47 protein-coding genes, 1 other RNA gene and 1 pseudogene (1 of these 49 only partly in view) are annotated in these 57,671 nt (G+C 71.7%); 25 read left to right on the top strand and 24 right to left on the bottom strand.

Going from position 1 to position 57,671, the window contains the following annotated elements; genetic code table 11:
* Window positions 1-7 precede the first annotated feature (7 nt).
* Both ACFZBU_RS02630 and ACFZBU_RS02625 read left to right on the top strand, forming a co-directional pair.
* A complete protein-coding gene (locus ACFZBU_RS02630; RefSeq protein WP_391581614.1) occupies window positions 8-1,009 on the top strand; it encodes a TAXI family TRAP transporter solute-binding subunit in 1,002 nt (333 codons plus the stop codon).
* 211 nt (window positions 1,010-1,220) lie between these two features.
* Window positions 1,221-3,128, top strand: a complete 1,908-nt coding sequence (locus ACFZBU_RS02625; protein ID WP_391581613.1) for a bifunctional serine/threonine-protein kinase/glutamate ABC transporter substrate-binding protein — start codon at window positions 1,221-1,223, stop codon at window positions 3,126-3,128.
* A 46-nt stretch (window positions 3,129-3,174) separates the two neighbouring features.
* On the opposite strand, the gene ACFZBU_RS02620 is transcribed toward ACFZBU_RS02625, so the two are convergent.
* On the bottom strand, window positions 3,175-4,590 hold the full coding sequence (locus ACFZBU_RS02620; RefSeq protein ID WP_391581612.1) for an ATP-binding protein: 1,416 nt from the start codon (window positions 4,588-4,590) through the stop codon (window positions 3,175-3,177).
* A gap of 36 nt (window positions 4,591-4,626) precedes the next feature.
* Entirely contained in the window at window positions 4,627-5,304 is a 678-nt protein-coding gene (locus ACFZBU_RS02615; RefSeq protein ID WP_391581611.1) for a response regulator transcription factor, read from the bottom strand.
* Between the two features lie 226 nt (window positions 5,305-5,530).
* Here ACFZBU_RS02615 and ACFZBU_RS02610 point away from each other — a divergent pair, with 226 nt between their 5' ends.
* The 5 genes from ACFZBU_RS02610 to ACFZBU_RS02590 all read left to right on the top strand — a co-directional run bounded on the left by ACFZBU_RS02610 (window position 5,531) and on the right by ACFZBU_RS02590 (window position 11,074).
* The gene (locus ACFZBU_RS02610; RefSeq protein ID WP_391581789.1) at window positions 5,531-6,307 is read left to right on the top strand and encodes an amino acid ABC transporter ATP-binding protein; all 777 of its coding nucleotides are present in this window, start codon (window positions 5,531-5,533) and stop codon (window positions 6,305-6,307) included.
* 269 nt (window positions 6,308-6,576) lie between these two features.
* Window positions 6,577-7,527: a glutamate ABC transporter substrate-binding protein gene (locus ACFZBU_RS02605; protein WP_391581610.1), complete on the top strand. Its 951-nt coding sequence runs from the start codon at window positions 6,577-6,579 to the stop codon at window positions 7,525-7,527.
* 161 nt (window positions 7,528-7,688) lie between these two features.
* The gene (locus ACFZBU_RS02600; RefSeq protein WP_391581609.1) at window positions 7,689-8,336 is read left to right on the top strand and encodes an amino acid ABC transporter permease; all 648 of its coding nucleotides are present in this window, start codon (window positions 7,689-7,691) and stop codon (window positions 8,334-8,336) included.
* Window positions 8,333-9,214, top strand: a complete 882-nt coding sequence (locus ACFZBU_RS02595) for an amino acid ABC transporter permease (RefSeq protein WP_391581608.1) — start codon at window positions 8,333-8,335, stop codon at window positions 9,212-9,214. Before ACFZBU_RS02600 ends, ACFZBU_RS02595 begins: the two co-directional genes overlap by 4 nt.
* A 150-nt stretch (window positions 9,215-9,364) precedes the next feature.
* On the top strand, window positions 9,365-11,074 hold the full coding sequence (locus tag ACFZBU_RS02590) for an FAD-dependent monooxygenase (protein WP_391581607.1): 1,710 nt from the start codon (window positions 9,365-9,367) through the stop codon (window positions 11,072-11,074).
* An 82-nt stretch (window positions 11,075-11,156) separates the two neighbouring features.
* Here the strand turns inward: ACFZBU_RS02590 and ACFZBU_RS02585 are convergent, their stop codons facing one another.
* Window positions 11,157-12,374: a hypothetical protein gene (locus ACFZBU_RS02585; RefSeq protein WP_391581605.1), complete on the bottom strand. Its 1,218-nt coding sequence runs from the start codon at window positions 12,372-12,374 to the stop codon at window positions 11,157-11,159.
* Window positions 12,375-12,542: 168 nt separating this feature from the next.
* Between ACFZBU_RS02585 and ACFZBU_RS02580 the strand changes: the two genes are divergently transcribed.
* Window positions 12,543-13,505 carry an alpha/beta hydrolase gene (locus ACFZBU_RS02580; RefSeq protein ID WP_391581604.1) on the top strand — a complete coding sequence of 321 codons (963 nt, stop codon included), beginning with the start codon at window positions 12,543-12,545 and terminating at the stop codon, window positions 13,503-13,505.
* A gap of 264 nt (window positions 13,506-13,769) precedes the next feature.
* On the opposite strand, the gene ACFZBU_RS02575 is transcribed toward ACFZBU_RS02580, so the two are convergent.
* The 5 genes from ACFZBU_RS02575 to ACFZBU_RS02555 all read right to left on the bottom strand — a co-directional run bounded on the left by ACFZBU_RS02575 (window position 13,770) and on the right by ACFZBU_RS02555 (window position 18,169).
* Entirely contained in the window at window positions 13,770-14,147 is a 378-nt protein-coding gene (locus ACFZBU_RS02575) for an STAS domain-containing protein (RefSeq protein WP_391581603.1), read from the bottom strand.
* Window positions 14,148-14,279: 132 nt separating this feature from the next.
* Window positions 14,280-15,647: an L-serine ammonia-lyase gene (locus ACFZBU_RS02570; protein WP_391581602.1), complete on the bottom strand. Its 1,368-nt coding sequence runs from the start codon at window positions 15,645-15,647 to the stop codon at window positions 14,280-14,282.
* 149 nt (window positions 15,648-15,796) lie between these two features.
* Entirely contained in the window at window positions 15,797-16,732 is a 936-nt protein-coding gene (locus ACFZBU_RS02565) for a RecX family transcriptional regulator (protein ID WP_391581601.1), read from the bottom strand.
* 4 nt (window positions 16,733-16,736) lie between these two features.
* Window positions 16,737-17,771, bottom strand: coding sequence for a recombinase RecA (gene recA / locus ACFZBU_RS02560; RefSeq protein ID WP_391581600.1), 1,035 nt, complete (start codon window positions 17,769-17,771; stop codon window positions 16,737-16,739).
* Window positions 17,772-17,977: 206 nt separating this feature from the next.
* Window positions 17,978-18,169: a hypothetical protein gene (locus ACFZBU_RS02555; RefSeq protein ID WP_391581599.1), complete on the bottom strand. Its 192-nt coding sequence runs from the start codon at window positions 18,167-18,169 to the stop codon at window positions 17,978-17,980.
* Window positions 18,170-18,401: 232 nt separating this feature from the next.
* Here ACFZBU_RS02555 and ACFZBU_RS02550 point away from each other — a divergent pair, with 232 nt between their 5' ends.
* Entirely contained in the window at window positions 18,402-19,010 is a 609-nt protein-coding gene (locus ACFZBU_RS02550; protein ID WP_391581598.1) for an NADPH-dependent FMN reductase, read from the top strand.
* A gap of 120 nt (window positions 19,011-19,130) precedes the next feature.
* Here ACFZBU_RS02550 and npdG read toward each other — a convergent pair whose 3' ends face one another.
* Window positions 19,131-19,823 carry an NADPH-dependent F420 reductase gene (npdG, locus tag ACFZBU_RS02545; protein WP_391581597.1) on the bottom strand — a complete coding sequence of 231 codons (693 nt, stop codon included), beginning with the start codon at window positions 19,821-19,823 and terminating at the stop codon, window positions 19,131-19,133.
* Between the two features lie 142 nt (window positions 19,824-19,965).
* Between npdG and ACFZBU_RS02540 the strand changes: the two genes are divergently transcribed.
* Together ACFZBU_RS02540 and ACFZBU_RS02535 are read left to right on the top strand one after the other, a co-directional pair.
* Entirely contained in the window at window positions 19,966-20,526 is a 561-nt protein-coding gene (locus tag ACFZBU_RS02540) for a DUF1508 domain-containing protein (RefSeq protein ID WP_391581596.1), read from the top strand.
* A gap of 216 nt (window positions 20,527-20,742) precedes the next feature.
* Window positions 20,743-21,435 carry an MgtC/SapB family protein gene (locus ACFZBU_RS02535; RefSeq protein WP_391581788.1) on the top strand — a complete coding sequence of 231 codons (693 nt, stop codon included), beginning with the start codon at window positions 20,743-20,745 and terminating at the stop codon, window positions 21,433-21,435.
* Between the two features lie 78 nt (window positions 21,436-21,513).
* Here the strand turns inward: ACFZBU_RS02535 and ACFZBU_RS02530 are convergent, their stop codons facing one another.
* Window positions 21,514-21,732, bottom strand: a complete 219-nt coding sequence (locus ACFZBU_RS02530; RefSeq protein WP_391581595.1) for a hypothetical protein — start codon at window positions 21,730-21,732, stop codon at window positions 21,514-21,516.
* A 99-nt stretch (window positions 21,733-21,831) separates the two neighbouring features.
* Here ACFZBU_RS02530 and map point away from each other — a divergent pair, with 99 nt between their 5' ends.
* On the top strand, window positions 21,832-22,680 hold the full coding sequence (map, locus tag ACFZBU_RS02525) for a type I methionyl aminopeptidase (protein ID WP_391581594.1): 849 nt from the start codon (window positions 21,832-21,834) through the stop codon (window positions 22,678-22,680).
* Window positions 22,681-22,797: 117 nt separating this feature from the next.
* Window positions 22,798-23,757, top strand: a complete 960-nt coding sequence (locus ACFZBU_RS02520; RefSeq protein WP_391581593.1) for a hypothetical protein — start codon at window positions 22,798-22,800, stop codon at window positions 23,755-23,757.
* A 31-nt stretch (window positions 23,758-23,788) separates the two neighbouring features.
* Here ACFZBU_RS02520 and ACFZBU_RS02515 read toward each other — a convergent pair whose 3' ends face one another.
* The 3 genes from ACFZBU_RS02515 to yaaA form a co-directional block, all read right to left on the bottom strand.
* Window positions 23,789-24,478, bottom strand: a complete 690-nt coding sequence (locus ACFZBU_RS02515; RefSeq protein WP_391581592.1) for a bifunctional DNA primase/polymerase — start codon at window positions 24,476-24,478, stop codon at window positions 23,789-23,791.
* Between the two features lie 285 nt (window positions 24,479-24,763).
* Window positions 24,764-25,471 carry a DUF732 domain-containing protein gene (locus tag ACFZBU_RS02510; RefSeq protein ID WP_391581591.1) on the bottom strand — a complete coding sequence of 236 codons (708 nt, stop codon included), beginning with the start codon at window positions 25,469-25,471 and terminating at the stop codon, window positions 24,764-24,766.
* Between the two features lie 175 nt (window positions 25,472-25,646).
* Entirely contained in the window at window positions 25,647-26,444 is a 798-nt protein-coding gene (gene yaaA, locus ACFZBU_RS02505; RefSeq protein ID WP_391581590.1) for a peroxide stress protein YaaA, read from the bottom strand.
* 177 nt (window positions 26,445-26,621) lie between these two features.
* On the opposite strand from yaaA, the pseudogene ACFZBU_RS02500 reads away from it, so the two are divergent.
* A pseudogene (locus ACFZBU_RS02500) lies at window positions 26,622-27,989 on the top strand (RNB domain-containing ribonuclease); the annotation flags it as partial.
* An 80-nt stretch (window positions 27,990-28,069) separates the two neighbouring features.
* Window positions 28,070-28,479: RNase P RNA component class A (gene rnpB / locus ACFZBU_RS02495), an RNA gene on the top strand.
* Between the two features lie 343 nt (window positions 28,480-28,822).
* Here rnpB and ACFZBU_RS02490 read toward each other — a convergent pair.
* From ACFZBU_RS02490 to ACFZBU_RS02480, 3 genes are all read right to left on the bottom strand, one after another.
* Window positions 28,823-29,974 (bottom strand): bifunctional RNase H/acid phosphatase, encoded by a 1,152-nt coding sequence (locus ACFZBU_RS02490; protein WP_391581589.1) that lies wholly within the window; start codon window positions 29,972-29,974, stop codon window positions 28,823-28,825.
* Window positions 29,971-30,714 carry a zinc ribbon domain-containing protein gene (locus ACFZBU_RS02485; RefSeq protein WP_391581787.1) on the bottom strand — a complete coding sequence of 248 codons (744 nt, stop codon included), beginning with the start codon at window positions 30,712-30,714 and terminating at the stop codon, window positions 29,971-29,973. Before ACFZBU_RS02485 ends, ACFZBU_RS02490 begins: the two co-directional genes overlap by 4 nt.
* A 134-nt stretch (window positions 30,715-30,848) precedes the next feature.
* A complete protein-coding gene (locus ACFZBU_RS02480; RefSeq protein ID WP_391581588.1) occupies window positions 30,849-31,676 on the bottom strand; it encodes a Nif3-like dinuclear metal center hexameric protein in 828 nt (275 codons plus the stop codon).
* Window positions 31,677-31,843: 167 nt separating this feature from the next.
* On the opposite strand from ACFZBU_RS02480, the gene ACFZBU_RS02475 reads away from it, so the two are divergent.
* The 9 genes from ACFZBU_RS02475 to ACFZBU_RS02435 all read left to right on the top strand — a co-directional run bounded on the left by ACFZBU_RS02475 (window position 31,844) and on the right by ACFZBU_RS02435 (window position 47,832).
* Entirely contained in the window at window positions 31,844-33,160 is a 1,317-nt protein-coding gene (locus ACFZBU_RS02475; RefSeq protein ID WP_391581587.1) for a PASTA domain-containing protein, read from the top strand.
* Between the two features lie 228 nt (window positions 33,161-33,388).
* Window positions 33,389-34,153 carry an SDR family NAD(P)-dependent oxidoreductase gene (locus ACFZBU_RS02470; RefSeq protein ID WP_391581586.1) on the top strand — a complete coding sequence of 255 codons (765 nt, stop codon included), beginning with the start codon at window positions 33,389-33,391 and terminating at the stop codon, window positions 34,151-34,153.
* Window positions 34,154-34,239: 86 nt separating this feature from the next.
* Window positions 34,240-35,502: a sensor histidine kinase gene (locus ACFZBU_RS02465; protein WP_391581585.1), complete on the top strand. Its 1,263-nt coding sequence runs from the start codon at window positions 34,240-34,242 to the stop codon at window positions 35,500-35,502.
* Window positions 35,499-36,170 carry a response regulator gene (locus ACFZBU_RS02460; RefSeq protein WP_391581584.1) on the top strand — a complete coding sequence of 224 codons (672 nt, stop codon included), beginning with the start codon at window positions 35,499-35,501 and terminating at the stop codon, window positions 36,168-36,170. The genes ACFZBU_RS02465 and ACFZBU_RS02460 overlap by 4 nt, the downstream gene beginning before the upstream one ends.
* Window positions 36,171-36,506: 336 nt before the next feature.
* A complete protein-coding gene (lanL, locus tag ACFZBU_RS02455; protein ID WP_391581583.1) occupies window positions 36,507-39,569 on the top strand; it encodes a class IV lanthionine synthetase LanL in 3,063 nt (1,020 codons plus the stop codon).
* A gap of 5 nt (window positions 39,570-39,574) precedes the next feature.
* Complete coding sequence (locus tag ACFZBU_RS02450; protein ID WP_391581786.1) at window positions 39,575-41,392, top strand: alpha/beta fold hydrolase; 1,818 nt, start codon at window positions 39,575-39,577, stop codon at window positions 41,390-41,392.
* Between the two features lie 79 nt (window positions 41,393-41,471).
* A complete protein-coding gene (locus ACFZBU_RS02445; RefSeq protein WP_020549100.1) occupies window positions 41,472-41,609 on the top strand; it encodes a VenA family class IV lanthipeptide in 138 nt (45 codons plus the stop codon).
* A gap of 484 nt (window positions 41,610-42,093) precedes the next feature.
* The gene (locus ACFZBU_RS02440) at window positions 42,094-43,863 is read left to right on the top strand and encodes an ABC transporter ATP-binding protein (RefSeq protein ID WP_391581582.1); all 1,770 of its coding nucleotides are present in this window, start codon (window positions 42,094-42,096) and stop codon (window positions 43,861-43,863) included.
* Between the two features lie 2,037 nt (window positions 43,864-45,900).
* The gene (locus ACFZBU_RS02435; RefSeq protein WP_391581581.1) at window positions 45,901-47,832 is read left to right on the top strand and encodes an ATP-binding cassette domain-containing protein; all 1,932 of its coding nucleotides are present in this window, start codon (window positions 45,901-45,903) and stop codon (window positions 47,830-47,832) included.
* Between the two features lie 255 nt (window positions 47,833-48,087).
* Here the strand turns inward: ACFZBU_RS02435 and ACFZBU_RS02430 are convergent, their stop codons facing one another.
* The 4 genes from ACFZBU_RS02430 to ACFZBU_RS02415 form a co-directional block, all read right to left on the bottom strand.
* A complete protein-coding gene (locus tag ACFZBU_RS02430; protein ID WP_391581579.1) occupies window positions 48,088-49,236 on the bottom strand; it encodes a hypothetical protein in 1,149 nt (382 codons plus the stop codon).
* Window positions 49,237-49,418: 182 nt separating this feature from the next.
* Window positions 49,419-50,348 (bottom strand): 3-oxoacyl-ACP reductase, encoded by a 930-nt coding sequence (locus ACFZBU_RS02425; RefSeq protein WP_391581577.1) that lies wholly within the window; start codon window positions 50,346-50,348, stop codon window positions 49,419-49,421.
* A gap of 150 nt (window positions 50,349-50,498) precedes the next feature.
* Window positions 50,499-51,575 carry a Zn-dependent alcohol dehydrogenase gene (locus tag ACFZBU_RS02420; RefSeq protein ID WP_391581576.1) on the bottom strand — a complete coding sequence of 359 codons (1,077 nt, stop codon included), beginning with the start codon at window positions 51,573-51,575 and terminating at the stop codon, window positions 50,499-50,501.
* 491 nt (window positions 51,576-52,066) lie between these two features.
* Window positions 52,067-52,927: a MaoC/PaaZ C-terminal domain-containing protein gene (locus ACFZBU_RS02415; protein ID WP_391581575.1), complete on the bottom strand. Its 861-nt coding sequence runs from the start codon at window positions 52,925-52,927 to the stop codon at window positions 52,067-52,069.
* 147 nt (window positions 52,928-53,074) lie between these two features.
* On the opposite strand from ACFZBU_RS02415, the gene ACFZBU_RS02410 reads away from it, so the two are divergent.
* On the top strand, window positions 53,075-53,776 hold the full coding sequence (locus tag ACFZBU_RS02410; RefSeq protein WP_391581574.1) for a PaaI family thioesterase: 702 nt from the start codon (window positions 53,075-53,077) through the stop codon (window positions 53,774-53,776).
* Between the two features lie 138 nt (window positions 53,777-53,914).
* Here the strand turns inward: ACFZBU_RS02410 and ACFZBU_RS02405 are convergent, their stop codons facing one another.
* The 4 genes from ACFZBU_RS02405 to ACFZBU_RS02390 form a co-directional block, all read right to left on the bottom strand.
* Complete coding sequence (locus ACFZBU_RS02405) at window positions 53,915-55,480, bottom strand: ABC transporter substrate-binding protein (protein ID WP_391581573.1); 1,566 nt, start codon at window positions 55,478-55,480, stop codon at window positions 53,915-53,917.
* A 770-nt stretch (window positions 55,481-56,250) separates the two neighbouring features.
* Complete coding sequence (locus ACFZBU_RS02400; protein ID WP_391581572.1) at window positions 56,251-56,355, bottom strand: DUF397 domain-containing protein; 105 nt, start codon at window positions 56,353-56,355, stop codon at window positions 56,251-56,253.
* The gene (locus ACFZBU_RS02395; protein ID WP_391581571.1) at window positions 56,334-57,347 is read right to left on the bottom strand and encodes a DUF5753 domain-containing protein; all 1,014 of its coding nucleotides are present in this window, start codon (window positions 57,345-57,347) and stop codon (window positions 56,334-56,336) included. The genes ACFZBU_RS02400 and ACFZBU_RS02395 overlap by 22 nt, the downstream gene beginning before the upstream one ends.
* 113 nt (window positions 57,348-57,460) lie before the next feature.
* Window positions 57,461-57,671 carry the 3' end of a TetR/AcrR family transcriptional regulator gene (locus ACFZBU_RS02390; RefSeq protein WP_391581570.1) on the bottom strand. It continues 452 nt past the right edge of the window, so 211 of the gene's 663 nt are visible here — the last part of the coding sequence; its start codon lies beyond the right edge, outside the window; it ends in the stop codon at window positions 57,461-57,463.

Genomic DNA, 57,671 nt, shown 5'->3' with positions numbered 1-57,671 from the left:
CGCCGCCGTGCCCTCCTTGTCGTTCCTCCCCGTTTCCCTGCGCGACGCCCTGGCGCGCCGACCCCGCGCGGTCCGGGCCGGGCTGGTCGCGCTCGTGCTGTTGTGCCTGGTCGGCGGCTACCTGGTGTTCTCGCGGGACGACCGGACCACCCCGCGCGGGCCGGTCTCGTTGGCCACCGGGGTGCCGACCGGGGTGTACCACCGCTACGGCGAATTGTTGCGGCCGCGGTTGTCCACGGACCTCGACGTCAAGGTCACGGTGAACTCCAGCGGCGGGTCGGTGGAGAACCTGCGTCGGGTGATCGATGGCGTCGACACCTTCGGCATCGCCACCGCCGACGCGGTGGCCGACGTCGGGCCGGGCGATCGCGACCGGCTGCGGGCGGTGGCCCGGTTGTACGACGACTACGTGCAACTGGTGGTGCCGGTCGGTTCGCCGGTGCAGAAGATCACCGACCTGCGCGGGCGCCGGGTGGTGGTGGGGCTGCCCGGGTCGGGCGTGGAGCTGATCACCCGCCGGCTGCTGAGCGAGGTGGGCATGGGCGACATGGAGCGGGCCATCACCCCGGTCCGGATCGGCATCGGGGAGGCCACCCAGCGGCTGCGCGACGGCACGGTGGACGCGTTCTTCTGGTCCGGCGGGCTGCCCACCGGCGCGGTCTCCGACCTGGCCGAGCACTGGTCGCTGCGCCTGGTCCAACTCGGCGACCTGGCAGGGAAGCTGCGCGATCGCTACGGGCCGGTGTACCGCGAGGCGGTGGTGCCCGCGGACGCCTATCCCGGTGGCACCGAGACGCCCACCATCGCGGTGCCGAACCTGCTCGTCACCCGCGCCTCGCAGGATGCGGAGCTGATCAGGCGGGTGACCGAGACGGTGATGGAGAACCGGGAGGCGATCGGACGCGAGGTGCACGCGGCCCAGTTGGTCGATCCCAGGACGGCGATCTTCACCGATCCGCTGCCGCTGCACACGGGCGCCCAGCGGTGGTACCGATCGGTGAAACCCTGATCGGACAGATCGTGATGCCAAGGGCGTCGCGCGAAGCGGCTCCGATGGCACATGCTGGGTTCGTGTCATCGTGTTCGGGACCGACATCTACGCTCTGAGCTTGTAGGCCAGACCGTGCGCGGTCCCCGAACCGACGCTGTGAGCCGACCGGGGGGAAGGCCGCACACATGGTCAGGGAGGCCCGCTTGCTCGGGAGGAGGGTGCGACCGCGGTGTCCGAGGGGGAGATCGGCCGAATACTGAACAATCGTTACCGCCTCAGCCGCAGTCTCGGCCGGGGCGGCATGGGCGAGGTCTGGCTGGCCGTGGACACCGCCCTCGGCCGCGAGGTCGCGGTCAAGGAGTTGCTGCTGCCGAAGTCCCTGGACGCGGGCTCGCAGCGGTCCTGGCTGGAGCGCAGCAAGCGCGAGGCGATCGCCGCGGCCCGCATCCGCCACGAGAACGTGGTGACGGTGCACGACGTCTTCGAAGAGGACGGTTTGCCGTGGATCGTCATGGAATTGGTGATCTCGCGCTCGCTGGCCGACGTGATCCGCGCGGAGGGTCGACTCGACCATGCCGAGGCGGCCCGGATCGGTCTGGACGTGCTGCGGGCACTGCGCGCCGCGCATGCCAAGGGTGTGCTGCACCGTGACGTGAAACCGGCGAACGTGCTCCTGGGCACCGACGGCCGGGTGGTGCTCACCGACTTCGGCATCGCCACCTTCGCCGATGCGCCGCAGGTGACCCAGTTCGGCGAACTGCTCGGCACCCCGGGCTATCTCGCCCCCGAGCGGGCGGAACAGTTCTCCCGCGGCCGGGCCGGCGTGCTCACCGACAACGGATCGAGCGAGCACACCCTCGCCGACGGGCCGGGCGCGCTGGATCCGGCCTCCGACCTGTGGTCGCTGGGCGCGACGCTGTACGAGATGGTCGAGGGTCTCGCGCCGTTTCGTCGCTCCTCCCCCGTGGAGGTCGTGGACGCGGTGGTGAACGCGCCGCCCGCACCGCCTCGGCACGCGGGGCCGCTGGAGCCGGTGATCATGGGCCTGTTGCGCAAGGATCCGCTTCGCCGGCTGGACGCCAAGGAGACCGACGCGCTGCTCACCCGGGTGGTGCAGGACTCGGTGCCGGTGACCTGGGGCGGCGACCCGCTGCCCCGGCGCGAGCCGGACGAGGACGTCGAGGCCACCTACGCGGGCGAGGGCCCGCCCGACGAACCGCCCACCCGCCCCGCGGGCCGGGCCCGGTGGTGGCGGCGCACCCGGATCGCGCTGCCCGCCGCCCTGGCGTTCCTGTTGGTCGCGGTGGGCGCGTCCTGGCTCACGGTGGAGAACAACCGGGCCGAGGGCGGCACGCACGCCCCCGACCCGCTCGCCAACCTGCGCAAGAACTCGCCGACCTACCGGGAGATGGTGTCCCGGGGCCGGATCATCATCGGGGTCAAACCGGACCAGCCCGGCTGGAGCGTGCGCACCGGCGAGCAGGCGTATCAGGGCTTCGACGACGACGTCGCGCGGATGATCGCGGACGATCTCGGGTTCAAGGACCGGATCACGTTCATGGACGTGGAGACGCAGAACCGCGAGTACCGGATCACCAGCGGTCAGGTGGACCTGGTCGTGGCCAGCTACACCATCAACGCCGCCCGGTCGCAGAAGGTCTCCTTCGCCGGGCCGTACTTCATCGCCGGTCAGGACTTCCTGGTCCGCGCGGACGAGACGGACGTCAACGGCCCCGAGGACCTTGCCGACAGCGCGGTGTGCGTGGTGCGCGAGTCGACGTCGGCGAACCGCATCCGCACCGAGTTCCCGACCATGAAGGTCCAGGAGCGCGGCAAGTACTCGGAGTGCGTGGACGAGTTGTTGGCCAAGAACGTGCGCGGGGTCAGCACCGACGACGCGATTTTGTCCGGCTTCGTCGCCCAGTACCCGGGCACGTTGCGGATCCTGGGCCGGCCGTTCTCGGACGAGCCGTACGGCGTGGGCCTGAGCAAGGGCGACGTCGCCCTCGCGGACGCGGTGTGCGGGGCGCTGAACCGGCACATCGCCAACGGCGACTGGCAGCGCGCCTACGACGTGCGGCTGCGCCCGCTGGGCCTGCCGCAGCCGCGCGCGCCGCAGTGCCGGGTGGCCGAATAGCGCGGGTGTCGGCGACCGCCGTGCCGTTCCCGCGTCGGCGCGCGGCTCAGTCGGCCCTGGGCACGGTCAACGTGACGGTCAGCCCGCCGCCCTCGCGCGCGGCGAAGGCGATCGTGCCACCGCTCGCGGCGAGCAGCGTGCGGGCGATCGACAGGCCCAGGCCCGAGCCGTCCACGTTCTGATGCCGCGGGCTGCGCCAGAACCGGTCGCCCACCCGGCGCATCTCCTCGAAGGTGAGCCCCGGGCCGCGGTCGCTGACCCGGATCTCCACCTGGCTGCCCACCGCCGAGCACCCCACCGTGATCGTGGTGTCCTCGGGGGCGAACTTGAGCGCGTTGTCCAGGATCGCGTCGAGCGCGCTGCCCAGGGTGACCGGGTCCACGTTGCCGGTCAGCGCGAGTGGGCCCTCCTGCTCGAACCGGCGACCGCGGCTGCGGGCCAACGTCTGCCAGGCGTCCACCCGTTCGTGCACCAGGGCCGCCACGTCCACGGCCCGCGCGGACGGGCGGGCGTTCTCCGCCAGCGCCAGCTCCAGGAGTTCGTCCAGCACGTGGGTGAGCCGCCGGCCCTCGTCGCGCACGCCGTCCAGCGTCTCGCCGTGGCCCGGCGGCAGCGACAGGCCCAGTTCCTCGATCCGCAGCAGCAGTGCGGACAGCGGGTTGCGCAGTTGGTGCGAGGCGTCCGCGGCGAACGCCCGCTGCTGGTCCACGACGGTCTCCACGTGATCCGCCATCTCGTTGAACGACCTTGCCAACCGCCGCAGTTCCGGCGGCCCCTGGGCGCCGGCCACGCGTGCGCCGAGCCGGCCGGTGGCGATCTCGTGGGTCACCGAGTCGAGCACTCGGACCGGACGCAGCACCCAGCCGGTGAGCCGGGTCGCCAGCAACAGCGCGGCCAGCACCGCGACCACCTCGCCGGCGACCAGAATCAGCCACACCCGTTGGATCTTCGACCGCATCCGGCCGGTCGGCGAGTCGGTCAGCACGACCGCGACCACATCGCCGCGGTGGATCACCGGGACCGCCACCACGATGCGATCGCGCTGCCAGGGCCAGACCTGCCCGGGGTCGTCGCTGCGCCGCCCGGCGAGCGCCTCGGTGAACGCCGGCGAGCGCGGGTCGACCCGAAATCCCGGATGCGACACGGCGATCGGCTGCCCGCGCCGGTCGAAGGCGCCGACCCGGATGCCGTAGACGTCCTCGTAGCGCTCCAGTTCGGAGCGCAGCATGTCCAGGTCCGCGGCGTCCGGACCGGGTGGTTGCCCGGCGTCGGTCTGCGCGCGCAGCGTGTCCGAGACCACGGTCAACTGGGTGTCCGAAACGAAGCGGGTGAGATCGTCCACGCGGTCCCGGATCAGCTCCTGCTGATGTGCGGACGCGCGGGAGATCGCCAACGGGATGCCGAGCGCGATCAGCACCGCGGTCATCAGGGCGAGGAGCAAGGCGAGCAGGCGGGTACGCACAGGAGCCGGTGACGATCCGTCGGGAAGCCGGTGGGATCAGGCCTCGGGAACGACACGGTAGCCCACGCCGCGCACCGTCTCGACGATCGCCGGATTGCCGAGCTTGGAGCGCAACGAGGCGACGTGCACCTCCAGGGTGCGGTTGTTGCCCGCCCAGCTGGTGTGCCAGACCTCGCTGATGATCTGTTCGCGCCGGAAGACCACGCCCGGGCGCTGCGCCAGCAGGGCGAGCAGGTCGAACTCCTTGCGGGTGAGCACCACGTCGGCGCCGCCGACGGTGACCCGCCGGGTGGCCGGGTCCAACTCGATGCCGCTCGGCCCCTTGGCCGCCGGCACACTCTCCGCGACCGGTGCGTCGCTGCGCGTACGTCTGCTCACCGCGTGTATGCGGGCCAGCAGTTCGCCGATGTCGTAGGGCTTGGTGACGTAGTCGTCGGCACCCAGGTTCAGCCCGTGTATGCGCGAGCGGATGTCCGCGCGCGCGGTGACCATGATCACCGGGACGTCGCACAACCGGCGGATCCGACTGCACACCTCGAAGCCGTCGTGGTCGGGCAGCGACAGGTCGAGGAGTACCACGTCGGGCACGTCGTCGAGCGCGGCGAGGGCTTCCTCGCCGGTCGTGGCGTGCCGCACGGTGAAACCGTGCCGACCCAGAACCGCGCGTAGCGGCGCGGCGACTCGCAGATCATCCTCGACGAGCAGGAGGCGCACGTGGTTCCTCACATCTGACGGTCCGTTACCGACTCTTGACCTCAAGACAAGCTCAAGTGCACTGACTGGGGGGGTGCTGCCTGCCTTAGTGTCACGCACCACCCGGCCTCGCCGGGAGACTCTCGAACCCACCTGCCACCCGGTCGCGCAAAAAGATACGGGACGACTCTGGACGGAGCCCGCCATCGTGACGACGGATGCCTCTGACATCGCACCGAAGCCGCCGGTGCTCACCAAGCGCGACGCCGGCAAGGACGCGCACCCCGGCGAGCCCCTCGTCGTGTTGGAGAACGTCAACAAGCACTTCGGCGCCCTGCACGTGTTGCAGGACATCGACCTGACGATCCACAAGGGCGAGGTCGTCGTCGTCATCGGTCCCTCCGGATCGGGAAAGTCGACGCTGTGCCGCACGATCAACCGGCTGGAGGCGATCGACGGCGGCCGGATCACCATCGACGGGAACCTGCTCCCCCAGGAGGGCCGCGAGCTCGCCCGCCTGCGCTCGGACGTCGGCATGGTGTTCCAGTCGTTCAACCTGTTCGCGCACAAGACCGTGCTCCAGAACGTGACACTGGGCCCGCTCAAGGTCCGCCGCGAGAAGGCCGAAGTGGTCACCCGCAGGGCGCACGAACTGCTGGATCGGGTCGGCGTGGGCAGCCAGGCGGACAAGTACCCGGCCCAACTCTCCGGTGGTCAGCAGCAGCGCGTGGCGATCGCCCGGGCGCTGGCCATGGAGCCCAAGGTGATGCTCTTCGACGAGCCCACCTCGGCGCTCGACCCGGAGATGATCAACGAGGTCCTGGAGGTCATGCGCGACCTGGCCCGCGACGGCATGACGATGGTCGTGGTGACCCACGAGATGGGCTTCGCGCGCTCCGCCGCGAACCGGGTGATCTTCATGGCCGACGGCCGCATCGTCGAGGAGAACACGCCCGACGAATTCTTCAGCAACCCGCGCAGCGACCGTGCTCGGGACTTCCTCTCCAAGATCCTGCATCACTGAGCCGGTTCGGGCGCCCCTAGGGCCTGTCTTCGATCCCCCGCCGAGCACCACGCGGCCCGGCACCGCACCTCGCCGCCCCGGCGAACCACCCGAATAGAAGCACTATGCAGGCGCTTCGCCGGCACGCCGATGCACGGCACCGGACGCCGCGGAGCCCGACGGGGGATCGAAGACAGGCCCTAGTGCGCCCGATCGCGCAACTCACGCTTCGCACCACGCGGTTCGTCTGTAGTCAGGCCGCTCTCCTCTTTCACTCAAGGACGTTGATCATGAAGATGCGCTCATCCGTGGCCGTCGCCGGCATCGCCGTGCTCGCCCTGTTCGGTACCGCGTGCGGCAAGGACGGTTCGCCGGAGGCCAAGACGCCGGGCGGCACCACCGGTGGTTCGCAGGGTGCGCCCGGCGCGCCCGGTGCCGCCAAGCCCGAGCTGCCGAGCTACACGCCCAAGGCGGACGCGGCACTCACCGGTTCGAAGACCTTCGACAACGCCAAGAAGCGCGGCAAGCTGATCGTCGGCGCCAAGGAGGACCAGCCCTTCCTCGGCTCCAAGGACCCGGCCACCGGCAAGTACTCCGGCTTCGACATCGAGATCGCCAAGATGATCGCGGCCGACCTCGGCTTCGGCCCGGACAAGATCGAGTTCAAGGCGATCGCGTCGACCAACCGGGAGAACGCGCTGGTCAACGGTGACATCGACTACTACGTCGGCACCTACAGCATCACCGACAAGCGCAAGGAGCAGGTGTCCTTCGCCGGTCCGTACTACATCGCCGGCCAGTCCCTGCTGGTGCGCAAGAACGAGAGCGCGATCACCGGCAAGGACACCATCAAGGGCAAGACGGTGTGCTCCGCCAAGGGCTCCACCCCGCTGCAGAACCTGCAGACCAAGTTCCCCGACACCACCACCCGGGTGTTCGACACCTACTCGCTGTGTGTGGAGAACCTGCTCTCCAACCAGGTCGACGCGGTCTCCACCGACGACGCGATCCTCAAGGGCTACGCGGCCAAGGACCCGGGCGCGCTCAAGGTGGTCGGCGACCCGTTCACCGAGGAGAAGTACGGCGTCGGCCTGAACAAGGACGATGCGGTGTTCCGCAACGCGGTCAGCGACGCCCTGGAGGCGCACGAGAAGAACGGCGACTGGAAGAAGGCGTACGACGCCACGCTCGGCCTGTCCGGCTCGGCCGCCCCGGCCATCCCGGCGCTCGTCCGCTACTGACCCGCCTCGTCGCACCCGTCGCACGTCGCGCGCCGGCCGGTCCCGGCTCCCCCGGGACCGGCCGGCGCTCGGCCCCTCCCGTCCCCGCCGCACGTGAGCAGGGGAACGGACTCTCGACCCACCCCTGAACCCACGATCACGGAGAGGAGGGCTCGATCACGATGCTCGAAGTGATCCAGGACAACTGGGATCTCTTGCAGGACGGCTTCGTCGGGACGCTCAAGCTGACCGTCGTCTGTGGGATCGCGTCGCTTCTGCTCGGCACGCTGATAGCCGCGTGTCGGGTCTCGCCGGTGCCGCCCCTGCGCTGGTTCGGCACCGCATACGTCAATCTCTTCCGCAACACCCCCCTGACGCTGATCTTCTTCGCCGTCGCGCTCGGTTTCCCCAAGCTGCGGTTCAACTTCTCCTTCTTCCAGTTCGCGGTCATCGCGCTGAGCACGTACACCGCCGCCTTCATCTGCGAGGCGATCCGCTCGGGCATCAACACCGTCCCGATCGGCCAGGCCGAGGCCGCCCGCAGCCTGGGCATGTCCTTCACCCAGACGCTGGGCCAGATCGTGCTGCCGCAGGCCGGTCGGGCGGCGGTCCCGCCGATCGGCAGCCTGCTGATCGCGATGGTCCGCAACTCGGCCATCGCCAGCGCCTTCAACACCACCGAGCTCATGGGCACCAGCGCGACGATGATCGAGAACGGCTACAAGTCGTTGTGGGTCCTGGTGTGGATCGCGATCGGCTACCTGATCATCACCCTGACCATGAGCGCGCTCCTCGCCGCGCTGGAGAAGAAGCTGGCGGTGGTCCGATGAGCCGCGAAGCGAGCGTGCTGTTCGACGTCCCGGGCCCGAAGGCACGTCGGCGCAACCTGATCATCGGCGTGCTCGGCACCCTGGCTCTGGCCGCCTTCTTCGTCTTCGTGATCATGCGGTTCGAGGACACCGGTCAGTTCGAGTCGACCAAGTGGGACCCGTTCCAGTACACGGGCGTCCAGCAGTTCATCCTCGACGGCCTCAAGGCCACCTTGAAGGCGTTCGCGCTGGCCGCGGTGTTCTCGATCGTGCTCGGCGCCTTCCTGGCCGCCGGCCGGCTCTCCGATCACAAGATCGTGCGCTGGGCCTCGACCACGTTCGTGACCTTCTTCCGCGCGATGCCGCTGCTGGTGCTGATCTTCATGCTCTACCTCGTCCCGGGCAGCCAGGGCTGGTGGAAGTGGGATCCGATGTGGCCGCTGGTGGTCGGCCTGACCATCTACAACGGCACCGTGCAGGCGGAGAACATCCGCGCGGGCATCCTCGCCGTCCCCAAGGGGCAGAGCGAGGCGGCCTACGCGCTGGGCATGCGCAAGACCCAGGTGATGACGATGATCCTGGTCCCGCAGGGCATCCGCACCATGCTCCCGACGATCATCAGCCAGATCGTGGTGACCCTCAAGGACACCTCGCTCGGCTTCCTGATCACCTACCCGGAGCTGCTCGCGGCGGCCAAGCTGATCGGTGGTTACCAGGACTACCACATGCCGTTCATCCCGGTGACGATCATCGTCGGCTCGATCTACGTCGCGATGTGCATGATCCTGTCGGCCTTCGCCACGTGGCTGGAGCGCAGGCTGCGCACCTCGCGCAAGGGCAAGCCGCCGGCCGTCGAGCCGCAACCGGCCGTCCTGGCCCTGGACGGCGCCGGGGTCTGACTCGCCCGTCCCACCGCCCCACCCGCAGCACCGACGACCGACGCCCCGCGGTGAACGCCACCCGCGGGGCGTCGCTTTGTCGTGACGGGGTCCCGGTGCCGGATGATGGGCGACGAGTACGACACGTCTTGCAACACTTGGGGGGCCACGATGGCGGGCAATGCTCCGCGCGCGGACTCGGTGATCATCGCGGGCGCCGGGCCCGCCGGTTTGGCCGCCGCCCTGGCCCTGGCCGGGCGCGGGGTACGTTCGGTGGTGGTGGACTCGGGCAACGGCACGCCGCGGGCCGGCTCGCGCGCGTGTGCGTTGGACGGCGCGACGCTGGCCTTCGTCTACGACCTGACCGGCACCCGCCTCGACGGCGCCGCCGAGCCGTGGGGCGTGCAGCGGATCCGCCGGCGCACCCGCGACGTACCGCAGCCGGTCGACGAGCCCGAGGCACCGGTCCGCTACGGACTCTCCCAGCAGCGCCTGGAACGCGCCCTGTTGGACGCCGTGCACGCCAGTCCGCTGGTGACCACCGCGTGGCGGCACCGGATCGAGGGAGTCGAACAGGACGAGACCTCGGTCACCCTGCTCGCCCGCGGCCCGGGCGGCCCGGTCAAGTGGCGCGCGCAGTGGCTGCTCGGCTGCGACGGGTCCCGCTCGGTGGTCCGGCGCGCGGTGAACGTGCGCTTTCCCGGCCGCCCGCGGGTGGACCGACTGTTGTGCGCGGACGTCAAGGTACGGCTGCCGCGCCGGATCACCGCGACGTCGCTGGTGCCCCCGGATCCCTCGCTGGCCGACGAGCCCCCGACCCCCGACACCGGCGGGCCGGCCACCCCGTGGCTGTTCGTGGACCCGCCGTTCCACAAGGGCGGCACCGTGCTCGCCCAGCCGCTGCCCGACGACGTGTGGCGACTGACCTGGCAGCTCCCGATGGCGCACGGAGTGGCCAAGGCCGCCGAGGAGACCCGGGTGATCCCGGTGACCGGCGACCTGGCCGATCCCAAGCGGGTCTCCGCCAAGGTGCGGTCGGTGCTGCGCACCCTGGACGCGCTCTCCCCCGACTCGGACTCGGCCGAGGATCCCGCGCACGACCTGTTGTGGAGCGGCGAGTACGAGGTGCACCAGCGACTGGCCCGCCGCTTCCGGGTCGGCCGGGTGCTGCTCGCCGGGGACGCCGCGCACCTGGTCCACCCGTCCGCCGCGGACGCGGTCGAACTCGGTCTCCAGGATGTCCGAAACCTGGCCTGGAAGCTGGCCTTCACGCTGCGCGGCTACGCCCCGATCCGGCTCCTGGAGACCTACCACGGCGAGCGCCGGGGGGCGGCCCGGCGCCGGTTGGCGCTGGGCGAGGACGCGCTGCACTTCCTGGCTCCGGCGAGCCCGGCACAGAAGGTGGGCCGCCGGCTGACCCTGATGGGCGCACGCGGCAAGGGCACCACGCTGCGCCGGCTGGACCCGCGCGGTCCGGCCGCGAGCACGTCCGGCCCCGACTACAACGGCTCGCCGCTGCTCACCCCCGGCCCCGGGGTCGGCGAGTGGATCCGGGACGTACCCGTGGTCCGCGCGGACGGCGCCGACGGGTGGCTGACCGAATGCCTGGACCGCGGGTTGGTCGTGCTGTTGATCGCCCCCGGCATACAGGTGTGGCACGGCGACCGCTGGCGCGAGGCGGGCCTGATGCCCCGGCTGCGGGCCCGGCTGGACAAGCTCGCCGCGCCGGCCGAGTTGGTGGTCACCCCCGAGTACCCCGGCGCCGGCGCGCACACGATCCTGCTGATCCGCCCGGACGGCTACATAGCGGCACACCTGCCCCCCGAGCACCTGGACATCCTCGAGGAGGCCATCGACCGCGCCCGCGGGGCGGGGCACTGACGAGGCGCCCGGAACCGCCTCGTCCTCGACCGCTCGGGTGGGCCGATTCTCGGCCCACCCGAGCGGTCGAGGACGGCGGACGTCAGATCCCGTAGTGCCAGGTGGTGAGCATGTACGCGCCGTACCACATGCCGAACAGGCACATCCCGCTCAGCACGAGCACCGCCGTACGCGTGCGCGCCCGCGCCAGCACCGTCGCCAGGGGGACGAAGAACAGCAGCGTGGGGATCATCAGCCGCAGCTTCGAGTGGTAGTAGTTGCTCTGGCACAGCGTCATCACCAGGATCGACAGGCCGTACACCGCCAGCGGCGGCCAGATCCGTCGGTTCAGCGCGACCAGCGAACCGATCACGGCCGCGATGATCAACACCGCCGTGCTGACCGCTATCCACTGGTCGCCGTTGCGCAGCGTGTCGGTCAGGAAGTGCCGGACCGCCTCGCCGTTGTCCCACCTGGTGCCCCAGCCGGCGTCCTGGATGGTGAACCAGGCATCGATCTCGCCGAGCCGGGTGCCCACCCACAGCAGGTAGAGCGGCATGCCCAGGCACGCGATCACACACGCCGCGATCGGGCGGTACACGAGCCGCCGGTGCTGCCACATCTCCAACAGCGCGGCCACCCCCAACGCGGCGATCGCCGCGATGCCCGCCGGCCGGGTGATGCTGGTCAGGCAGGCGAGCAGGCCCGCGGTCAGCCAGGCCCGTCGGTGCGCCGCCAGCAGCGTGCCCACCGCGAGCGCCAGGAACAGCGTCTCGCTGTAGGCCATCGAGAAGACCACGCCCATCGGCTGCGCGCCGCCCACGAGCACGGTCATCACGAGCGCCGCGCGCCGGTCGTACAGGCGCTTCATGAACACGTACAGCACACACAGTGCGGCGGCGGTGGCCAGGTGTCCGGCGATCAGGCCGGCCGTCTCGAAGTCGGTGCCGGTGAGGTAGTGCACGATCCGGACCAGGCCCGGATACAGCGGGAAGAACGCGAGCGTATTGCCGGTGAGGTCGCCCTCGGGGGTGTACGTGAAGCTGTCCGGGTAGCCGTGCGCGGCGACGTCCACGTACCAGTGCGCGTCCCACTGCAGCAGCCGGTCACGCAGACTCGGGCCGCCCGGCGGAATCATCCACGAGAGCACCAGCAGTTGGAGCACCGCGGTACCGGCGTACACCGCCAGCGGCGGCCACAACAACCGGAAGCCGCGCTCCGCGAACGACAGGGCCCCCGACGAGTGCTCGTCGGGGGCACCTCGGCCCGGGGTGGACGTCGGCGCGCCCGGTATCCGGGGCTCGTCGATGACGGTCAACACGTACTCCTCAGTGGGTTCCGTTTATTCAACGCCGGGGGCAACTGGCACGGTTGACGCCCTTCGCGCGCTTTCTGTGTGGTCTATGTCACGCACTCGGAGTCTGACGCTCTGTCAACTCCGGGCGCGAAGTTCTACTGTGCTGCTTCGTAATCCGTTCGGAGGAGTCGCATGCCCGTCGCACCGCAGATCCAGCCGATCCTCGACGCTGTCGCCGCCGCGCCGCCCCTGTTGGCCGACCTGCCCTTGGCGGAGCGCCGTGCCGCGTCGAACAAAGCCCTGGAGTCGTCCATCCTCGCGTTCGCCGAGCCCGCGCCGGAAGATGTGACGACGCGGGATGTGAACATCACGGTGAAGGAGCCCGAGCCGGGCAAGATCACCGCCCGCGTGTACACGCCGGCCGGACCCGCTCCCAAGGGCGGTCGCCCAGGCTACGTGTACCTGCACGACGGCGCGTGGTGGCTCGGCGCGGTGGACCGGTTCGACGGTCACTGCGCGCACATGGCCGCCGAGAGCGGCGCCGTGGTGATCTCGGTCGAGTATCGCCTGGCGCCCGAGCTGAAGTTCCCGTGGCCCCTGGAGGACGCGTACGCCGCGTGGATCTGGGTGCAGGAGCGCGCCTTCCAGCTGGGCATCAACGCGGACAAGGTGGCCATCGGCGGCACGGGCGCGGGCGGCAACCTGGCCGCGGCCTGCTCGATCATGCTGCGCGACCGCCGCCAGCCGACCCCGCTGGCCCAGGTGCTGGACGCTCCGATCCTGGACCTGACCCTCTCCCGGCCGTCCGTGTCGGAGAACGGCGAGGGCTACCTGCTCACTCGCGAGGCGCTGGAGGAGGCCGTCCAGCTGTACCTGACCAGCCCGCGCAGCGAGCGCACCGATCCGCTCGCGTCGCCGCTGCACGCCGAGGACCTCGCCGGCCTGCCCGCCGCGCTGGTGCTCACCGGCGAGTACGACCCGCTGCGCGACGAGGGCGAGGCGTACGCGAAGCAGTTGGAGGCGGCCGGCGTCCCGGTCGAGGCCAAGCGCTGGGACGGCTTCGTACACGGCGCGGGCGAACTCACCGCGCTGCTGCCCGAGGCCCGCGAGTATCGCTCGACCATGGCGCGGTTCCTCAAGCGCACGCTGGTCTGACCGGGGCGCGGGGCCGCCTCACTCCGCCCCGCGTCACCTCGCCCGCATCGCCGCCGGACATGCGGCGGCCGTCCCGTCGGGCTTGCGCTCGGCGGGACGGCCACAGGTCCACGGCCTTCGGGCGACAGCAGAAACATCCGGCGCGCGAACATTCCAAGTGTGGCGTGCATGATCGAATCCGGCCACCCCTGCGCCGGATTTTGATCATGATTCTTGGTGTTTTTGATCAGGCACAGTGCGCCTGGTCCTGTCCGCCGGACCTGCCTAGTCGAGCCCGGCCGGGCTGTCCTGCGCGGCCAGCGCCTCCTGCACGGTGTCGTGCACGGCCACCATCAGGGTGAAGCCGGTCAGCCGCAGCACCCGCGCGACCGCCCGGGTCGGCGCGATCAGCTGCAGGGAACCGCCGGCCTCGCGGGCCCGCCGCTCGGCCCGGACCAGGATCCGCAGGCCGAAGGAGTCGATGAAGCCGACCGAGGACAGATCCAGCAACAGCCGGTTCAGGCCGGCCGAGACCTGTCGGCTCAGCGCATCGTCCAGAATCGGGCCGCTGTCCATGTCGATCTCGCCGTGCACGGTCACCAACGTATGACCGGCTCCGACCGCCGACACCTGCACCAGGAGGGGACCGCTCTCGTCGTTCACGGGCGCATGCCTACCCTTCGATTCCGGGAGCACACCTCACGTGTCCCGCCGGGAACATCAACGCGCCGCCGGCACGTGCGTCACCGATGTCGGAGAGTGCGCACCACCGCCGCGCATCCCGGCGGGCGACGCTCAGCACTCGATGATGTTGACCGCGAGGCCGCCGCGGGCGGTCTCCTTGTACTTGGTCTTCATGTCCGCGCCGGTCTCCTTCATGGTCTTGATGACCTTGTCCAGCGAGACGTGGTGCCGGCCGTCGCCGCGCAGGGCCATCCGGGCGGCGGTGACCGCCTTGACGCCGGCCATGCCGTTGCGCTCGATGCACGGGATCTGCACCAGGCCGCCGACCGGGTCGCAGGTGAGCCCGAGGTTGTGCTCCATGCCGATCTCGGCGGCGTTCTCCACCTGTTCCGGGGTGCCGCCCAGCACCTCCGCCAGGCCGCCGGCGGCCATCGCGCAGGCCGAACCCACCTCGCCCTGGCAGCCGACCTCGGCACCGGAGATCGACGCGTTCTCCTTGAACAACATGCCGATCGCGCCCGCGGCGAGCAGGAAGCGCACGATGCCGTCCTCGTCCGCCCCCGGGACGGTGGCCACGTAGTGGTGCAGGACGGCCGGGATGATCCCGGCGGCGCCGTTGGTGGGCGCGGTGACCACCCGACCGCCGGCGGCGTTCTCCTCGTTGACCGCCATCGCCCACAGGGTGACCCACTCCATCGCGTGCGTGGGTCGGTCTCCCTCGGCGCGCAGCGTACGGGCGGTCCGTGAGGCGCGGCGGCGCACCTTGAGCCCACCGGGCAGGATGCCCTCGGTGGCCAGGCCGCGCTGCACGCACGCGCGCATCACCTGCCAGATCTCCAGCAGTTCGGCGCGGATCTCCGGCTCGGTGCGCCACGCCTTCTCGTTCTCCAGCATCAGCGCGGACACCGACAGGCCGGTCTCCCGGGTCAGCCGCAACAACTCGTCGCCGGTGCGGAACGGGTGGCGCAGCACGGTGTCGTCGGGCTTGACCCGATCCGCCCCCACCGCGTCCTCGTCCACCACGAAGCCGCCGCCGACCGAGTAGTAGGTCTTGGTGAGCAGCTCGGTGCCGTCCTCGTCGCGCGCCCACGCGGTCATCCCGTTGGCGTGGTACGGCAGCGACTTGCGACGGTGCAGCACCAGGTCCCGGTCGCCGTCGAAGGCGATGTCCTGCACGCCGAGCAGTCGCAACATCCCCGACTCGCGGATGCGCGCCAGTTCCGGCTCGACCTCCTCCGGGTCGACGGTGCGTGGCGAGTAGCCCTCCAGGCCGAGCAGCACCGCGCGCGGTGTGCCGTGTCCGTGGCCGGTCGCGCCCAGGGAGCCGTAGAGCTCGACCCGGACGGAGGCGACCCGGTCCAGGACGCCCTCGCTCTTGAGGCGCTGCGCGAACATCCGCGCGGCGCGCATGGGACCCACCGTGTGGGAGCTCGACGGGCCGATCCCGATCGAGAACATGTCGAACACACTGATCGCCAAGGCGGATGGCCCTTCAAGCGGACGGCTGGGACGTGGACGCGCCGAGGGACGCGCTTGTGGCGGCCCGACGGCTCGGACAACCCTCCCAGGCTAGGCCCTGTCCGGCGGATCCTGGTGACGGTCACCCCGGACCGGTCCCGAGGACCGGCTCAGACCGGCCCGTCCCAGGCTCGCCACGGGGTCTCGTCCGCGTCGCCGGCCTCGTCGGCCGCAGCCTCGTCGTCCAGTGCGTCCCGGACCACGCGAACGGCCAGTCCCTCGCCGTATCCCTTGCGCGCGAGCATGCCCGCCAACCTGCGGATGCGCTTGTCCCGGTCCAGGCCGCGCGTGCCCGGCAATCGGCGGGCCACCAGGGCCCGAGCCGTCTCCAGCTCCTGTTCGGGGTCGAGTCGGGCGACCGCCTCGTCCACCACGACCGCGTCCACACCGCGTTGGCGCAGCTCCCGGGCCAGCGCGCGCCGGGCCAGCCCCTTGCCGGTGTGTCTGGTGTCGACCCACGCGCCCGCGAAGGCGGTGTCGTCGATGAGTCCCACGTCGGTGAATCGGCCCAGCACGTATTCCGCCACCTCGTCGGGCACCTCCCGGCGACGCAGCGCGTCCGCCAGTTGGGCCCGGGTGCGCGCGCGCCCGGTCAACAGGCGCAGGCAGATCGCGCGCGCGGTGGCCTCCGGATCGGCGAGCGGTTCGGGAGCCGTGTCGGCGCCCTCGATGCCCTCGTCGTCCGTGTCCCGGCGGGCCCGGCCCCGAGTCCCGGCCCGCTCGCGCCGGTCCCGTTTGGCCCGACCACCCTCGGACCGCCGACCGGCGGTCCGCTCACGCGCTTCGTGGACGTCGGCCCCCGAGCCGTCGTCCCTCGCCTCCCGGTCGCCCGCTTCGCGCTCCTGCGCGTCGCGTCGCGTCGGGCCGGATCGGCCTGCGGTGCGGCGCCGGGCACCGCCGCGCTCGGCCCGATCACCCGTCGCGGTTCGTGCCGCGACCGCCTCCAGCGCGGCCCGCAGTTCGGCGGGGTCGACCGGCGGGGAGACGGGTCCGGCCTCGGATCCGTCCCCCCACGTGTTCGACCACTCGCCGGCAGGGCGACCCACGAGCTCAGCCCTCCTCGGGTTCCGCTTCCGCCGGCACGTCGACCCGCGGGCCGACCCCGAGCTTCTCCTTGATCTTCTTCTCGATCTCGTCGGAGAGGTCGGGGTTGTCCTTGAGGAACTTCCGCGCGTTCTCCTTGCCCTGACCGAGCTGGTCGCCCTCGTACGTGTACCAGGCGCCGGACTTGCGCACGAAGCCGTGCTCGACGCCCATGTCGATCAGGCCGCCCTCGCGGCTGATCCCGATGCCGTAGAGGATGTCGAACTCGGCCTGCTTGAACGGCGAGGCCAGCTTGTTCTTGACCACCTTGACCCGGGTGCGGTTGCCGACCGCCTCGGTGCCGTCCTTGAGCGTCTCGATCCGCCGGATGTCCAGGCGCACGGAGGCGTAGAACTTCAGCGCCCGACCACCGGTCGTGGTCTCCGGCGAGCCGAACATCACGCCGATCTTCTCGCGCAGCTGGTTGATGAACAGCGCGGTGGTGTTCGTCTGGTTGAGCGCACCGGTGATCTTGCGGAGCGCCTGGCTCATCAGTCGGGCCTGGAGGCCGACGTGCGAGTCGCCCATCTCGCCCTCGATCTCCGCACGCGGCACGAGCGCCGCCACCGAGTCGATGACGATGATGTCGACCGCGCCCGAGCGGGTCAGCATGTCGACGATCTCCAGCGCCTGCTCGCCGGTGTCCGGCTGCGAGACCAGCAGGGCGTCGGTGTCGACGCCGAGCTTCTTCGCGTAGTCGGGGTCGAGCGCGTGCTCGGCGTCGACGATCGCCGCGATGCCGCCGGCCCGCTGCACACTCGCGATCGCGTGCAGCGCGAGGCTCGTCTTGCCGGAGCCTTCCGGGCCGTAGACCTCCACGACGCGACCGCGCGGGAGGCCACCGATGCCCAGTGCCACGTCGAGCGCGATCGAGCCGGTGGGAATCACCTCGATCGGTGCACGCGCCTCGTCGCCGAGACGCATCACCGAACCCTTCCCGAACTGTCGTTCAATTTGGGCGAGGGCGTTCTCCAACGCCTTCTCGCGATCCTGTCCTGCCATGCCTGCCGCCTTGCCGGTCTGTGGTGTTCGCTTCACACCTTGAACGCTAACCCGTCGCACCGACACCGAGGCACGACCGGCGCACGCCTGTGGACAACGTCGGGTGGAAGCGTAGCCCGAACCTTTGTTCGAATTCGATGACGACACGCCACCGATCGGCGGCATCCACCCATACGGGTGACGCCCGGCGGGCGGTGAAAGCGGGCTCAGGCGCGCGCGGCGAGCTCACGCGAACGGCGGATGCGGTGCCGGCGCAGGTAGTAGAAAGCGATGTTGCCGTCCAGCGCGGCGAGCAACACGAACGGGACACCGAGCCAGCTTCCGCCGACGAAGGCCACCACGGCGGCGGCGAGCGCCAGGACGCACACGATCACGGCGAGAACGACGATGCGGGGCATGACGGGGGGCTCCAGACGGGTGCGAACGGGGGACGGCCGCGGGCGACGCGGGCGCGGCGCGGCTCCATTGTCGCCCCCGCCGACCCGGCTCCCGGCACCGGCCGCCGGCGGTCCGGGACGCCGATTTCGTCCGCGGATCCCGCGTGGAAGTTGAATCCACAACAAGCGCGCGATACATTGTTAAACGTTCAACAACCTGCTTCGCCTCGTCTCGCCATCCACGGAGGACCCCATGTCCCGCATCCTCGCCATCTCCGGCTCGCTGCGTGCCGCGTCGTTCAACACCGCGCTCCTGAACGCCTTCCAGCCGTTCGCGCCCGAGGGCATGCAGATCGAGGTGTACAAGGGTCTGGACGAGCTCCCGCACTTCAACCAGGACCTGGAGGCCAACCCGCCGGCATCCGTGGTGCGCCTGCGCGAGGCGATCGCCGAGGCGGACGGCCTGATCATCGCCACCCCCGAGTACAACCGCAGCCTGCCGGGCGTGCTCAAGAACGCGCTGGACTGGGCCTCGCGCCCGTACGCCCAGGGCGTGCTGGCCGGCAAGTCGATCGTCGCGATCTCCGCCTCGCCGGGCGTCCAGGGCGGCATCCGCGCGCTGATCCAGCTCAAGACCCTGCTCCGGGACCTGAACAACTTCGTCGTCTCCGGCCCGGAGATCTCCGTCCCCGAGGTGCACACCCGGCTCGGCGTCGAGGCCGACGTGCAGCACGTGCTCACCGACCCGGCCACCGCCGGCATGGTCACCCACGTACTGGCCGGCCTGCAGGACGCGATCGACAACAACGCCGGCGAGCTGGTCGCCCGCCCGCTGGGCACCTGGGCCGCGTCGCTGGCCTGACACCGGGGCGATCCCCGCAAAAATACGGCAGGACGGCACGAGGCCCGGCGCGTCATCGGATGCGCCGGGCCTCGTGCCGTCCGGGTACTCGCGTGCGGCGTGGCCCGCACCCGAGCGGGCTCACACGTCGGTGATGCGCAGTCCGGCGTGTGCCTTGTACCGGCGGTTGGTCGAGATCAGGTTGGCGGTGAGCCCCTCCACCTGACGCGCGTTGCGCAGCCGACCGGCGTACACCCCGCGCATCCCGGGGATCCGAGATGCGAGCGCCTGTACGGCGTCGGTGGCGTCGCGCTTGTCGCCGAGCACCATGATGTCGGTGTCCAGGGATTCCACGTTCGGGTCGAGCAGCAGCACCGCGGAGACGTGGTGGAAGGCGGCGGTGACGGCCGAGTCGGTGAGCACGGCGGCGGCCTGCTGCGCGGCACTGCCCTCCTCGACGTCGAGCACGAACGCGCCCTGCTTGTCGAAGCCCATCGGGTTCACGCAGTCGACGACGATCTTGCCCGCCAACTCGCTCTTGAGGGCGACGAGCAGGTCGCGGTGCCCCTCCCAGGGCACGGCGACGATCACGATGTCGCTCTCCGCCGCGCAGGTGGCGTTGTCCGCGCCGCGGACACCGGCGCCGAGCTCCGCCGCGGCGGAGCCGGCCCGTTCGGCGCTGCGCGAGCCGATGATCACTTTCTGGCCGGCGACGGCCAGGCGGTACGCGAGACCGCGGCCCTGCTCGCCGGTGCCGCCGAGGACGCCCACGACCAGGTGGTCGATGTTCGGCAGGTCACGCGGGTCGCGCTTGGGGGACGAGGGGGTTGTCATGGCGTGATCCTGCCGGCCGGAACCGCAGAGAACACGGGGTCGGCGCCCGGATGCAGTCGAGGTCACAGTGGTTTTCGGCTGAGCGGGTCGATTCACTCCGAAATAGCACTTATATATGACAACCGGGACAAACCGTGTTTCCGTGGAGGAGAAAACTTTCTCTTCGCTCTCCAAGGAGACGCAAGTGCCGGCCAAATTCATTGTGACCAAGGGACGCTCCGGCAAGTTCGGCTTCGTCCTGGCAGCTTCCAACGGTTCGACGATCATCAAGTCGTCGCCTTATGACACCAAGCGCGAGGCGCTTACCGCGCTGCGCTACATCCAGCGCAACGGCGACACCGAGACGGTCGACGACCGCACGGTCGACGCCGCCATGTCGCGGACTCAGGCCCCGAAGTCCGGTGCCACGCAACGGCGGACCCCGACCGCCCGGACCGTCGCACGGCGCGGCGGCGCGACGCGCAAGAGCAGCACGGCGCGCAAGACTTCGCCCGCGAAGTCGACCACCGCAAAGGCGTCGCCCCGAAAGGCGCAATCGCGAAAGGTCGCCTCCAGGCCTTCGGCCACCCGAATGGCGGTATCCCGGCCGGCCGTCTCGCGCACCCGAAGGGCGGCAACCAAGCCGACCGTCTCGCGCACCCGAAAGGCCGTATCCAGGACGACCGGTTCGCGAAAGCGAATCCCGGCCGGCTCGCGCGGCTGACCCTCGCCCGCCCCTCCCTCGACCGGTTTCCGAACCGGCGCGCGTAACCGCTGCTCCGAATGGAGTCGTAGCGTGCCGGGAAGGCAAGTCGGTCGAGCAGCCCCGGGACTCCGGTCCCGGGGCGGAGGAGGTGGGCGCGTGGATGCCGGCACGACCCTGGCGGGCTGGTCGCAGGGGATCGCGCAGAGTCAGGGGTGGACCCAGTTCTCCGAACTGATGTTGTCCTTCGTGCTCTCCAGCGTGATCGGCGTCGAGCGCGAGGTCCGACAGAAGAGCGCGGGACTGCGCACGCACGCACTGGTCGGCGTCGGCACCACGCTGTTCATGGAGATCTCCAAGTACGGCTTCGCCGACGTGCTGCCCGCCGGCCACGTCGGCTGGGACCCGTCCCGGATCGCCGCGCAGGTGGTCTCCGGCATCGGCTTCATCGGCGGCGGCCTGATCTTCGTCCGCCGCGACACGGTGCGCGGCCTGACCACCGCCGCCGTCGTCTGGTTGACCTGTGCGATCGGCATGGCCTGCGGCGCGGGTCTGCCCTATCTCGCGATCGGCGTCACCACGCTGCACTTCGTGGTCGTGTACGGCTATCCGCCGATCATCCGCAGGATCGGCGGGGTCCGGGCCCGCGCCGCCGAGGTCCGGATCACCTATCTGCCCGGACACGGCGTGCTCTCCGCGGTCCTGGTCGCCTGTACCGGCGCCGGGTTCACCGTGGTGGACGTGTCCGTGCACAATCGCGACGAGCGCGCGGAGGACCCCGGGGAGACCCCGCCCGGCGAGCCCCGGGCTGCGGCGGTGGTCCTGCTCGTGGAGGGCCCGGCCGACCCCACCGATCTGGTCTCCGGCCTGTCCGAGCTGCCCGGCGTGCTCACCGTGGGCGGCGGCCGGGTCCCCGAACCCGCCGAGTGACCCGACCGCCGCATGCCGCGCTCGTCGCGTGCCACCTCGCCGAGCGGCGACCGCTCACGGATCGGTGGCGCCGTTCGCTCAGCGGCGCCCGGGGTCGTTCCAGTTGGGGTCGTTCTCCCAGGCCTGGTTGCGGGTCTTCGCGGTCTCCAGTGCGTTCGCCGCCTCCCGGCGGGTCGAGTACGGCCCGAGCCGGTCGCGCGCCGGGCAGTCCGGGCCCTCTTCGACCGTGCCGTGCCTGATGCAGTAGTACCACTCGCCGGCGCGCCCCTCGGGCTTGCGCCACAGTCTGAACTTCACGGCCCGTCCTCCACCCACTCGATCCCTGTTCGGCACGACGCGTCGTATCCGTCGTATCGATCGCCGCCCCGATCGCGGCGCCGGCTACACTCGCTGGTTATGGCGATTCTCGTACCCGGTAAGGCGACCCCCATCCGCTCCGTTCCCGCCGACATCCCGCGGCCGGAGTATGTCGGGAAGCCCGCGCCGACCCCGTACACCGGGCCCGAGGTGCAGGACGCCGAGACGATCGAGCGGATGCGCGTCGCCGGTCGGATCGCGGCGGGCGCGATGGAGGCCGCCGCCGCGCACATCGCACCCGGTGTGACCACCGACGAGTTGGACCGGGTCGCCCACGAGTACGTGCTCGATCACCACGCCTACCCGTCCTGCCTGGGCTACCGGGGCTTCCCGAAGACCATCTGCACCTCGATCAACGAGGTGATCTGCCACGGCATCCCGGACACCACGCGCCTGAACGACGGCGACATCGTCAACATCGACGTGACCGTGTTCATCGGCGGCGTGCACGGCGACACCGACGCGACCTACCCGGTCGGCGACGTGGACGAGGAGTCGAGGCTGCTCGTCGAGCGCACCCGCGAGGCGCTGAACCGGGGCATCAAGGCGGTCAAGCCGGGTCGGCAGATCAACGTGATCGGCCGGGTCATCGAGTCCTACGCGAAGCGCTTCGGCTACGGCGTGGTCCGCGACTTCACCGGCCACGGCATCAACAGCTCGTTCCACTCCGGCCTGATCATCCCGCACTACGACGACGAGCGGGCGACCACCGTGATGGAGCCCGGGATGACCTTCACCATCGAGCCGATGCTCACCCTGGGCACCTACGACTACGACATGTGGGACGACGGCTGGACCGTGGTCACCAAGGACCGCAGGCGCACCGCGCAGTTCGAACACACCCTGGTCGTCACCGACACCGGGGCCGAGGTGCTGACCGTCGTGTAGTCCGTCCCGGCGTCGCACGGTCCGTATCGGGCGGGCGGGGTGCCGGGCGGGGTGCGGGCAGTAAGGTTTCGCGAGATCTCCTCCTGCCCGCTCCCCCGGAAGAGTTGCCGAGTACCGATGCGCATATCCCGCGCGGTGGCCGCGACCGCCGCCCTGCTCGTGACGGCGCTCGCCGCGACCGGCTGTGTCGCCGTCCACGGCTCCACGACGCCCGTCGAGGCCCTGGACCGGCGCGAGGCCGGCAAGGTGCTGCACGACTACGAGGTGCAGAACAACCAGGCCTACGCCAACCGCGATCTGTCGCTCAACGCCCGGGTCGAGACCGGCTCGCTCGGCGCGCTGGACCAGGCCGGTCTGAAGATCCTGAGCTTCACCGACCCGCGCGGGAATCTGGGCAAGGCCCCGATCGCGCACGAGCGGCCCGAGTTCCTGATCCCCAAGGTGATCGGCTGGCCCAAGTGGTTCGCCGTGCACAACACCCCGAACTTCAACAACGCCAAGCCGCAGTTGCTGGTCTTCGTCAAGGCGAACCCGGACGCGGTGTGGCAGGCCGCGTGGGGCCCCACCCTGCAGAGCCCGCTGCCCGAGTTCGCCAAGGACGCGGACGGCTACCTCGAACCGGTCGCCCCGACCGCCCCCGGGCTGGCCGCCGCGCCCGGCGAACTGGCGCCCGTACTCACCGAGTTCCTCAAGGACGGCAAGACGCGCGCGGAGTTGTTCGGGCCCGACCCCTACACCGCGCAGCTGCGCAGGCAGCGGGACGAGCCGATCGGCGAGGGCTTCGTGCGGCAGACGGTGGACAGCGCGGCGACCCAGTTCCCGCCGCTCGCGGTGCGGACCAAGGACGGTGGCGCGCTGGTGCTCTTCGCGCTCCAGCACAGCGTCAAGCTCACCGTGCAGCCGCCGCGCCGGCTCGGCGACGTGGACCCCTCCACGCTGACCTTCCTGGCCGGCAAGCCGACCAGGTCGGTGACCGAGCACCGGCTCTCCGAGTACGTCGCGGTGGTGCCGAAGGCCGGCGGCAAGGTGCAACTCGTCGGGTGGATGTACGGCTTGGTCGGCGCGGACGGCGAATGACCCCCGGACGTGGCCGGGCCGGCCGGCCCGGCTACATCCAGCGCCCGTCGCCGGCCGTCGCCCCCACCGTGTCGCACGCGTCGGTGAGCACGTCCAGCACCCGCAGCGGGTCGGGCAGCGGCAGTTCGGGACCCCGGATCCAGCGCACCGGCTGCCCCGAGGGGTGTTGCGAGGACGGCACCAGCACGTAGCTGCCCCGGCAGTGCCAGCGCAGGCCCGGATGGGCGTCCAGCGTCTCGGGATGACAGTCCAACTCGCAGGGCCACCACTCGTCCTCGTCGGCGGGAGTGCCGCGGGTCGCGGTGAAGAACAGCGTGCGTTCGGGGCCGCAGGAGGCCACCGGGCCGATCTCGATGCCCTGCTCGGCGAAGACCGCCAGGGCGATCTCGCCCGCCTGCGCGGGCACGTCCAACACGTCGTGGCCGGCGCCGGTCGCGGTGACGAAGTTGGCCTCCGGATACAACTCCAGCCAGCGCGCCACCTGAACCGGGTCGGTGGACGCCTGGGTCTGCCACGCGAACGAGACCGGGTGCATGCCCGGTGACGGACAGCCCACCCGGTCACAGGAACAGCCGAAACCCACCGGGTGGGCCGCGGGACAGACGGGCCAGCCGCGCTCGACCAGGTCCATGAGCAGTCCGGCCCGCCGGTCGCGCACGGCGTCCGGATCCTCACGCGGTCGACGGCGCAGCCATCCGGCCATTCTGCCCATTCGCTCCATGGAACCCCTTCTTCCGCGTGCGTTTCGTACGCGCCCCACACGGCGCCTCTGCGTATACAACGCGGAAGACCGGCCCGGGCAATCCCCATCATCGCGGGTCGCTCGAGTCGATGTGCCGACAGGGTTCGCAGGTGATCGGAATGACACCTGTCCGGCACGGTGGACCCGCGAGAAATGTACATCGCGGATCGCTTCGGTTCGGCGCGCCGCCCGCAACGACGAGCGCCCCGTTCCCGATGTTCGGGAACGGGGCGCTCGTCGTCGCGGGCGGTCGGCGGGTCGGCCCTACCTGACCTTGCCGTTCTGGTCCGGGCAGAACGCGGCGATCGCGCCGCCCACGACCATGCCCTTCTCCTGCACCGCGCTCACCATGGTGACCTTCATCGCGGCCTCGAGCAGGGTCTTCCCCGACTTGAGGTCCGAGCAGGCCTGCTTGCCCTGGGACACCAGTTCGGCGTCCGGCTTCGACTTCGTCGCCGGGATGAGCATGTGCACCGTGGAGAGGAAGTTGTCCTCACCCAGACCGGTACCGCCGGTGCCCGGACCGGGCGCCGAGGTCGAATCGTCGTCGGGGTCCGGCGTGGGTGTGGAACTGCGCTTGGCCGACGTGGTCGACGGCGTGGGCGACCCGGACTTCGCGCCGGTGGACGCGCTCGCCGACGAAGTCGAGGCGGCGGAGCTCTTCTTGTCGTCGTCGTCGCCGGACAAGCCGATCGCGCCGACCACGCCGACGATCGCGAGTACCGCGACCACCGCGACGGCGATCCACAGGCCCTTGCGGTTGCGCCCGGGCGGCGGCGGGTAGCCGGCACCCTGCGGGTAGCCGCCCGGGTACTGCGGTTGCCCGTACGGGCCCGGCTGTCCCTGCGGGTATTGCGGCTGCTGGTACTGCCCCGGATATTGGCCCTGGCCGGGGTACTGCTGCTGACCGGGGTACGGCTGCTGCCCGTACGGCTGGTTCGGGTCCTGGCCGGGCGGCGGCGGGTAACTCACTCATCCCCCATGGATGTCGGATCGTCGACTCCGCCGGACGCGACGCACGAATCATCCAAAGTAGGACGAAATGCTTTGTATTTTTCCTGCGGAGGAAGCGTCAGGATCATGAAACCCCCTTGTTTTGTCAAGGCGGGGCTTGGTTCGACCGTAATTGCTCGGACGCCGGCCGCACTCAGATCGCGGCGACCACGATGTCCAGCGCCCAGGGTGTGCCGCCCTGCTTGGGCTCGGCCGTCTCCACGGTCCAGCCCAGTTCGCGCAGCACGTCGGCCAGTTCGGCCGGATTGCGCGGTTCGGCGCCGGAGACCAGCAGGTCGCGGGTCACCCGACCCTTGGTCGCCTTGTTGAAGTGGCTCACCACCGAGCGCTTGGCCACCCCGTCCACGATCCGCTCGTGCAACACCCGCACGGTGGCGGTTCGCTCGGCGACCGCGCCGGTCGGCTTCCAGGCCGCGCCGTACGCCGCCGATCGCAGGTCCAGGACCGTTTCCTCGCCCGCGAGCCTGGGCAACACCGGTGCCATCGCCGCGCGCCACTGGCCGGCGAGGGCGCCGATGCCGGGCAGCCGCACACCCATCGAGCAGCGGTACGGCGGCACCCGGTCGGTCGGCCGCAACGCTCCCCAGAGCCCGGAGAAGACCAGGATCGACCCGGCCGCGCGCGCCGCCGCCGCGCCGGTGAGCGAGGGCAGGTCCAGGGCGTCGTAGAGCACGCCGGTATACAGCGCGGCCACCGGCAGCGCGGGCGCCTCGCGCAGGTCGAGATTGCGCAGCACCTCGCCGCGCAGTTTCGGGCCGAGACCGAGCACTTCGAGAGCCTTGACCTCGTCGCCCTCGCACAGGGTGATCAACGAATCGAGCACCTGCCGCCGCACGGAGTTCAGTTCCGGCATCGAAAGGCCCGCGAGGTCGAGCGCGGGGCCCGTCCCCGCAGCGGCCTTGCCCTCGGAGGGCGGCAACAACACGAGCACGGGCGGGACTCCAAGCGACGCGGGGGTGGAAGGGGCCGATCGAAGGGGACGATCAAGGGGGGCCGATCAAGTTTATGGGGACGAGCCGGGCCGAACACGACGCCGCGGCTCCGGGCGCGCGGGCGAAAAGCCGTGAAAGTCCTTCGCACCGCAGCGGATCTTTCCTAAGCTCGATTCGTGCCTCGTCGCCATCTCCACATCAGGTCCGCCGACGGTGACCGCCTGCGCGCCGGCTTCACCCGCCTGCGCGCGGACCTCGCACTGCCGGGCCCGTTCTCCCGGGAGGTGCTGGCCGAGGCGGACGCAGCCGCCCGGCGCGGGCCCACGCTGACCCGTCGGGATCTGACCGAGCTGCCGTTCCTGACCATCGATCCGGCCGAGTCGCTCGACCTGGACCAGGCGATGCACCTGGTCCGCACCGACACCGGCTACCGGGTGCACTACGCGATCGCGGACGTGGCGGCCTGGGTCACCCCCGGCGGTGCGCTGGACGCGGAGACCATGCGCCGGGTGGAGACCCTCTACCTGCCGGACGAGCGCATCCCGCTGCATCCGCCGACGTTGTCCGAGGCGGCCGCCAGCCTGCTCCCGGGGCAGGACCGGCCCGCGCTGGTGTGGGTGCTCGACCTGGACTCGTCCGGCGACCTGATCGGCACCGACGTCTTTCGCGCGCTGGTGCGCAGCCGGGTCCGATTCGACTATCCGCAGGTCCAGCACGCGATCGACACGGGCACCGCCGAGGAGCCGTTGGCGCTGCTCGCCGAGATCGGCCGGCTGCGCGAGATGCTCGAAAGCGATCGCGGCGGGGTGAGCCTGCCGATCCCGGAGCAGGAGATCGTCGAGCACGGCGACTCGTGGCGGCTGGAATACCGGGCGCCGATCCCGGCCGAGGGCTGGAATGCGCAGATCTCGTTGCTCACCGGCATCGCCGCCGCCGACCTGATGACGTACGCGGGCGTCGGCATCCTGCGCACGCTGCCGCCACCGCCGCCGGACGCGCTGGCCCAGGTCCGCCGGGTCGGCCGGGCGCTGGACGTGGCCTGGCCCGAGGGCAGCACGTACGGCGCGGTGATCCGCTCGCTCGATCCGGACAACCCCCGGCACGCGGCGTTCCTCCAGGAGGCCACCGGGTTGCTGCGCGGGGCGGGCTACACCGCGTTCGACGCGGGGGTGCCGGAGCAGGCCGGGCATGCGGCGGTCGCCGACGAGTACGCGCACGTGACCGCTCCGCTGCGGCGCCTGGTCGACCGGTACGCGGGCGAGATCTGCGTGTCCCTGGTCGCGGGCACCGACGTGCCCGAGTGGGTGGGGGCCCGGCTGTACGAGTTGCCGAAGGCCATGGAGACCGGCGACCGCCGGGCGCACGAGGTCGAACGCGAGGCGGTGGCCCTGGTCGAGGCGGTCGTGCTCGCCGACCACGTCGGCGACGAGTTCGACGCGGTGGTGGTGGACCTGAACGACCGCGGCGACGGCGGGACCGTACAACTCGCCGAGCCGGCCGTGCGGGCCCGCTTCGACGGCACGGGCCTGGGTCTGGGCGAGCGGGTCCGGGTCCGGCTGACCGAAGCCGACGACACCCGGCGAAGGGTGCGGTTCGCCCCCGCTAGGATGGCCGGTACGGCGGACGAGTCGGCCGGGCGGCCGCGTCGGGATTCCTCTTCGGAGGGTTCCGCCGAGGAACGTCCGGGCTCCACAGGGCAGGGTGGTCGGTAACACCGACCCGGGGTGACCCGCGGGACAGTGCCACAGAAAACAGACCGCCGGCGTCCTCGGACGACCGGTAAGGGTGAAACGGTGGTGTAAGAGACCACCAGCGCCCGAGGTGACTCGGGCGGCTAGGTAAACCCCACCCGGAGCAAGGTCAAGAGGAGCACCGTCACACGTGCTCTGCGCGAACGTTCGAGGGCGGCCCGCCCGAGTTCGCGGGTAGACCGCTGGAGGCTGTCGGCAACGGCAGTCGTAGATGGATGGCCGCCTCCCCGGGCGCCGCAAGGCTCCCGGGAGACAGAACCCGGCGTAGAGGCCGACTCGTCCGTCGCCCATCCAAGGACGGCCTGTGGCCTGCGAACACGCAGGTCAGGGCCCTTTTCGGCGTGGTCGCCCGGAATCCGGCGGACTGCGGGGCGTGCACACAGGGCTCGGCCGGGCCGCTTCGCCGGGCGATCCCTCGGGGCGCCGACCCGCCGTCCCCGGCCGCTCGTCGACCGGGGTGCGTCGCGGCAAGACGAAAGCCCCGGCCGGGTCGGCTCGGGGCTTTCGGAAGTTTGGTCCTCCGCGTGGTCCGCCCGGAATCCTACTGGCGGGCACGCTGAAGGCACTGCCGACTATGACACGTCGCGGCGGCGGAGTCAAACTTTTGTTCGACCGCGCCGTTCGGGTCACGTTCCGCGCAGGTGCGCGGTCTCGTTGAACACGCGCAACGACGCGTTGCCGTCCGACCACCACTGGACCGCGCTGATCGCCGCCGCCGACAGCTCCATCCGGAACATCGACTCCGGCGGAGCGCCGAGCGCGATTCGCACGAGCGTCTTGATCGGCGTCACGTGGGTGACCACCAGGACGGTCTTGCCGGGGTGTCGCGCGATGGTCTTGTCCCGGGCCACCTCGACCCGGCGGGCCACCTCGGTGAAGCTCTCGCCGCCGGGCGGTGCCGCGTCCGCGGAGGTCAGCCACGCGTCCAGGGCGTCCGGCGTCTGCTCGCGCGCCTCGGCGAAGGTCAGCCCCTCCCAGGCGCCGAAGTCGGTCTCCCGGAAGCCGGGTTCCTCGCGCACCTCGAGCCCCAGCCGTCGCGCGACCGCCTCCGCCGTCTGCCGGCAGCGGCCCAGCGGCGAGGACACGATCGCCTCGATCGTGCCGCGCTCGGCGAACGCCTCGGCCGCGCGCGCGGCCTGCCATCGGCCGCGCTCGGACAGGTCCGGGTCGGCGCCGGTGCCGGAGAAGCGCTTCTGCGGGGTGAGCACGGTCTCGCCGTGCCGCAGCAGGACCAGCGTGGTCGGGCGGCCCAGGTCCGGGCCCCAGCCGGGGGCGGTCGGGCGGACCTTGGTGGTGACCGGCTCGTCCGGCACCGGCTCCGCGGCCTTGGGGGTCGCGAACGCGGTGGACTCCTGCGGGGTCCAGGCCCGGCCCTTGGCCGCCGCGTCCATCGCCTCGTTGGCCAGCCGGTCGGCGTACTTGTTCTGCTCCCGCGGGATCCAGGTGTAGGTGACCTGCCCGGGCGGATGGATGCCCCGGGCCCTGGTCGCCAGGTCGCGCATGTCGGCGTGCTTGATCTTCCAGCGGCCCGACATCTGCTCGACCACGAGCTTGGAGTCGGCCCGCACCTCGACGGTCGCGGTCGGGTCGATCGCGTGCGCCGCGGTCAGGCCCGCGATCAGGCCCCGGTACTCGGCCACGTTGTTGGTGGCCACGCCGATCGCCTCGGCCACCTCGTGCAGCACCTCGCCGGTCTCCGCATCGCGCACGAGCGCACCGTAGGCCGCCGGGCCCGGGTTGCCCCGGGAACCGCCGTCGGCCTCGACGACGAGCCTCACAGGCCCGACTCGGCCGTGCGGACGAGGATGCGCCGGCAGTTCTCGCAGCGCACGATCGTGTCCGGCGCGGCGGCGCGGATCGCACCGAGGTCGGTGATCCCCAACTCCAGCCGGCAGCCCTCGCAACGACGCTGGAACAGCGGCGCCACGGCCACGCCGTGCGACTGCTCGCGGATCTTCTCGTACAGCTTGATCAGATCGGCCGGGATGGCCGCCGCGATCACCGCGCGCTGCTTGGTGGTGGCGGCTGCCTCGCTGTCGATCTCCGCCTCGGCGGCGGCCCGCCGGGCCTCGGCGGCGTCGCGCGCGCTCTGCGCCTCGTCCCGCTCGGCGACCAGCTTGGCCAGCCGGCCCTGGATGTCCTCGCGGTGTTCCATCACCTCCAGGACCACCTCTTCCAGGTCGCCCTGGCGCTTGGCGAGCGAGGCCACCTCGCGCTGGAGGTTCTCCAGGTCCTTGGGCGAGGTGACGTGGCCCGAGTCCAGGCGCTGCTGGTCGCGTTCGGCGCGCTTGCGGACCTGGTCGACGTCCTGTTCGGCCTTGGTCTGGTCGCGGGCCGCGTCGCTCTCCTCGGTCTCGCCCGCGACCACGAGGTCGCGCAGCCGGGCGAGCCGGGAGCCGAGGCGGTCGATCTCCTCGTTCTCCGGCAGCGTGCGCTTCTTGTGGGCGAGCAGATCGATTCGCGAGTCGAGGGCCTGGAGGTCGAGCAGGCGGAGCTGGTCGGCGGGCGCGGCGTTCAGCGGGGGCTCCTTGGATGCGGCTCGGGTGGGCGGGAGGTTGCCTCCCACCCGCCCACCCGGTGCGTTTTGTGGTGGGTGGGTTCGGGTTCTGCGGGCGACTGGCGGGGTCGGACCTCATGCCCCCGTCGCGGTGCTCAGGGGTGCGGAGTGTGGAACGTCCATGGGTCCGTGACTAGTTCCGACACGTGGGTTTCCACCGTAGTACCGGTTGCGGCGAGCGCACGGGTGAGTTCGTCGGCCGCGTACGCCAGCCACGGCCACTCGGTGGCCCAGTGTGGGGCATCGAGCAGCGCGGGGCCGCCGTGTTCCAGCGCCTCCGAGGCCGGGTGGTGGCGCAGGTCGGCGGTGACGTAGACGTCGGCGCCGCTGCGGCGGACCGCGTCGAACAGGCTGTCGCCCGCGCCGCCGCACACCGCCACGGTACGCACCGGGCGATCCGGGTCGCCGGCCACCCGCAGGCCGGTCGCGGTGCGGGGCAGCGCGCGGGCGGCCCGGGCGGCGAACTCGGCGAGCGTCTCGGGGACGGCCAACTCGCCGATCCGGCCGATTCCCCGACACTCGCTCGGGTCGGCGGGGGCCGGGTCGAGCGGCGCGGTCACGGTCAGCCCGAGGGCGGCGGCGAGCGCGTCCGAGACGCCCGGGGACGCCGAGTCGGCGTTGGTGTGCGCGACGTGCAGGGCGCACCCGCCGGTGATCAGCCCGTGCACGACGCGCCCCTTGAAGCCGGTCGCCGCGACCGAGTGCACCCCGCGCAGGAACAGCGGGTGGTGGGTGACCAGGAGGTCGGCGCCGCGGGCGAGCGCCTCGTCGGCGACCGCTTGGGTCGGGTCCACGGCGAACAGCACCGAGCGCACCTCGGCGTCCGGGTCGCCGCAGACCAGCCCGACCGCGTCCCAGGATTCGGCCCAACCGGGGTGGTAGATCCGTTCGAGGGCGCTGACGACGTCGGAGAGCTTGGGCACGAAGGGAGGTTACCTCTCCGGGTTGCCGCCCCGGATTCGGGCATCCCGGACGGGAGGTGACACAGTGCACCGGACTGCCCTCGGATTGTGTGAAGTCGATCCCATCCGAAGCGTTTGTGCGGTAGGCAGGCTCGCACTGTCGTACGACGACGAGGGGGACGACGACGATGGTGCACTGTCTGCTGTGCGGTACGCCGTATCTGGAGACCGACGCGTACTGCCCGGGCGAACAATGCGGCACCGACCTGCACGGGCAGCGCATGGGCGATCCGGAGTGCGCGGTGCAGGCCTGGTGCGAACCTCGTCGGATCACCGCGGCTCCCGGCGAGACGGTGATGGTGGCGCTGACCCTGCGCAACGCGGGCAGCGCGCCGGACCGCTACGACTGCGAACTGCCCCGGGACGTCGGCCGGCGGATCGGCCTGGATCGCCCCGGCCCGCCGGACGTGTACCCGGGCGAGACGCGGGTGTGGACGATCGTCTACACGGTGCCTTTGGACATCGCCGACCAGGTCCCGCCGGGCGGGCTGTTCGGGCTCGGCGAGGTGGGCCGGGACAGCGGGGGCAGCGCCTTCGAACAGACGTCCCGGGTGGTGGAGGAGAGCGACGTCCCGGTGCGGGTGGTCTCCGCCCGGGACATGCGGGTGGCCGCCTGCGCGCCGTTCTCGGTCCGGGTGGTGTCCACCGACCGCGACAACGACTCCCCCGGCGGGCGGGCGGGCGGCGCGCCGACGAATCCGCACCACGACGACCGCGCGCGCCGCGGCGGCGGGCGGCGGAGCAGGATCGTCGCCGCCGTGCTCGCGACCGTGGCCGCGATCGTGGTGGCGGTGCTGGTCGGCATGGCGATGGCGGGTTCGGACGACACGAAGCCGGCCGCCAGGACCGATCCGACCGGGGCCGCCCCCTCCGCGAGCGCAACCCGGTCGGCCGCCGTGCCGACCACCGAGGCGCCGGTGACCAGCACGCCGGATCCGTCCGACTCGGCCTCGCCGAGCACGAGTACCAGCGCGCCGGGGAAGTTGACGGTGCCGAACGTGGTCGGAATGACCGAGGCGCAGGGCGTCGCGCTGCTGCGCGAGCGGGGCTTCCGCGGCACCGTCAGGGGCACCGGCGGCACCATCGCCTCCACCGACCCCGCGGCGGGGCGCAAGGTCGACCGGGACAAGGCGGAGATCGTCGTGGTGATGTCGGGGGTCAGGACGAGCCCGCCGATCACCCGGCCGTCGACCTCGACGACACCCACCGACCCGGCGTCGTCCTCGGCGCCCGCGACTACCACGGTTCCCCCGCTGTCGGGGCTGACCGTCGCCCAGGCCGGTACCGCGTTGCGGAACGCCCGGCTGGACATCGCACTGCCCCCCGGGGCGTCCCGGAACGACGTGGTCTCCGGCTCGGATCCCAAGTCCGGCGACGTGGTGCCGGTCGGGACGACCGTGACGGTGAGTGTGGCGACGCCGACGACCGGGGCGGGGCGCAACTGACGCCCGCTCGGCGACGGTGACGGCCGGGCGGACGCGAAGACGACGCGAGCGCGGCCGGTTGAGCGTGCGGGCACGCGCGGGCGAAGGACGGGCGCAGCCGACGCTTCCGTGACGGTGGGCGGCACAAGGCCCGCCGGGCGCAACTGATGCTTCGTCAGATCCCCTGGTCGACTCCCCTTCCCATGCAATAGCTTGCCTCAGTCAAGAACAGGCGAGGGGAGAACGCTCATGCTGGACCTCACAGGCGCGTCCGCGATCGTCACCGGCGGAGCCTCCGGGCTCGGCGAGGCCACCGCGCGCCGGCTCGCGGCCGGCGGCACCTCGGTGGTGATCGCGGACAAGAACGAGGAGCGCGGCAAGGCCGTCGCCGCCGAGATCGGCGCCACGTTCGTCACCACCGACGTCACGAACGAGGAGCAGGTCCAAGCCGCGGTGGACGCGGCCGTCGCGCTCGCGCCGCTGCGCGCGCTGGTCTCCTGCGCCGGTACCGGGATGGGTGCCCGCACGGTGGCCCGGGACGGCTCGCCGCACCCGCTCGCCTCCTTCGAGTTCATCGTGCGACTCAACCTGATCGGCACCTTCAACGCCATCCGACTGGCCGCCGCCGCGATGGCCTCCGCCCCGCCGCAGGCGGACGGCGAGCGCGGCGCGATCGTGTGCACCGCCTCGGTGGCCGCCTTCGACGGACAGATCGGCCAGGCCGCTTACGGTGCGTCCAAGGCCGGCGTGGCCGGCATGACGCTGCCCGTGGCGCGCGACCTGTCGGCGATCGGCGTGCGGGTCAACACCATCGCACCCGGCACGATGGACACCGCGCTGTTCGCCGCCGCGCCGCAGGAGGTCAAGGACACCCTCGGCCGGCAGGTGCTCTTCCCCAAGCGTATGGGTGTGCCCGACGAATTCGCCTCGCTCGCGTATGAACTGCTCACGAACAGTTACCTGAACGCCGAGGTGATCCGGCTCGACGGCGGGATTCGCTTTCAGCCGAAGTAGTGGGAATCATCGTGAATCAGGACGATCGGAACGTCGATCGGCGCCGGCGGTCGGCGCGCCCGCCCCAATGATGTTGGGATGGGGGCGTGAGCGATCCGACCTCCGCGTGGCAGCGCCCCCTGCCCTTCCATCTTCCCGGCCTCGCGCCGCCGATCCGCCGCGACTGTGCGATCGGCGGCGTGGTCCTCGTGGGCGCGCTCGTCCTGCTCGTCACGAACTCCTACCTGATCTGGGGAGCGTGGGACCCGAACCGGTGGCTGCGCCTGCTGCCGCTCCTGCCGCTGACTCTCGCCGAGTGCCATCGCAGCACGTCGCCGCGTTTCGCGGTGTTCCTGGGCTTGGCCTGCGAGAGCGTGGACATCGCGCTCGGGCCCTCCATCGGCGGCCTGATCATGTGGTCCGACGTGCTCTATGCGGCGTGCCTGTACGGCACTTCGCGGCTGGCGTTCGGCCTGCTGTACGGCAATGTGGTGGTACTGGTCCTGGGCGCGAGCACGGTCTGGGCGGTGACCGGCGAGTTCCGCCTGTTCGTCCTGTCGATCTTCTACATCGGGCTGGTCGGCATCTCCCCCGTGCTCACCGGCTTCTCGGTGCGCGAGCACCGCGAGAAGGCCGAGGTGGAACGGTTGCGCGCGACCCAGACCGCGCGGTTGGCCGAGCTCGACCACCAGGCCGCGGTGGTCGCCGAACGGGCCCGGATGGCGCGCGAATTGCACGACGTGATCGCCAACCATCTGAGCGCGGTGGCGGTCCAGTCCACCGCCGCGCTGTCGGTGAAGAGTCTGGACGAGGCCCGGCTGCGCGAGACGCTGGAGGTGATCCGGGAGAGCAGTCTCCAGGGACTCACCGAGATGCGCCGGATGATCGGCCTGCTGCGCTCGGAGAACACGCCCGAGGAACCGGTGTCGGTGCCCCGCCTGGCGGAGACCGATCGCCTCGTCGAGCACGTGCGCCGGGCCGGGCTGATCGTCGAGATCGAGGTCACCGGCGTGGTGCGGGAGTTGCCCACACCCGTCGACCTGGCCGCCTACCGGGTGGTCCAGGAGACCTTGACCAACGCCCTCAAGCACGCCACACCACAGGAGTTGCGGATGGTGTTCGCCTACCGCACCGATGGTGTGGTGATCACCGGCGTCAACGGGATCGACCCCGAGCACGTCACCCGGCTGCCGGGCGCCCGTGCGGGGCTGGTGGGCATGTCGGAGCGGGTATCGCTGCTCGGCGGCGTGTTCGAGGCGGGCCCGCGCGAGGGCCGGTGGCATGTACGGGCCGAACTCCCGTGTGGCGACGATGTGGTGCGCGGTGCCGGAAACAATGCCTCGACGGGGCCGAAGGGTGGGACCGGGTGAGCGACGTCGACACGTTGCGGGTGCTCGTTGCCGAGGATCAGGCGGCGGTCCGGGCCGGGCTGGTGCTGATCCTGGACGCGGCCCCGGGCATCGAGGTGGTGGGCGAGGCCGCCGACGGCGAGGCCGCGGTGGCGCTGGCCCGGTCGTTGCGCCCGGACGTGGTGCTGATGGACGTGCGGATGCCGCGACTGGACGGGATCAGCGCCACGCGCGAGCTGACCGCGGAGGGCCTCGACGTCCTGGTCCTGACCACGTTCGACCTGGACGAGTACGTGTTCGGCGCGCTGCGCGCGGGCGCGGCCGGCTTCCTGCTCAAGACGGTGGACGCCGAACGCCTGGTCGAGGCCGTCCGGTTGGTCGCGCGCGGCGACGGCTTCGTCGCGCCGGAGGTCACCCGTCGGTTGATCCACGCGTTCGCGAGCCCGCCCCGGTCGGCCCCCGCGGACGGGCCCGAGGTGGCCGCGGAGGCGCTCGCGTCGCTCACCCCGCGCGAGGGCGACGTGCTCGCGTGCCTGGGCCGGGGCATGTCGAACCAACGCATCGCCGAGCACCTGGACATGGCCGAGGCGACGGCGAAGACCCATGTGAGCCGGATCCTCACCAAACTGGGTCTGCGCAGCCGGGTCCAGGCCGCGATCCTGGCCCAGCAGCGCGGAATCGGCGAGTAGCCCGATCAGCCCATCCCCAGCCGCATGGTTGTCCCCATGTCCTCTCGTTGACCTGCACGGATATCGATGGTTCGGAAATATGCAGATCAACTGACCAACCAACCCTCAACATGGGTCACTTCACTCGAAGGGGTGAAGGCTGCCGCAACTCGTTGAGGTGGCCCGAAAGCGCTGCGTACGGTCATGCCGTCCCGCCGGGGGGAGCGATCCGAGGCGGGGCGGCCACGTCGGCGACCGGGTCGGGTCGCTCGACACCCGTTTCCGGGCACCGGTCGACGAGCGCGACGCGCACCGTCGACCGGGGCGCGCGGGCACAGTCGAGGGGGAAGTCCAGGGATGGCTACGACGACGCGTGGACACCGTGCGGAGCGCACCGGCGGCCACGGCGCGCCGGGGACGAACCTGGTCGACCGCGTCCGTGCCGCGCTCGCCCGGGCTGCGGTGGACCGCGCTCCGCTGGACCGCGGTGCATCGGACCGCGGTCCGGTCGGTGTCCGGGAACAGGGCCACGACGGGCGGCTCGTGCGGCGGGCCGACGTTGTCGGCGCATCGGGTGTGTCCGCCGCGTCTGCCGCTTCCGGCGTGGCCGGCGGGTCCGGTGCCGCCGGCACGGCCGGCGCCTTTGATACGTCGAGTGCGGACGGTGCCTCCGGCGCGGGCGGTGCGGAGGGCGAGTGGGATGTGCGTTCGGACGACTTCTGGTGCACCGTACGACCGCCCGGCCACGCGGCCCGGGCGCAGGGTTGGAAGATCCACGTCAGCGCGCGGACCGGGGATGCCCCGCACGTGCTGGGTCGGGTCTGCGACGTGTTGTTGCCGCGCCGTGTGGCGTTCAAGTTCGCCGGCGACCTGGAGCGGCTGCGCATGCTCAACTCCCGTGAAGCGGACCGGGCCTCGGCGGGCAAGTTCATCACGGTCTATCCCGACGACGACGAGCAGTTCATGGAGTTGGTGGACGCGCTCGACGAGGTGACACGCGAGCTCACCGGACCGGGCATCCTCTCCGACCGGCCGTGCCGACCGGGCAGTGTCGTGCACTACCGCTACGGCGGCTTCGGCCGGCGCGCGGTGCTCGGCAACGACGGCGGCTACCGCGCGGTGCTCACCGACCCCGACGGGGTGGCGGTGGACGACGCCCGGGAGGCCTGGTTCACGCCGCCGGCGTGGGCGCCCGATCCGCTGATGGCGCGGGCCCGTTCGGCACCCACCACCAAGCCCGCGGCGTCGTCGACACCGGGCGTGCTGATCGCGGGTCGCTTCGCGGTCACCTCGGCGCTGCGGCACTCGACCAAGGGCGGCGTGTTCCTGGGCCGCGACACCACCGACGACACCGCCGTGGTGGTCAAGCAGGCCCGCGCCCACATCGAGGTGGACCGCTCCGGACGCGACGCGTGCGCCGCCCTGCGGCACGAGGCGGTGGTGATGCGGCGCCTCGCGCACACCGGCCTGACCCCTCGGCACGTCGCGCTGGTCGAGGAGGCCGAGACGATCTTCCTGGCCCAGGAACGGGTGCCCGGCGAGCCGCTGCGCACCTGGGTCGGCCGGCATGCGCAGGACCCGGACGTGCCCTGGGCCCTGGCTCGACCCGTCGTCCTGGAACTGATCCGGGCGGTCGAGACCGTGCACGCCGAGCATCTGGTGATCCGCGACCTGTCGCCGACGAACGTGCTGGTCGCGGCGGACCACTCGGTGCGCCTGGTGGACCTGGAACTGGCCGCCGAGATCGGCTCCCGGGCCGGCGCGGCGGGCACGCCCGGATATCGCGCACCGGAGCAGCGCCCGACCGCGGACGGCGGACACCGGGTGCACCCCGCCGCCGACCTGTACAGCCTGGGCGGCCTGTTCTTCCTGCTGGCCACCGGCGCCGACCCGGCCCTGCCCGAGGACGTCGGCGCGAGCCGCGGCACCGTGGAACGCCTGGGCGCATGGCTGGACCTGGCCGCTCGGCACGGAGGGACCGCACGGCGCCTCGCGCCCGCGATCCGCGGCCTGTGGCACGAGGAGCCGACGGAGCGTTGGTCACTGGAGCGGGTGCGTGCGTGCGTCGCGGAGGCGGCCGACGACGAGTGTGGTGTGGCGAAGGCGGGGCCGGACTCGGGCTCGGGTGCGGATGCCCGCCCCGGCGTGGTCGCGCGGCAGGACGAGCCGGACGGGCCGCGGCCGCATCCGGACACCGAGGGCGACAAGGTGCCGCCGCATCCGCTGCCGCCCGAGGACGACACGCTGCTCCTGGACGGGCTCGCGCACCTGGTCGCGACGATGACGCCGGGGCGGGTGGATCGGCTGTGGCCGATGACGGCCGGCGCGGCGGCGATGGATCCGTGCAGCGTGCAGTACGGCGCGGCCGGGGTGCTGGGGGTGCTGGCCCGGGCCGCGCACACCACGACGCTCGAACCGCGGCTGCGCTACGCGCTGCATCGCGCGGTCGAGGACGGCGCGGTCTGGCTGCGCGATCGGGCGGCGGCCGAAGCGGTGGTCCTGCCCGGCCTGCACTTCGGCCGGTCCGGAACCGCGTGGGCGCTGTACGACGCGGCGGCGCTGCTCGGGGACGCGGACCTCGCCGCCTCGGCGATCGAGACGGCGCTTCGGGTACCGATCGTGTGGCCCAATCCGGACGTCTGCCACGGCGCCGCCGGTGCCGGTCTGCTCCAGGCGCGAATGTGGCGGGCCACCGGTGACGAGCGGTTTCGCCAACGCACGCTCGCCTGCGCCGACGCGCTGCTGGGTGCGGCCCGGCAGGCGGGCGATCTGACCTTGTGGCCGGTTCCGAAGGACTTCGATTCGCGTCTGGCCGGCGCGGCGCACCTGGGCTTCGCGCACGGCGTCGCCGGTGTCGGCACGTTCCTGCTGGACGCGGCGCTGGCCACCGGTCGCGAGGGTTTCCTCGACGGCGCGCGGGCCGCGGCGCGCACGCTGACCCGGACCGTGCGCACCGACGGCGACACGGCGTGGTGGCCGCAGGGCCCCGGCGATCCGGCGGGCGTACGGCTGGCCCACTGGTGCAGCGGTTCGGCCGGCGTCGGCACGTTCCTGATCCGGATGTGGCAGGCGGACGGCGACCCGCAACACCGCGCCTTGGCCGAGCGCGCGGGCGCGGCGGTGCACCGCGCCCGCTGGCACTCGGGCACCACCGCGTGCCATGGCCTGGCGGGCAACGGCGAGTTCCTGCTCGATTTGGCCGAGGCGCTGGACGACTCGACCCATCGCGCGCACGCCGTCGACCTCGCCCGACAACTCCGCGCCCGAACCGCGCTGGTCGACGGCCTGCGGGTGCCCGCCGACGAGAGCGCGATCGGCGTCTCGGCCTCGTACGGCACCGGCACGGCGGGTGTCCTCGGCTTCCTGCTGCGACTCGGCCACGGCGGCGCTCGGCTCTGGTTGGACGGTGAGGACGCGTGAGCACGATGGTGACGACTCGGCCGCTGCGGCGGATCAGTTGGTCGTTCGCGGCCGACGGCGGGCATGCCGCGTGCCTGGCCACTCCCGGCGACGGCACGTGGCGGGTGGAGTCCTGGTCGTTGCGGCCGGGCCGGGCCGGTGGCGCGCTGCCGGTGGGCACCGGAGCCCCCGAGCGGCTGCACAGCCAGTTGCTCGCGCTGCCGGACGGCCGGGTGCTGGTCTGCCGACACCAGCCGGGGCGGCACGAGTTGGCCCTGCTGGAGGCAGACGACGCGGGCAGCGAACGGCACCTGGCCACGGTCCGGTTGCCGGGCCTGCGGTTGTTGCCCTATCCCGGCGCGGACGCGCTCGCACTCGCGCTCGGGGCGGACACGACCCCCTCGACCACGGTGTGGCTGGTCCGCGAGGACGGCCGGTTGGATCCCGCTGCGGAGCTGTCGGCGCTGTACAGCGGTGGGGTCTGGTTGGACCCGGACGGGCGGCGGCTCGCTTTGGACGAGGTGCGGGGCGGCCGGATCAAGACCGTCGCACTCGATTTCGACACCGCCACGGTGCGGCCCTTCCTGGAGTTGACCGAGGAGAGCAACGACCGGTTGTTGCTCGCCGATCCGGTCGGCGGTCTGCTGGTGATCGCCAGCGACGCGCCGGGCGCCGATCGGCTCGGTTGGATCCGACTGCCCGCCGATCGTGGGCAGTTGCCGGGCCGGGTGCGCTTTCCCGAACTGGTACATCCGGCCGACGCGCAGGTGCGGCCGATCGCGATCGCGCCGGACGGCCGCCGGGTGGCACTCCAGCTGGACCGCGGCGCGATCTCCCGGTTGGCGGTGTGGACCCCCGAGGACGGCACGCTGGTGGAGGCGGCCACCCCGGACGGTTGTCTGGGCGCGGTCGGCCGCTGGACCGAACAGGGCTTGCGCATCCCGTACTCCGCGCCGGACCGGCCCAGTTGCCTGGCCCGAATCGACCCGGAGCAGCCCGGGTCGTGGCGCCAGGACGGCGAGCCGGGTCCGTTCATCGGGTTCGACGACGCGGCCCGCCCGGTGTGGCGCCCGGCCCACCTGGAGTTGCTGGTCGGCGGCGCCGGCCCGATCGAGTCGATCGTGTACGGCGGCCCCGACTGGCGCAGCGCGCACCATGTCCTGCTCGCCCTGCACGGGGGCCCGGCGGCGGCCTGGCGCTTCGAATTCGACCCGCTCCTGCAACAGCTCGCGGCGGCGGGCATCGCGGTGGTGGCGCCCAATCAACGCGGCAGCACCGGCTACGGCGCACGCTTCGCCCGCGAGTTGCACGGCGCGTGGGGCGGCCCGGATCTCGCCGACGTGACCGCGATCGGGCGCACGATGGGCGCCGAGCGGGCCGCGTTCGGGCTCGCCCCGCCGGCCCTGTTCGGGGTCAGCTACGGCGCCTACCTGGCCCTGCTGGCCGCGTCGTTCGCACCGAACGTGTGGTCGAGGTGTCTGGCGGTGGCGCCGTTCCTGTCCGGGCCGAGACTGATCGCCGAGGCCTCGTTGCCGATCCGCGCGCTGATGACCCGGCTCGGTGGCGACACCGAGTACGCCGACGAGCAGGGCCCGCGCGACGTGGTCGCGGTGTGCGAACGCATCGCCGTACCGCTGCTGTTCGTGCACGGCGACCGGGACGACACCATCCCGGTCGGCCAGTCCCGGACCCTGCGCCACACCCTTCTCGGGCGCGGCCGGGTCGAGGGCACCGATTTTCGCTACCTGGAGCTTCCCGGTCTGGGCCACGAGGTCCTGACCGGGGATGGGGCACCCGATCTCCACGCGCGCCTGACCGGTTTCCTGCAAACCGGCCGGGTGTGACGACAGGGGGGAACCGCCCCGCAACACCCGTCCCGGGCAACCGCCCGCGACGGCAGCACCGTCCCGAAGGAGATCCACCATGGAGCACATCGAGACCGACCTCGCGGCCCTGCAGCAGCTCCCCGAGACCGAGTCGGTCGAGCTGGGCGGGCACGGCGGCAACGGGTGCCAGTTCACCTGCCTGCTGGTCACCTGCCTGATCTTCACGATCAGCTAGTTCCGGCGCCGCACGTCCGGCCGATCGGCCGGTGGGCGCGTCGACGGACGGATGTCCGCCCCGGCGGGCCGCTGTTCGTCGCGGTGGGCCATTGCCCGGGTGAGCCGTTGTCCACTTCGGTGGGCGGTTGTTCACCTCGGTGCACGGGTGGTCGACCCGGTAAGCACGAACCCGGGACCGGGAGTTCCTGCCGGAATCAGGAGCTCCCGGTCGCGGGCCGATCCTCAGCATGACAATCGCGGACGGTTCCCGGGAGGCGGCGCGCCGCCTCCGCCCGTACCGCCTTCTTCGTACTGCTCCTATTCGTACCGCGTTCTTCGTCGTACTTCGTACTTCCTTCTTCCTTCTTTGCTTCGTCGCGGCCGGAATCCCTCGTCGTCGCGACGGTGAGCCTTCTTCGTCGCAACGGGGATCCCTCTTCGTCGCGACGGCGCCGTCCGGGCGCCGCCCCGTTCGACGGTCCGCGCATCCGAGGAGTCACGCTGTGGCCGATGTCCCGATAGCCACGCAGGCCGCCGCCCCGACCCGGGTGGATCGCACCGGCACGGGCTTGCGGGCCGCATTGCGGACCGCGCCCGGGCCGACCCTCACGCTCGCCCTGGCCGTCCCGGCCGGTTCGATCGCCGCGCTGTCGTTGCCCGCGGCCGTGGCCGGTTCGGTGGACGCGGTGGTGCGCGGCGACTCCGCGTCGGGGCCGACCCTGCGGCTGGTGGCCGTGCTCGTACTGGGGCTGCTCGCCGGTCTGGCGACGGAGGTGGCCGGGCCGGGGCTGGCCGCCGAGTTGACCGCGCGGTTGCGCCGGCGGCTGGCGGTACGGGTCACCGATCTGGGCACCGGGGCGCGGAATCCTTTTGCCGCCGGCGACGTCACCTCCCGGCTGGTCGGCGCGGCACCGGACGCGGCCGGTCTGGTCCCGGCGCTGCTGGGCACCCTCGGCGCGCTGGTCACCTCGATCGGCGGGATCGTCGCGTTGGCGCTGATCGATCCGTGGCTCGCGGTCGGCTTCCTCGGCGGGCTGCTGCCGGGCCTGTTGGTGGTGCGGCTGTTCATGACCCGTGCGACCGACCTGTTCACCCGCTATCAGGTGGTGCAGAGCGGGCTGGCCGCGCGGTTGACCGACGCGCTGGCGGGGGCCCGTACGATCCGGGCCTGCGGTACGCGAGATCGCGAGATCGCCCGGATCCTCGCCCCGCTGCCCGAGTTGTCGGCGGCGGGGCACGGCCTGTGGCGGGCCCAACGGAACGCTGTGGCCCAGGTGTTGCTGCTCGCTCCGATGGTCGAGTCGACCGTCCTGTCGACCGCGGGATGGCTGCTCGCGGAGGGCCGGATCCCGCCCGGTCAACTGGTCGCGGCGGCCGGGTACGCGGCGCTCGGGCTGGGCTTCCTGGAGCAGGTCGAGGCGCTGGTCGGGGTCGCCCACGCGCGAGCCGGGCGGGCCCGGGCGGCACAGCTGCTCGCGGTCGAGCCGGCCGGGTTCGGGACGGCACGCACCCTGCCGCCGGGGCGCGGCGAGTTGACCTTCCGGCAGGTGTGCGTACGGGTGCCGGAGCCCGGTCGGGATGCGCACCGGGTGGTCTTGGACGGGATCGACCTGACGGTGCCGGCGGGTGCGTGTGTGGCGCTGGTCGGGGCCTCCGGCTCGGGCAAGTCGACGTTGGCCGCACTGGCCGGGCGGTTGCGCGAACCGGACGAGGGCGAGGTGCTCCTGGACGGGCTGCCGGTGAGCCGATTGGCCCGCGGCGAGTTGCGCCGCGGCGTCGCCTACGCGTTCCCCCGGCCGGTACTGGTGGGTGCGGACCTGGCGGGGGCCCTCGCGTACGGGCGGCCCGGGGCGAGTGCGCAGACGGTCACCCGGGCGGCCGAGATGGCGTTCGCGGACGACTTCGTCCGCCGGTTGCCGGCCGGCTACGCGACCCGTACCGAGGGTCTCGCGCTGTCCGGCGGTGAGGTGCAACGGCTCGGCTTGGCCCGGGCGTTGGTGCAGGACGCGCGGGTGCTGGTGCTGGACGACGCGACCAGCGGGCTGGACACGGTCACCGAGCACCGCATCCACGAGGCGTTCCGCACCGGCCTCGCGGGCCGCACCCGATTGGTCGTCGCCCACCGCGCCGCCGCGGCGGCCGACGCGGACTTCGTGGTCTGGCTGGACGCCGGCCGCATCAGGGCCGTCGGCCCCCATGCGGACCTGTGGAGCGACCCGGCCTACCGCACGGTGTTCACCACGACCGACCCGGCCCCGGGAGCGGGCCGATGAGGGGCACGGCGGCATGAGGCACGGCGGCATTGGGGGCAAGGCGGCATGAGCGAACCGCTCGACGAGCGCCCGGCCGACGACGCGGCACGGGACGAGGCGACTGCGTGGCCGTTGCCCGGGGCGGCGGGAGGGGGCACCGAGGGCCCGGCCGCCGGGGCCGATGCGTGGCCGCTGCGCGGGACGGTGGGCAGGGACGCCGCGGACGCGGGCGACGGGGCACGGGATGCCGGGGGCGAGCAGCCGACCACCCCGGCAGCGGGCCCGGGCGTCGCGCGCCGCCGTGGCGACGAGGCGCCGAATGCCGCGACCGGTCGGCCGACCAGACACACGACGGCGGGCCCGGGCGCTGGATGCGGTGGCGACGGGGCACGGGATGCCGGGGGCGAGCAGCCGACCATGCGGGCAACGGCGGCAGAGGACGGTGCGTGGGCGGTGCCGAGCGAGGCGCCGGGTGGCGCGGCGGCGGTAGGCGGAGCCGCACAGGTGGGGGCCGCAGCGGAGCGGTCGGGGCCGGGGCGGGTCGCGGGAAGCGCCTCGGCCGAGCGGCCGGGGCGGGCTCCGGTGGAGGGACGCAGCGGCGAGTGGGCTTGGTGCTCGGCGGTGTCCGTCCACGCGACGCACGCACCGTTTCCCAGGGCCGGCCAACCGTCGCCGACCACGGCCACCGACGGGACGCCGCCCAACGGGCCGACCGGGATCGAAGGGGGAAGCCGGATGACCGACGACGGACCACGGCACGCGTCCCGCGCGGACGACCGGGCACACGACGATGGTGCGCACGGCTCGGACCGAGAGCGGGATACGGCACACGCGCAGGCGGCGGCGGACGCCCCAGCGCCGGCCGCGCCCCCCGATCGGAACGCACGGCGGTGGCGCCCCCGGAACCCGTGGGGACGCTCCGGCCGACGACAGGTGACGCGGGCGAGCGAGGCTCCGGACGCCGGCAACGACTCCCCACCCGATTCCGGCACCGATACCCCTGCCCGTGGTGAGCGGCGACCGGTGCCACGGGCGGACATGGACCCGGAGACGGGTGGTACCCCGCCGCACGATCCCGAGGACGCCGGCAGTACGGCGGAGGGCCCCGACACGCGGTTGCGGCGGCACGTGGCGTGGGCTCGTACGGTCCCGGAGACGGACGAGGATTCGCCCTGCGACCCAGAGACCACCCGTCGCGCCGCAGAGACGCCCGGCCGCGTCGGGCGGCGGCGCGTGCTGTGGGCAGGCACCCGCCCGGAAGCGACGGAGGATTCGCCCGGCGCCTCCGAGAAAACCCATGGCGCAGCGGAAGCGCCCGGCCGAGGCGGGCGGCGGCGTGTGCTGTGGGTCGGCACGAAGGTGGATCCCGATGGCGGGCCCATGCCAGTCCGGGAGACCGCAGGCGAGACCGTCACACCGCCCGGCAAGGGTGGGCAGTGGCGCGTGGCACGACCCGGCGCAGACGCCTCACCCACCGAGGACGTCGCCGACACGATGGAGGCCCCCGGCCGGGGAAGGCGGCGGCGTCTGGTGTGGGCCGGCACCGACCCGAGCCTCGACGGCGGCTCCCCGCACAGCCGCGAGGATGCCGGTGACGCCGGCGAGGCGCCCGGCAAGAGTGGGCGCCGGCACGTGGCAAGGCAAGGGACGGGACCGGAGCCGGACGGGGCCTGCCACGCGGCCCTCGCCGGCCCGACTCTCCCCGGCGTACCGGCCACGCCGGTTCCCACCGACGGGGCGTCGGATCGGTCGCCCTCCGGCGCACCCGTGCCCGACCCGACCCCGCCCGGCGTGCCGGCGACATCGACCCTCGGCGACCGGTCGTCGGGTCCGCCCTCCACGGCGATTCGGTTCGTGGAGGCGGTCGGTTCGGCGCCGACGGATGGGGCCGGGAGGACGGGCCGGGCGCCCACTCGGCATCGGCAACGGGCTGTGGGCGGGGGCAAGGGTGCTCGCGGGGCCGGCGCGGCCCGGGGGTTGCGTGGGCGGCCACGGGCAGCGGGCGTTGACGACACCGACGGGGCGGGGGCGGGGCGCTTCGCCGACGATCCCTCCGCCGTGCCGCGCCGGCGGCGGCACAGTGCCGGGCCGTACGGGGGTGGCCTGCGGGCCGGACAGGCCCTGTTGGTCGGGCTGTTGCGCGAGCGGCGGGAGCCGTTGGTGCACGTGTTGGGGTGGTCGGTCGCGGAGGGGATTCCCGCGCTGCTGTCGGGTGCGTTGCTCGCCGCCGCGCTCGATCGCGGGTTCCTGGCGGGCCGGCTCGGCGTCGGATTCGTCCTGCTCGGCGTGCTCGCGTTGGCCATGCTGATCCGCGCCGCCGCCACGTACGCGATGTTCCCGCACCTCGCCGCCGTGGTGGAGCCGATCCGGGACACGCTGGTACGCCGGGTGGTGTCCGAGGCGGTGCTCGACGCGACCTCCGGGCGCCCGGACGCGGGGCGGCACGCGGAGGCGGCGGTGGCCCGGTTGACCGAGCAGGTCGAGAGTTGCCGCAATCTGACCGCGTCGCTGTTGCGCACACTGCGCCAACTCGGCGTGACGATCGTGGCCGCGCTGCTCGGCCTCGCCGTACTCGCGCCGCTTCTGCTGCCGCTCGTGTTGATCCCGTTGGGACTCGCCGCGTGGTTGTTCGTCCGCCTGTTGCCCCCGCTGGCCCGACGGCGGCGTGCATTGGTGCTGGCCGACGAGGAGATCGCCGCCCGCACCGGCCGGACCGTGGCCGGTCTGCGGGACGTGGTCGCGTGCGGAGCGCAGGACCGCGTGGTCGCCGAGCTCGGCACCGCCGTGGACGCCCAGGCACGCGCCGCCAAGCTGCTCGCCCGCGCCTCCTCGGTACGCCTGCTCGTGGTCGCCCTCGGCGGCCAACTCCCCCTGCTCGCCGTGCTGATCACGGCGCCCTGGTTGGTCCGGCGAGGCACCCTGAGCACCGGCGAGGTGGCGGGCGCCGCGCTCTACCTGGCCCAGCACCTGGAGCCCGCCGTGCGCGCCGCGACCGCGACCGTGGGCGGCTGGTTCCTGGAACTGCTCGTGGTCGCCGGCCGCCTGGCCCGGACGGGCACGGCCGACCCCGCACCGGTGCCCGCCGCCCGTACCGCGTCCGACGCGCTCGACCCACTCGACGCGTGCGACCCCGACGTCTACTCATCCACCAAGGACACGCCGAACCCGCCGAACACCTCCGGCGCGCCGCCCTGCCTGGTCCTGGACCGCGTCACCTTCGGCTACGGCCCGTTCGCCGAGCCGGTCGTGCGTGACCTGTCGATGACCATCGCCTCCGGATCACACCTGGCCGTGGTGGGCCCGAGCGGCATCGGCAAGTCCACCCTCGCCGCGCTCCTGGCCGGGCTGCTGCCTCCGGACCAGGGCACTGTCTCGCTCACCGGCATCCCGTTCGCCGACACCGCGCTCACCGGCCGACTCGGAACCGCCCCACCCCGCGGCACCGTCGCGGTGGTCCCGCAGGAGGCGTACGTCTTCGCCGGTTCCGTGCACGAGAACCTGGGCTACCTCGACCCGGACGTCACCCGCGCCGCGTTGGACCGCGCGGTGCGCCTGGTCGGCGCGGCCGAACTGGTCGCCCGACTCGGCGGCTACGACGCGCACATCGCCGACCCGGGCGCGTTGTCCGCCGGCGAGCGCCAACTGATCGCGCTGGCCCGCACGTACCTGTCCCCCGCGCGCTTCGTGGTCCTCGACGAAGCCACCTGCCACCTGGACCCGCCCACCGAGGCGCTGGCCGAGGCGGCGTTCGCCACCCGCGGGGGCGCGCTGGTGGTCATCGCGCACCGGATCGACTCGGCGCGGCGCGCGGACCGCATCCTGCTCATGGACGGCAATCGGCCGATCCTGGGCACGCACCTCGAACTGCTCGCCGAATCACCGCTGTACCGCGACCTGGTGGGCGCCTGGGAGCACCGCCCGAGCGACCCGGTCGGCTGGTTCGAGCGCAAGCCCGCCCGGGCCGACGCGGACACGCAGGACCTGGTCTGACCGACCGCGAACACACCGGACCCGAACCGAACCGACCGCGAACGCGCACGGACCCGATTCGAACCCGCCGTGGGGACGCGTGGACCGGGTCCGACCCGACCACGGACACGCACGGACCGGATCCGAACCCACCACGGGGACGCGCGGACCGGGTCCGACCCGACCACGGGCACGTACCGACCCGATCCGAACCCACCGCGAAGGCGCACGGACCGGATCCGACCGCCCCGCCCCGGCGCCTTCGCGTGGTCCGACTCACGCTCCGTCGAGGATCTCCGTGAAGCCGTACGGCTGATGCGGGCCGAAGAACAGCTGCTCGACCACGCCCACCCCGACGCGTCCGGCGCCGGTCAGTTCGGTCACCCGGATCACCTGCTGCTGGTGCTGGCGGTCGAACCGCAGTGGGTCCACCTTGTCCAACTCCCAGCTCTCGTAGCCGACCTCGAGCTCGCCCTGCCAGACCGCGTGACCCCACTCGGAGTGCAGGTAGCCCAGCCCCGCGAGCAGCCCGCGGGTGCCGATCGGCTCGATCCGGTACGCGAACGGCTCGCCGGCGCCGTCGAGCATGTGGAACTCGCCGCCCTGGATCCGACGGGTGCCGGGGACCCAGGTGAGCGCGTGGTGATGCGGCGTCAACTTCTCGAACGCGGGCTCGTCCTCGGGCACCGGTACGGCCGCCGGGTCGGGCAGCGCGCCCAGCGGCGTCGCCGCGACCCGCTTGCCGTCCACGTGGTACATGCGCCCGTCCGCGCGCTCGAACGAGGCCCACAGGCTGACCTCGTCCGCCCAGTGGATCGGCGTCCACAGCCACAACATCGGGTTGAACGGCTTGGGCGCGCCGCCCTCGCGCTCACCGACCGGCCGCACCCCCCACGAGCGGTCCCGGGTGCCGAGTGTGGTCGCCGGGTCGATCTCCAGGACCCGACCGCCGGGCAGCGTCACCGTGCCCGACCACACGCCGAGTTGGGTCAGCCGGGTCGAGTCCATGATCACGTGGTGCCCGTTGCGGGTGGTGGTGCGCTCCTCCTCGATCGCGGCGGCGCGCGCGGTGAAGGTCAGGTCGCAGCCCAGCCCGTGCTCGTTCGGCTCGACGTACACCCGCAACACCTTCAGCGGCGTGCGCACCTCGATGCCGACCGGCCCTACGGTCAGGTCGAAGCGGTCCAGCGGTGCCCGGCGGGACGCGTGCAGGCTGTGCTGCACGCCGTCCACGCTGATCGTGAAGTGCGCGTCGGCGACGAAACGATTCGGGTAGAGGCCGTGCGAGAACGCGAAGTAGAACGCACCGTCGCGGTCGTAGCCGTTGAACCAGTAGCGGTCGTACGCGTTGCGGTCCGAGGTGGCGGGCGTGGCCACCGGCTCGGGGGTCTGGTGGATCGGGAAGTCGTCGGCGGAGGTCAGCACGGGGAACCCCTTCTTGGTGCGGTACGGGGTACGACCCCTCGTACCTGCGGCCGGCGGGCCGCGGCCCGATCACACGATCGGCAGGAGGTCCCTGCGCGGGCCGCGTCACGACACGTGTCAACGGTGCGGGCGAAAGGCGGGGCCGGAGGTGATCCGCCACCCCCGGCCCCGCGGATCGGGAATCAGCGCGGGTCGCGCTTGAGGAAGAGCAGGTCGTCGGCGGTGTAGCCGGCGCCCAGCTTCTTGTCCGCGTAGTGCGCCGAGAGCACCTGGTCCAGCTCGTCCGGCGTGAAGGTGGCCTGCTTCGAGTCGAACTTGGCCTGGAGCGTGGGACGTTCGATGACGGCGACGAAGCCGCCGTGCACCACGAACGCCTGACCGGTGACCTGCTCGGCAGCCGGGCTGGCCAGGTAGGCGACCAGCGGCGCGACGTGCTCGGGCGCCAGCGGGTCCATCTCGCCCTCGGCGATGTTGTTCGCGCTCTCGCCGAACACGTGCGTGGTCATGCTCGTCCGCGCCCGCGGGCAAATCACGTTGGCCCGCACGCCGTACTTGACCAGCGCGTTCGCGGTGGACATGGTCAGGCCCACGATCGCCGACTTGGCCGCGGCGTAGTTGGGCTGTCCGGCGGAGCCGGCCAGCCACGCCTCGGACGCGGTGTTGATCACCCGCGCGTACACCGCGCCGCCGGTCGCCTTGGACTTCTCCCGCCAGTACTTCGAGGCGTGGTGGGTGGTGTTGAAGTGGCCCTTGGCGTGCACCGCCAGGACCGAGTCCCACTCCTGCTCCGTCATCGAGAAGATCATCCGGTCGCGCAGGATGCCCGCGTTGTTGACCACGATGTCGATCGAGCCGAAGGTGTCGATCGCGAGCTGGATCAGCTTGCCGGCCGCGTCGAAGTCGGAGACGTCGCCGCGGTGCGCGGCGGCCTTGCCGCCGGCGGCGACGATCTCGGCGACGACGTCGTCGGCCGGGTTGGGGCTGCCCTCGGGGGCGAAGTCGTTGATCACGACGGCCGCGCCCTGCTTCGCGAGTTCGAGGGCTTCGGCGCGGCCGAGGCCACGGCCGGCGCCGGTGACTACGGCAACCTTGCCATCCAGCGACGTGGTCATGCGGATACTCCCGTGGGGTCGGTGGTTCTTGCTGCGGTCGCGTGTCGGTCGGCTTGGGAGTCGGTGTTCCCACCCGCCCACCCGTTGCGTCGGGTGGGCGGGCTGCGGGTTATTGCGCCGCGTGCCTTCCGGCTTTCGGGTGCTGCCCGGTCAGAGGGTGACGATGGTGCGGATCGACTCGCCGCTCTTCATCAGGTCGAACGCGTCGTTGATGTCGGCGAGGGCGAGGCGGTGGGTGATCATCGCCTCCAGGTCGAGCCGGCCGGCGCGCCACAACTTGGTGATCCGCTCGTACTCGGAGACGATGTCGCCGCCGCCGTAGATGCTGCCGATGATGCGCTTCTGGTCGAAGAACAGCTCGAACATGTTGAACGAGACGTTGTCGTCCATCGCGCCCGCGCCGACGATGATCACGTCGCCGCCGCGGCGGGTGAGGTCGTACGCGCTGCGGGCCGTGAACGACTTGCCGACCACCTCGAAGACGTAGTCGAAGCCCTGGCCGGCGGTCAGGTCGCGCTTGGCGTCCGCGGCCTGGTCCGGGGTGATCGCGTGGGTGGCGCCGAACTTCTTGGCCCACACGTGCTTGGACTCGGCCGGGTCGATGGCCACGATCTCGGCGGCACCGGCGGCGCGCAGACCCTGGATCACCGCGATGCCCACGCCGCCCGCGCCGATCACCGCGCAGGACGCGCCCGGCTCGATCCGCGCGCTGTTGAACACCGCGCCGACGCCGGTGGTGACGCCGCAGCCGATCAACGCCGCGATCTCGTACGGCACGTCGTCGGCGACCTTGACCGCACACGGGGCGGCGACCACGACCTCCTCGGCGAAGGTGCCGGTGCCGGTGAAGCCGTACGACGGGGTGCCGCCGAAGGTGAAGTTCTGGGTGCCGGCGTTCATGAACCCGGCCAGGCACAGGTTGGACTGGCCGCCGCGGCAGTAGTTGCACACGCCACAGGGCGGCGCCCAACAGATGATCACCCGGTCGCCGACCGCGACGGTGCTCACGCCGTCGCCGACCTCGACCACCTCGCCGGCACCCTCGTGACCGGGGACGAACGGCGCGGGCTGGGGCAGAACGCCGGTCATGGCGGACAGGTCCGAGTGGCACACGCCGGTCGCGTGCAGCTTGACCCGCACGCGTCCCGGGCCCATGCCCACGGCCTCGACGTCATCGCGGACGTCGAGCTTGTCCTGGCCGGTCTCGTGCAGAACCGCTGCGCGCATGGGGGGCTCCCTCGTCGTTCCTCGAACCAATACTTGGCCCGGTCAAGAACTATAACTTGTTCTCGTTTTGACTCAAGACCAATGACACAGTCAAGGTATCCGGCCCCACTGCGGGGCGAAAGGCATGGGGCTCCCCCAACGAAACCTCCCGGCTGTACGTCACATCACACGGCGGTGGGAACGGTGGGAGAGGGAGCACGGATGCGGAGAACGTCAGAGGACGACGGCGGAACGGCGCCGGCGCGGCTTTTGGCCGCGCGAGGCAGTGTGCTCGCGGGCTACGCGTACCTGCTGTCGTGACGACCGCCTACGGGAAGCCCGGTCAACCGGCGCCGGACAGCCCGCTGCTGATCGCCGAGACCGAAATCGAACCGCAGCTGATCGGCGCTACCGAACTCGGGCCGAACCAGACACGCCCCGGAGCTTCGCCCGACCGATGCCCCGGGCGCGACGCGGATGCGGCGGCACCCGCATCGCGCACGGGGCCGCCGTCAGGCGCTGTACTCCACCACCGTGTCGGACAGCACGATCGCGTCGTCGCGCTCCACGGCCGAGGTGTTGATCAGCAGCTTGCCGTCCTCTTCCCAGACCCGGATCCGCATGGTCTCGCCCGGGAAGAAGATGCCGGCGAACTTGGTGCGGTAGCGCTTGACCCGCGAGACGTCGCCGCCCAGCACGTTGTCCACGACGGCCTTCAGGGTCAGGCCGTACGAGCACAGGCCGTGCAGGATCGGGGTGTCGAAGCCGGCCGCCTCGGCGAAGTCCGGGTCGGCGTGCAGCGGGTTCCAGTCGCCGGACAGGCGGTACAGCAGCGCCTGGTCCGCGCTGGTGGGCACGTCGATGGTGTGGTCGGCGGGCCGCTCGGGCACGTCGATCTTCGTCACCGGACCGCGCTCGCCGCCGAAGCCGCCCTCGCCGCGCACGAAGATCTCGGCGCGGGAGTCGTACAGCCTGGTCCCGTCCTCGAGTTCGGCCGACGACTCCAGCACGATCACGGCAGCCTTGCCCTTGTCGTACACGTCCGCGACCCGGCTGGTGGCCTTGACGCCCTTGGCCTTGGCCGGGAGCGGGTTGTGTACGACGATCTCCTGGCCGCCGTGCAGCACCGCGCGCAGGTTGATGTCGATGCCGGGCAGGGCGGAGAGGCTGCCGCCGACCTTGGTGCCGGCCACCGTCGCGAACGTCGGCAGCACGTGCAGGTTCTTCTCGTACGTATAGCGCAGTTCGTCCGCGCCGGTGGCCGGGGTGCCCGCGCCCAGGCCCAGGTGGTAGAGGATCACGTCCTTGTTCGACCAGGCGATCTCACCCGTGCGGGGCTCGGCTCCGGTGGCCTTCGCGGCATCGATCGGCATGACGTCTCCTCTACTGTGACTGCGATTCGGTACTACGACGGCGCCGGCCGTGCCGGCGGCCCGCCAAAACTAGAACTCGTTCTTTTTACATGCAATGATCGGCCATTCGCCCGACCGAAGCCAGGGCCACCTCACCCGGGAGCCGTCATGACCGCCGCCGCAGCCCCCGACCCCACGGACGCCCTGGAGCCCATCGAGGCCCTCGATCCGCCGGTATCACCCGACGCGCTGCGCGAGTTGCGGCTGACCTGGACGCCGCAGCCGGAGCCGGACAGCGCCGGACGCGCGGCGCGGCACCGGTTGGCCGAGGCGACCCGCCGCCTGATCGAGGCGGTGAAGTCGGTCGATCCGAAGGATGCCGCGAGCACGCTGGAAAGCGTAGCTGACGATGTATCAGATTTGGCGGATCGCATCGCCGTACTGGCCCGTGTGGGCGACGGCACACCCACCTCACGCGATCTCGCGCTGCACGAACGCGGCCCCCTGATCGGCGCCGCGAACCCGTTGGCGCCGCCGATGCGGATCACCGGCGACGGGCCGCTGGTACGGGCGCATGCCACGTTCGGCGCCGCGTACGAGGGGCCGTACGGGCGCGTGCACGGCGGATATGTGGCCGCGGCCTTCGACGAGGTGATGGGCTGCGCACAGTCCGGCTCGGGAACGCTCGGGATGACCGGATGGCTGACCGTGCGGATGCGCCGGGCGACGCCGCTGTACACGCGCATCGACTACGAGGCGGGCGTCACGCGCATCGAAGGGCGCAAGGCGTGGGTGACCGCCCGGTCGTACGCCGACGGCATGCTGGTCGCGGACGCGGAGGCGCTGTTCATCCGCGTGGCGCGGGCCTGACACGGCGTCAGGGACGCACGGAGCGTGCGTCCCTGACGTGGTGTCACTTCACCGGGCCGGTTCGGCCGATCGGCGCGGTCGCTGTCGTGAATGCGAATGCGGGCGCGGGCGCAGGTGCCCTGGCCGGTGCCGTGGCGACTACTTGAGTGCGATCCGGTCGAACAGGATCAGGCCGTCCTCGAACAGCGACAGGCCCTCGATCTTGCTGTTCTTGCCCTGCACCGCCGCCGCGAAGGACTTCTCGTACGAGAAGAACGGGACGTCCTTGACGATCTCCGCCTGCACGCTCTGGTAGGCGGCCTTGCGGACCGCCTGGTCGTCGGTGTTACGAGCGTCGTCGAGCGCCTTGTCCACGACGGGGTTGTTCCACTTGGTGCGGTTCTCCGAGCCCTTGGAGTGGGTGAAGTTGTACAGCACCGGCTCCGGCTCGTCGAAGGTGATCACGAACTCCGAGGCCTGGAAGTCGTTGTTGATCATCACCTTCTGGATGTAGGCCGCGCCCTCCAGGAACTCGGTCTTCATCGTGATGTTCTTCATGCCGTTGATCTGGGTGAGCCAGTACTCGGCCGTCATCCGCGCGCTCGCACTGCTGTTGGTCGTGTAGGTGAAGCTCAGCGGCTTGCCCTCGGCGGCCAGTTCGTCGAGCAGCTTCTGTGCCTCGGGGCGGTTGTTGGTCGCGTACACCGCTGCCGGGTCGGCGAACGGCGACGCGGGCTGGAACCAGCTCTTGAGCGTCTGACCCGGCGAGCCCTGGATCGTCTGGTTGCGATCGTCGGGGTTCATGATCAACGCGAACGCGCGGCGGGCGCGCGGGTCGTTGAACGGCGGCTTGGAGGTGTCGAACATGGTCATGAAGCCGCCGCTCTTGGGGTCGAGCGTGACCGTCATGCCGTCCTTCCTGGCCTGCTCGGTCGACGGGAAGTGCGCCGTCGTCATCAGCTGGGCCTGGCCCGAGGCCAGCGCCGCCAGACGCTGCTTCTGATCCATCACCGGCTTGAAGATCAACTCCTTCAGCGCGGGCTTGCCCTGACCCCAGTACGAGCCGTTGCGCTCGAGCGTGAGCTGCGAGTCGCGCATCCACGTCTTGAGCTTGAACGGGCCCGCGCCGACCGGCTTCTGCGCGAACAGCTTGGGGTCGGCCTTGATCGCGGTGGGCGATCCGATGAAGGCGAGGTTGTGCGCGACCACCAGGTCGAAGTGGGCGTTCGGCGCGGGCAGCGTGACCTTGACGGTCTGCGCGTCGACCGCGTCGAACTTCATCCCCTTGACGGCGGTGAACTGCACCGACTTGTTCGCCGGGTCGGCGTGCCGCTCCCAGTTGAACTTGACCGCCTCGGCGTCGAGCGCGGTGCCGTCGGAGAACTTGACGTTGGGCCTGAGCTTGATCGTCCAGACCGAGTTGCCCTCGCCGGCGGTCGCGCTCTCGGCGATCTGCGGCTCGGCCTTTCCGGTCTTCGGGTTGATCCAGAAGAGCATGTCGAACACGGCCGCGGCCTGGTTGCCGCCGGTGAGGGAGGACACCGTGGTCATGATCGGGTCGATGCCCTTGGCCTCCTGGGTGATGAGCACCGTCATCGAGCCGGAGGCTCCGCTGCCGGAGTCGTCGTCGCCACCGCACGCGGTGGCGCCGAGCGTCAGGCCGACGAGGCCCGCCAGCACGCCGGAGCGGCGCAGCAGGCGGGTTTTGAAGGGTGTGGAGTTCACGGTTCGCACGGGACGCTCCTGCATTCGGGAAGCACAAGGCACGCCGTCCCGGGAGCGGGGTGGCGTCGTTTCCTTGATCCAGACGTGGATATACGGCCACGGTAAGGAGAAATCTGACGGTCCGTCAAATAACAATTCGGCACCGTCCGTGACGGTACCGCAGCCCCAATCCCCAATATCCACCGGCCGATGTGACTCTCCGTCAGGTTCCCTGACCCCGGTGGCCTATGACGCGATTTCGACCGACTCCGCCGGGCACTTCCGAAGCCACACCACGCAGAACCGGGCCGATTCACGCGCAATCCGAATCACGCGAACAGAGCCCGATCACGAAGACCACCCTCCCGCGCGCAGACACGGGTCGCGTTGCGGGAGCCGGATCGGACCGGGTGGGGTCGAGGCCGGGACGGAGGCCGGGGTGGGGCCGAGCCGGACCGGGTCGGGTTGGGTCGGATGGGGGCGGATCGGGACCGAGCCGAAGCCGACACCGACGCCGAGTGAGCCGAGGCCGGAGCCGGCCGGGGCCGAGGGGTTGGGGCCGGGATGGGCCCAGGGGCGGGTCACGCGTGGAGTGCCACGATCCGGCGCCCGGAAGCCGCGCACCTCACATACGGACAAGCACGAGTCCGGCAAGCGCGAGATCGGGCCGTGCCCACCTAAAGCGCCGATCCGCCACGACGCACCGAGCGAACGGCTGTCCAAGGCGCGACCGTAGGTCGGCGGGACGTCTCCGCGGTCGGTCACTGAAGCGCGCTTGCGCGTATCGCCGATCAGCGGCCGGCCAGCTCCGTGAGGCGTGCCCACGAGGCCGGGCTGACGGCTATCACCGGGGAATCGGCGATCTTGCTGTCCCTCACTCCGACGGCGGCACCCAAGGACGCGACCTCGACGCAGTTGTCGTTGTCCGTGTAGGGGGAAGTACGCCAACCCGGTGCGCTGCCACCTCGACCGCCGTGCATAGTTCTCGTCTCCGCTCGTCGATGCGTTCGAGCGTCGCCACGCACGGCAGGGCCGTTGTGGACAAGCGCTCGAAGACTGCCCGGAAGGACATCACATCATCGGGGGATTCCACCAGCACAGAGCCGGTCAGTTGTTCCAGCCACGCGACCGTCCGGCCGGGCGAGACCTCCAGGAGCAGACGCGGCGATGGCACCACGTACGCCGCGTCGAGTGGGAGAACCTGAACAGACACCTGAGGATGCTCCGACACGAGTGTCAACAGATGCCCCATCTGGTCGGCCAGCACCGCGAGTCCGCCGATCGGCTGATAGAACGCCGCCTCCGAGACGATGAACGACGCGGGTCGGCCCGATCGCATCAACCGTTCCGATCGTTGCATCCTGATGCGCACGCGCTCATAAGCCGCCGAGCTCTGGATCGTCGGGTTGCGCATCTGGATTGCCGACAACGCATAGGTCGGCGACTGGAGCAGTCCGGGGATCATCAACGTCTCGTACGACCGCAGTGAGATCGCGTTCATCTCCAACCGGATCAGTTGCCCCAACCGCTCCGGGATGTCGTCCAGCAGGTTGCGCCACTCGTCCCCTTCCTCCCGCGTGGCGGCACGCGCGCCGGAGGGGGCGAGCGCGGCTCTCTCGACGGAGTCGAGGTCGTACGGCGCGCTGAAACCGAGCGTCTCCAACGGAAGACCGAACATCGCGGTCAACACTCGGCGCGCATCGGGATGTGGCCAAGGCGGGCGGGCGGACTCCCACCGGCGCACTTGGCGTGGGGAGATGGAGACGCCGACGCCCTCCTCCCGAGCCACCCGCTCGTAAGCCTCGGCGAACGCCTCCTGCGAGTACCACTTGCGCTGGTGCCGGGCAGAGACGAACGCCGGGTTGCCCGGCCTGCTTGAGCGCTTCACGACACCCCCAAGGTGGTCACCGGACACACGCTGACGACCCCGATCGACACATTTGGTCGATTCGCGGGTCTTCAGCCGTGGCGGACCGTGGCGGTCTCCCCGTCGCCGATGGATCAGGGGCGAAGCGCCTTGAGGGTCAGCGCCACCAGGCTGTCCGCGTACTCCTCCGTGAGCGGGCCGGAGCGGAGCAGCCAGCGCTGGTACAGCGGGGCGTAGAGCAGTTCGAGAGCCAGGTCGAGGTCGACGTCGGCGGCGATCTGCCCGGCCCGCTGGGCGCTGCGCAGGCGTTCCTTCTTCGCCTCGTCGACGGGTGCGGCCATCTTC

This window comes from Embleya sp. NPDC008237, from assembly GCF_042956465.1.
GTDB lineage: Bacteria > Actinomycetota > Actinomycetes > Streptomycetales > Streptomycetaceae > Embleya.
This window is presented reverse-complemented; position numbering and strand designations above follow the sequence as displayed.

Excerpts from the sequence above, each read along its gene's own strand:
- ACFZBU_RS02605 (WP_391581610.1), top strand. The coding sequence starts at position 6,577 with ATGAAGATGCGCTCATCCGTGGCCGTCGCCGGCATCGCCGTGCTCGCC.
- ACFZBU_RS02600 (WP_391581609.1), top strand. The coding sequence starts at position 7,689 with ATGCTCGAAGTGATCCAGGACAACTGGGATCTCTTGCAGGACGGCTTC.
- ACFZBU_RS02595 (WP_391581608.1), top strand. The coding sequence starts at position 8,333 with ATGAGCCGCGAAGCGAGCGTGCTGTTCGACGTCCCGGGCCCGAAGGCA.
- ACFZBU_RS02590 (WP_391581607.1), top strand. The coding sequence starts at position 9,365 with ATGGCGGGCAATGCTCCGCGCGCGGACTCGGTGATCATCGCGGGCGCC.
- ACFZBU_RS02580 (WP_391581604.1), top strand. The coding sequence starts at position 12,543 with ATGCCCGTCGCACCGCAGATCCAGCCGATCCTCGACGCTGTCGCCGCC.
- recA (WP_391581600.1), bottom strand. The coding sequence starts at position 17,771 with ATGGCAGGACAGGATCGCGAGAAGGCGTTGGAGAACGCCCTCGCCCAA.
- ACFZBU_RS02555 (WP_391581599.1), bottom strand. The coding sequence starts at position 18,169 with ATGCCCCGCATCGTCGTTCTCGCCGTGATCGTGTGCGTCCTGGCGCTC.
- ACFZBU_RS02550 (WP_391581598.1), top strand. The coding sequence starts at position 18,402 with ATGTCCCGCATCCTCGCCATCTCCGGCTCGCTGCGTGCCGCGTCGTTC.
- npdG (WP_391581597.1), bottom strand. The coding sequence starts at position 19,823 with ATGACAACCCCCTCGTCCCCCAAGCGCGACCCGCGTGACCTGCCGAAC.
- ACFZBU_RS02535 (WP_391581788.1), top strand. The coding sequence starts at position 20,743 with ATGTTGTCCTTCGTGCTCTCCAGCGTGATCGGCGTCGAGCGCGAGGTC.
- map (WP_391581594.1), top strand. The coding sequence starts at position 21,832 with ATGGCGATTCTCGTACCCGGTAAGGCGACCCCCATCCGCTCCGTTCCC.
- ACFZBU_RS02520 (WP_391581593.1), top strand. The coding sequence starts at position 22,798 with ATGCGCATATCCCGCGCGGTGGCCGCGACCGCCGCCCTGCTCGTGACG.
- ACFZBU_RS02515 (WP_391581592.1), bottom strand. The coding sequence starts at position 24,478 with ATGGAGCGAATGGGCAGAATGGCCGGATGGCTGCGCCGTCGACCGCGT.
- ACFZBU_RS02475 (WP_391581587.1), top strand. The coding sequence starts at position 31,844 with ATGGTGCACTGTCTGCTGTGCGGTACGCCGTATCTGGAGACCGACGCG.
- ACFZBU_RS02470 (WP_391581586.1), top strand. The coding sequence starts at position 33,389 with ATGCTGGACCTCACAGGCGCGTCCGCGATCGTCACCGGCGGAGCCTCC.
- lanL (WP_391581583.1), top strand. The coding sequence starts at position 36,507 with ATGGCTACGACGACGCGTGGACACCGTGCGGAGCGCACCGGCGGCCAC.
- ACFZBU_RS02450 (WP_391581786.1), top strand. The coding sequence starts at position 39,575 with ATGGTGACGACTCGGCCGCTGCGGCGGATCAGTTGGTCGTTCGCGGCC.
- ACFZBU_RS02445 (WP_020549100.1), top strand. The coding sequence starts at position 41,472 with ATGGAGCACATCGAGACCGACCTCGCGGCCCTGCAGCAGCTCCCCGAG.
- ACFZBU_RS02425 (WP_391581577.1), bottom strand. The coding sequence starts at position 50,348 with ATGACCACGTCGCTGGATGGCAAGGTTGCCGTAGTCACCGGCGCCGGC.
- ACFZBU_RS02420 (WP_391581576.1), bottom strand. The coding sequence starts at position 51,575 with ATGCGCGCAGCGGTTCTGCACGAGACCGGCCAGGACAAGCTCGACGTC.
- ACFZBU_RS02415 (WP_391581575.1), bottom strand. The coding sequence starts at position 52,927 with ATGCCGATCGATGCCGCGAAGGCCACCGGAGCCGAGCCCCGCACGGGT.
- ACFZBU_RS02410 (WP_391581574.1), top strand. The coding sequence starts at position 53,075 with ATGACCGCCGCCGCAGCCCCCGACCCCACGGACGCCCTGGAGCCCATC.